The organism is Frankia sp. AgPm24 (assembly GCF_023243055.1).
GTDB classification, from domain to species: domain Bacteria; phylum Actinomycetota; class Actinomycetes; order Frankiales; family Frankiaceae; genus Frankia; species Frankia umida.
The window spans coordinates 1-57,671 of sequence record NZ_JALKFW010000217.1 but is presented as its reverse complement, the minus strand read 5'-3'; the positions used below and the strand labels follow the sequence as shown (position 1 = coordinate 57,671).

The window sequence follows — 57,671 nt, the reverse complement described above, 5'->3', positions numbered from 1 at the left end:
CGCCGAGGCTCCCCGGCGCGGTCGGTGGTCTGGATTCGGCCAGCCACTATCAGGCGTTCCGTCAGGCGAAGGCACTCGGTCTGACGCTCCTGCGCCCGGAACGGCAGGCGTATCTTCTCTCCTCCGTCCATGTCGGCGACGATCAGGTCGCTGAAGCCTTCGCGACCGAACTACTCGCCCCCGCCGAGGGCATCCGTCGGGCCCTCGACGAGCTTGACGGTCACGATGAGGACGCCGCACTCGACGCGGTCGCCGCCTACTTCGGTGTGTCAGCGTTGACCATCCGACATCAGGTTGACAACCAGCTTCACTCCTAGCGCCACAGTGGCTGTCGGCGCCTGGGTGGTCAGGGCTGAGCCCTGACCACCCTCGGTGATCCGGAATGTCCCGGTCGGGCGGGCTGACTACAGGTCGGCGTACTGGGGGTCGTCCGCGATGAGGATGCGCTCGAGCAGACGGGGGGTGGAGCCGTAGTTGCGCACGGCGTAGTGGACGGTGGCGCGGTTGTCCCAGAAGGCCACCGAGCCGGGGCGCCAGGAGAAGCGCACCTGGTTCTCCGGCCGGCGGTACTGGTCGATGATGGCCGCGAGCAGCTCACGGCTCTCGGACCGGTCGAGGCCGACGATCGTGGGGCGCTGGGTGAAGTTCACCCACACGTTGCGCTCACCGGTCTCACGGTGGGTGCGCACGACCGGGTGCGCGACGATCGGGTAGTCGTGCCCGGAGACCTGCAGCGCCGAGCGGTAGTCGTGGGTGACGTGGCGGCCCTCGAGGCGCTCCTTGATCTCGTCGGAGAGGCTCTCGTAGGCGAGCGCGGCGTCGACCCAGACGGTGTCCCCGCCGACCTCGGGCAGGACCACGGCCCGCAGCACCGCACCCCAGGTGGGGACGAGCCGCCAGCTGGTGTCGGTGTGGTAGGCGTCCCAGGTGTCGTCGCCGGGCTGCGGGCGGAACGTCCTCTCGTACTTCTTCAGGTCGTCGGCGGAGATCCGGTGGATGGCACCGGAGGTCGCCTCGGCCTTCGCGGCGCCCGGGTGGGTGTAGAGCGGACCGAACTCGCGGGCGAACGCCTCGTGCGTCTGCTGGGTGAGCTCCTGGTCGCGGAAGAAGACGACCTTGTGCCGCAGCAGGGCGGCCCGGATCTCGTCGCGCACGGCGGGGGTCAGCGGCTCGGCGATGTTCACACCGCTGATCTCCGCGCCGATGGTGGGCTGCAACGGACGGATGTCCAGCGACGACGAGACCGGGGTCTCCACGATGGTGGTCATGATGCGGTTCCCTTCGAGCGGGGTGGCAGAGCAGAGCGGGGCGGGGTCAGCGGCCGGTCAGTAGTGGATCGGGCCGAGGGTGCCGCCGCCGGCGGCGATCGACTCGCCGGTGACGGCGACCGACAGCGGTGAGGCGAGGAAAGTGACGATCGCGGCGACCTCGTCGGCGGTGACGGCCCGGCCCAGGGCGATGCGGGCGGCGGCGGCCTGGATCTGCTCGTCGGACAGGACGACGCTGCCGCCGTCGTCCGCGGTGAGCGTCAGGCCGGGGTGCACCACGTTGACGGTGACGCCGTGCGGGCCCAGCTCGTCGGCGAGGGTCTTGGTGAGCGCGGCGACGCCGACGTTGCGGATCGAGCCGGAGGCGAGGCCGACCTGGCGGGCCGCCAGCCCCCCGATGTTGATGATCCGGCCCCAGCCCTGCGCGGTGAAGTGCGGTGTGACGGCCTGGGCGGTGCGCAGATAGCCGAGCACCTTGACGTTGAAGTCGGCGGCGGCGTCGGCGGTCGACAGTGCCACGGTTCCCCCGCCACCGGCCCCGGCGCCACCGGGCTTCGCGGCGTTGTTGACCAGAATGTCGATCCCGCCGAGGGCGGCCACGGTCTGCTCGACGAGTTCACGCACCGACGCGTCATCGCCGGCGTCGGCGACCACCGGCAGGACCGTGCGCCCGACGCCGCCTTCGGTCAGCTCCGCGGCCGTCGCTTTCAGCGCCTCGGCGTTTCGGGCGGCGATGACGACCTGAACTCCCTCGGCGAGCAGCGCCCGGGCGATCGCCCGCCCGATACCACGGCTACCTCCGGTCACAATCGCCCGGCGGCCAGCAAGTTGAAGATCCACAGATTCTCCGTACGACAGAGGGAGACGCGCACTGCACAATCGCGGCACCGCCGGTTCCCGAAAACCAGCCGGTCCCGCACACAAGCCGGCTCCCGAAAACCGGCGGGGCGCCGGAGACAGCAACACCAGCCGGAGACGGCAACACCAGAGGTGATGTCCGGGTCCGCGGACCAGCCGCCGTCGGCGGTGCACCGGCCGGAAGCCGCGAGATTCAGGAAGCCGCCCGAACCCGCACCCGCACCGCGGTGCGCCGGTCGGCCGACCGACCAGGTGGACGTGCGGACGTGCGGACGGCCGGGCGCTGGCCGTCGGGTACTGGCCGCAGCCCGACTCAGCGGGCCGGAGATCAGGAGATCAGTGGCCGCGACAGCTCGCGGAGATGACGCGCAGCAGGTCGATGTGCTGGCGGGTGACCAGGTAGGCGGTCCTCAACACACGTCAACGTTGACCACAGTTTCCCGATCGGTCAAGTACAGATGACGTGTGACCAGAGTCACAGCTGAAATTGATTCACCTCAATCACAGAACGTGGCCATGGCGCTCGCGAAAACGGGTTCCGAAGGCCGTTTATTCCGACGGCAGAAGCTTGACAGCAGATTCGCTCGTACCGCAGAGTTCCGATAACGGCACGCCAGGCGGCGGTACGCCCGGGACTTCCGGGTGACCGTCCGCGGCACAGCCATGTCCACAGAGATTCCCGCGGTTCACAGCCAGGCAGCCACACGACGGTAACAATTCCCGCGGCGCCGCGGCATACCGCTGACGCCCGTCGCGGATACGCCAGAGACCGGGGAAGCCTCCCCGCGAGTCTGTCAGGATCACCTCGAAACCGGACTTTTCACGCTCCCCGACATTCACGTTTCCCCGTCCCCGCCCGCAGGCCGTACCACCCGTCACCGGCACCTGAGAACGTCGGCGGCGCCGAAGGAGAACTGTCTCGTGAACCAGACCCGGACCGCGCCGCGGACCCTGGCGGAATTCATGGCCGAACTGCAGGCCAGCCGGGATGCGGAATGGCCCGCCGAGCAGCTGCGCGGCCACGCCGAGCTCCGCGGACGCCTCGTCGAGCAGGCCGATCCGTCCCGGTTCGTCGCGCCCGGTGACGTCGTCGCGCCGTTCGCGCTGCCGACGGCGGGGGGTGGCACCACCAGGCTCGACGATCTGGTCGCGCGCGGGCCGGCGGTGCTGCTGTTCTTCCGGTTCGAGGCCTGCCCGGCGTGCAACACCGCCCTGCGCGGCTACCAGCAGACCCTGGCACCCGCCCTGCGGGAGCTGGGGGTGGAACTGGTGGCGATCAGCCCGCAGGTCCCCGAACGGCTGGTGCGCGTCCGGGAGCGGCACGGGTTCGACTTCACCGTGGCCAGCGATCCCGATCACGCGCTGATCGACCGTTTCGGCCTCGGTTTCGCGCCGACGGACGCCGAGCGGGACGCCTCCCGGGCGCGTGGCGTCGACCTCGGCGAGATCCTCGGCACCGGCTCCTGGGTCCTGCCCTACCCGAGCGCCGTCGTGATCGACCAGGCGAAGGTCGTGCGGTTCGCCGAGGTGCAGCCGAACTGGATGGTGCGCGCGGAGTCGACGCGCGTCATCGCGGCGGTCCGCGCGGCTGCCACAGCACACGCATCGATCACCGAACGGAAAGGATCCTGATCGAGATGACACTGGCATCCGACCTGACCTCCCCGAGCACCGAGCCGTCCGTGATCGTGGTGACCGAGGGTGGCCGGCAGCACGAGGCGTCCAGCGACGACAACGAGAGCAGCAGCTGGAACGGGCTGGTCTCCCCCGCCGAGGGCGGGGTGTGGCCGCGACCGGTGCCGCAGCGTTCGATCGCCGAGGAGCGGCTGCACCGCAGGCGCAAGCTGGCCGGGGCCTATCGGATCTTCGCCAAGCTCGGCCTGGCCGAGGGCCTGTCCGGCCACATCACCGCACGCGACCCGGAGTTGCCCGACCATTTCTGGGTGAACCGGTTCGGCCTGGACTTCAGCCGGATCACGGTGTCGAACCTGCTGCTGGTGAACTCCCAGGGCGAGATCGTCGAGGGGCAGCCACCGCTGAACACCTCGGCGTTCGCGATCCACTCCCGTATCCACGCCGCCCGGCCGGACGTGATCGGCGCCGCGCACACCCACTCGCCGTACGGACGGGCCCTGGCCGCGCTCGGCGAGCCGCTGCACCCGATCTCCCAGGATGTCTGCAGCTTCTACCAGCATCAGGCGGTGTTCGGCGAGTACAACGGGGCCGTCGTCACGCAGGACGAGGGGCAGAAGATCGCCGATGCGCTCGGCCCGCACAAGCTGGTGATCCTGCGTAACCACGGGCTGCTCACCGTCGGCGCGAGCGTGGAGGCGGCGGCCTACCGGTTCATCGCGGCCGAACGTGCGGCCCACACCCAGCTGGTGGCCGCCGCGGCCGGCCCGCTGCGGCTGCTGGACCACCGGACCGCCAGTTACACGGCCGGTCAGGGCGGACGCGACAACGACGGCGCACGCTGGGCCTTCGACGCCCTCTACGAGATCATCGTCGAGGAGCAGCCCGACCTGCTCGACTGAGCTGACAGTGACCTTCGCCACTGCCGGGGGCCGTGAATCAGTCACGCATGGCAGCGACCCTCGGCCGTGGCAGTCACCAGCACCCACCCTGCCAACGGTCAACGCACCCCCAAATGCCTATCTATCATTATGAAAAGGCATTTTTTGACCATTAACGGCAGATCGGACACGGCGACCTCGGTGACCAGCACCGATCCAGCCCGCATGTTGACGGACTTGTCGGACGTCGGGCATTGTTCACGCATGCGGTCGAGATTCCTACCCGTGGCATGCCGCTACGTGGACTACCGGCGGACGTCCAGCGCCCTCTGTCGCTGAACCCGTCGATCTTTCAGGCTTCGCGGACTCCCGGCACCACACGCTCCCTTTCAGCTGTGTTCCTGCCCGCCGCGAGTGCGCCCGCTTTTCCCGACTCCTGACACGAGCCCTGCCCGTTCGGCGATAAGGGCGCGTCGAATCCTGCCCACAGTTCCGTCCCGGTAATCCCGGGCGGGCGAAGCATGCCCACAGGTCCGCGTATCGGCTCCGTGTGCACAGCAGATTCTTCGACGTGTTCGCGCGGAATGCGCACGGCAGACGCCCGCATGGTCACCCTGTGCCCCGGGAAACATCCCGCAATCCCTTTTCCCAGAGAGGAACCACGGCCCCCGTGAACGCAGCACACCTACGAGCCGACTCGACCGCCCAGGATCGCCGCAGTGAGGCGATGGTGCTGGGCCGTCGAGGCTTCCTCGGCCTCGGCGCAGTTGCCGGCTCGTCCCTGTTGCTCGCCGCCTGCGGTGGTGGCAGCGACTCCGGGGTCGCTGCCGGTGGCGGCAACGGCGGGACGCTGCGCTGGGGTTGGTCGACAGTGACCTCCTGGGACCCGGTGACGTCGTCCGCCGGCTGGGACGTGCACGCCCTGTCGCTCGTCTACGCCGCGCTGACCAAACTGGACGAGAAGGCCAACCCGGTCCCGGCGCTGGCCGAGTCGTGGAAGTACGACGCCACGGGCAAGCAGGTCACCTTCGTCCTGCGCTCCGGCCTCACCTTCAGCGACGGCACCCCGCTGAACGCCACCGCGGTGCGCAAGAGCCTCGAGCGCGGTCGGGACTTCACCGGCTCGCTGGTCGCAGCGCAGCTGGTCGACGTCCAGACCATCACGGCCAACGACGGTGCCCGCACCGTCACGCTCGGCCTGTCGAGCGTGAACTACCAGATCCCGAGCCTGCTCGCCGGCAAGACCGGCATGATCGTGAGCCCCACCGCCTTCGAGAAGGACGCCAAGGGCATCGCCACCAAGCCGGTCGGCGCCGGCCCGTTCCGGCTCACCGCCTACGTGCCGAACCAGTCGGCGAACCTGGTGCGCTTCCCCGGTTACTGGGACAAGGCGAACATCCACCTGGACGCCTTCGAGCTCTACCCGGCGCCCGAGGCCGCCACGGCGATCGCCTCGCTGCAGTCGGGGCGTCTCGACGTCGCCCAGATCCCGGCCAGCCAGGTGTCCGCGGCGAAGTCCGCCGGCCTCGAGGTGCAGATCATCCCGTCGCTGGTCACCACGGTGCTCGACGTGAACATCACCAAGGCGCCGTTCGACAACCCGAAGGTCGTCGAGGCGTTCAAGTACGGCATCGACCGCGCCGCACTCGCGAAGACCCAGACCTTCGGCTACGGCGTGGTGAACTACCAACCCTTCCCGCCGGGATATGTCGGCCACGACCCGAGCCTGGACAACGCCTTCGCCTACGACCCGGAGAAGGCGAAGAAACTGCTCGCCGAGGCCGGCCACGCCACCGGCCTGGAAGTCCCGATCACCACCACCGGGGCGTCCACCGCGATCGCCGAACAGGTCCAGGCACAGCTGGCGAAAATCGGTGTGAAACTCACCATCGACACGATCCCGGCGGCCCAGGCCACCCAGATCATGTACATCCAGCATTCCCGGGCCCTCGCGGTGGACGGCTTCGCCGGGCGCGACTCGGCCGTCCAGGCCTTCCAGGTGCTCTTCGGTGAGCAGGGCCTGATGAACCCCGGCCGCAGGACCCCGCCGGAGCTCACCGCCGCGCTCGCCACGGTGCGCAAGACGCCGCTGGAAGACCCGTCCTATCCCAAGGTGCTGCAGGCCGCCACGAAGATCGCGGTGGAGACGATGCCGAACATCTTCCTGTTCACCACGCCGCGCATTCTCGCCCGCAAGAAGAACGTCTCCACGCTCGGCAGCTTCCTGGCCGTGCAGCGCTTCGAAGGGGTCCGGGTGAGCTGATGACAACGCTGGAGATCGGCCGGCCCACAGCGCCGGCACCGACGCCGACCCAGCCGTCGGCGGGACGTGGCGCTGGGGTGCGCTGGGGTGCGCTGGGGCGGCCCGTGCTGCGGGTACTGCGCTCCGCCGTGGTGGTCTGGATACCGGTGGTGCTGCTCTCGACGTTCATCACCTTCGGGCTCGGGGCGCTCACCGACACCAACCCCGCGGCCCAGGTGCTCGGGGAGACCGCGACCCCCGCGGACATCGACCGGATGAACCACTACTTCGGTCTGGACCGGCCGTTTCTCGTCCAGTACTTCAGTTGGCTCGGTCATGCGCTGACCGGGGACTTCGGCCGGTCGTACTACACCACCCTGCCGGTCTCCGACAGCATCACCCAGGCGCTGCCGGTGAACGTCTCGATCACGATCGTCGCGTTGCTGCTCGGGATCCTGTTCGGTGGGGCGCTGGGCGTCGGGGCGGCGCTGTCGGGCGGCGGCTGGTTCGACCGTGGGGTCACCATGCTGTGCTCGGCGGCGTCGACCGTCCCACCGTTCGTCATCGGCATCGGGCTGATCGTGCTGTTCTCGGTGACCCTGCCGGTCCTGCCCTCGGGCGGTTACGTGCCGATCGACCAGGACTTCGGCCAGTGGCTGCGCTTCGCGATCCTGCCGGCACTCGCCCTGTCGGTGGACGTGGCCGTGGCCATCGCCCGCCAGCTGCGCACCTCCCTGGTCGGAGAGCTGCGGGAGAACTACGTCGTCGGGGCCGAGGTGCGCGGGCTGACCCGGCGGCGGGTGGTGTTCGGCCACGCGCTGCGCAACGCCGCCGGGCCCGCCGTCACCGTGCTCGGCTACTACGTCCCGCAGGTCATCGGGGCGATGGTGGTCGCCGAGGCGGTGTTCAACCTGCCCGGCCTCGGCAAGCTCAGTCTGGACGCGGCGGCCAAGGGTGACATCCCGGTGATCCAGGGCGTCCTGGTCACCATGATCGGGCTGGTCGTGCTGTCCAACCTGCTGGTGAACGCCGCCCTGCTGCGGCTCACCCCGCATGCGAAGAGGCGGGAACAATGAGCGACACCGGCGGTCAGCTACGCCAGGCCCTGCGGCTGCGGTCCGCGCAGATCTCGCTGGTGATCATCGCCGTCGTCGTCTTCCTCGGCTTCGCCGGCGGCCTGCTCGCCCCGCACGACCCGCTCGCCCAGGACACCGCGCACGCCCTGTCCGGGCCGAGCGGCGAGCACTGGCTCGGCACCGACTACCTGGGCCGCGACGTGCTCTCCCGGCTCATGGACGCCACCGGCCGCTCGGTCGTCGGCGCCCTGGAAGGTGTCGCCGTGGCCTTCGTGATCGGCGTGCCGGCGGGGCTCGCCTCGATCTTCTTCGGCCGGTTCTTCGACTGGGCGGCCCAGCGGATCGTCGACGCGATCATGACCATGCCGTACATCATCTTCGCGGTGTCGGTGACCGGTGTGCTCGGCAACGGCCTGACCCAGGCGATGCTCGCGATCGGGATCTTCCTCGCGCCGCTGCTGTTCCGGATCACCCGGGCCGCCGCCCTCACCCTCACCCGGGCCCAGTACGTGGAGGTCGCCGAACTGCTGGGGGCGTCCCGCTGGTGGATCATCCGTCGGCATGTCTGGTCGAAGGTGCTGCCGACGGTCGCGGTCACCACGGCGCAGCTGGCCGCGGCGGTCCTGCTGGTCGTCTCCTCGCTGACCTTCCTCGGCATCGGCGTGAAACCACCGGCGCCGACCTGGGGCGGCATGCTCTCGAGCGACCTGGGTTTCCTGTCCCAGCAGCCGTGGGCACCGATCCTGCCGGCCCTCGCGATCGCGCTCACCGCCGGCGCCCTGAACGCGCTCGCCGATGCCATCCGGGACACCACCGGACTCCCGTCCGCGCCGGCCGGCGGCGGCCTGTTCAGCCGACGCGCCAAGCCCGACGCCGAACCCACCCCCGGCGGATCCGCCCGGACGCCGGCCATGGCCATCCCCGCGCAGACATCCGCGCAGAGCGCCGGGCAGAGCTTCGGTCAGGAGGAGAGCTCGCATGGCTGAGCCGAACACCACCGACACCGCACCGGCTCCGGTGCTGCTGAAGGTCGACGACCTGCACGTGACGATCGGCGGCGGGGCCACCGAGGCCGTCCACGGGGTGTCGTTCGAGGTGCGCCGGGGCGAGGCCATCGGGATCGTCGGCGAGTCCGGCAGCGGCAAGACGCTGGTCTGCCGCTCGGTCCTCGGCGTGCTCGCCCCCGGCTGCGCGGTCAGCGGCGGGTCGATCGACCTGGACGGCACCCAGCTCGTCGGGCTGCCCCGGCGAGCCTGGGACCAGCTGCGCGGCACCGGCATCGCCGCGGTGTTCCAGGACCCCGCGTCCTACCTCAACCCGTCCTACCCGGTGGGCCGGCAGGTGGCCGAACAGCTACGGGTGAAACTCGGCGCCTCCCGCCGTGACGCCCGCACCACCGCCGTCCAGCTGCTCGCCTCGATGGGGCTGCACGACCCGGAGCGGGTCTACCGGCAGTACCCGCACGAACTGTCCGGCGGCATGCTGCAGCGGGTGGTGCTGGCCATCGCCGTCTGCGGCGATCCGGCGCTGCTCATCGCCGACGAGGCGACGACCGCCCTGGACGTCACCATCCAGGCCGAGGTGCTCGACCTGCTCGCCTCCCTGCGCGCCGAACGAGGCCTGTCGATCATCGCGGTGTCCCACGACCTCGCCGTCATCGCCGAACTGTGTGACCGGGTGCTGGTGTTCTACGCCGGCGAACTCGTCGAGGCCGGCCCCACCGCCGAGGTGCTGCTCGCCCCCCGTCACCCGTACACCGAGGCGCTGCTGCAGGTCGCCTCGGTCGGCAGCTGGGAACGACGCACCCTGGCCGTCATCGACGGCCAGCCGCCGCCGGTCGGCGCGACGATCGCCGGCTGCCGGTTCGCCGACCGCTGCGCCTTCGCGACCACCGAGTGCCGCACCAGCCCGGTACCGCTGACCGACCAGCCGGACGGCCGATCCGTCCGCTGCCTGCGCGTCGAGGAGATCGCGTTGCAGGGAACCGGAGCCGCCGCCGGAGCAGGAGTCGCCTGATGCCCGACATCGACCTCGCCACCCCCGACCTCGCCACCCCCCAGCGGGAACCCGCCGGCGCCAGGCCCGTGCCGGCCAGCCGGCCGGGCACCAGCCACACCCCCACCATCGACCAGGACGATCCGGGTACCGCCGGCACCGGCCGTGCGGACGCCACCGGGAGCCCGTCCTCGGTGCCGTTGCTGCGGATCGAGGGGCTCGGCGTCTCCTTCCTCGAACGGGGCGGGATCGGACGCACCCGGGTCCTGGACGGCATCGAGCTGACCGTGCGCCCCGGGGAGATCGTCGGGATCGTCGGCGAGACGGGTTCCGGCAAGACCACTCTGGCCCGCGCGGTCGCCGGACTCACCCCCGCCGACCGTGGCCAGGTCCGGCTCGACGGCGAGGACATCCTCGGCCTGCGCACCCGGGCCCGCCGCCGGTTCCGCCGTGGCGGGGCGATCCAGTTCGTCTTCCAGGATCCGCTGCGTTCCCTCGACCCGGAGCTCACCATCGGGGCGAGCATCGCCGAGGGCATGGCCATCGCCGGCGTCGGCAGCAGATCCGAACGGGCCGAACGGGTCGCCGGCGCGCTCACCCTGGTCGGCCTCGACCCGGCCGTGGCGCAGCGACGCCCCGCGCAGATCTCCGGCGGGCAGCGCCAGCGCGCCTCGATCGCCCGGGCCGTCGTCGCGGACCCGCGGCTGCTGCTGTGCGACGAACCGGTCAGCGCGCTCGACGCGTCCAACCGCAACCACATCCTGATCCTGCTCGACGAGCTGCGCCGCCGGCTGTCCGTCGGCATCGTGGTCATCTCCCACGACCTGAGCTCGCTGGCCGGCATCGCCGACCGGGTCGTCGTGCTCTACCGGGGACGGGTCGTCGAGGACGGTCCGATCGCCGACGTGTTCGCCGCGCCACGGCACCCGTACACCGCGCTGCTGATCGCCTCCGCACCCGACATCCACGGCCGTAACCGGCAGGCCGCCGCCGCGCTGCGACCGGCACCCGCCCCCGGCATCCCCGACCCGACCACGACCACAGCGGCCACGACGACCACCGCCTCGACCGCGGCGGGTCCGACCCCCGGGCCACGCCCGGACGCGCGGGACGTCGGCGGCTGTGTGTTCGCGCACCGCTGCCCGTTCGCCACCGTCGACTGCGACACCGCCCCGCCGCGGGTGGAGGCGCCCGGGCGTCCCGCCGGCAGTTGGATCTCGGCCTGCCACCACGACCGCACCTGGCGCGCCCGGCTGCCCGCCGCCACCACCGCCGCCGCTGCCGGCACCGCCGCCGCTGACACGTCCGCCGTCCGGAAGGAAACCTCGCTGTGAGCATCGAGTTCATCGGGATCGCCAGCACCTCGGCGGGCAGTGAAGCGCAGGGGTTCGGCGGGCCGGCCGTCGACCCGGACTTCCTCGAACTGCTGGTCCGCACGCATGAGGACGCCGGCTTCGACCGGGTGCTCGTCGCGCACAGCTCCGCGATGCCCGACGGCTTCGTCGTCGCCGACCAGATCCTCGCCCGCACCACCACCCTGAAGGTGCTGCTCGCGCACCGTCCCGGCTTCGTCGCCCCGACGATCGCCGCGCGCAAGTACGCCACCCTGGACGCGTTCCATCCCGGCCGGATCGCCCTGCACGTCATCACCGGCGGGGACGACGCCGACCAGGCCCGCGACGGCGACCTGTCCGACAAGGTGACCCGCTACCGGCGCACCGACGAGTTCCTCGACGTGCTGCGCCGCGAATGGGAGTCGGAGGTGCCGTTCGACTACGACGGCGAGTTCTACCAGGTGCGCGGGGGTTTCTCCGCGGTGCGCCCGCCGGCCGGACGCGTTCCGATCTACTTCGGCGGGGCCTCGGCGGACGCGGTGCGGGTCGGTGGCAAGCACGCCGACGTGTACGCGTTCTGGGGTGAGCCGCTGGCCGGCATCATCGAACGCATCCGCCAGGTGCGGGCCGCCGCCGCGCCGTACGGCCGCGACACCCGGTTCAGCGTGAGCCTTCGGCCCATCGCCGCCGACACCGAGCAGGCCGCCTGGGACCGGGCCGCGCACATCCTCGAACTCACCCGCGAGCGGGCCGGCGAGGTGAAGAAGGTGTTCGGCATCGACAGCGCCGCGCAGGTCGGCAGCCAGCGGCTGCTGCGCTACGCCGCCGAGGGCGACGTCCACGACAAGCGGCTGTGGACCGCCATCGCCAAGGCCACCGGCGCCGCGGGCAACTCCACCGCCCTGGTCGGCAGCTACGAGCAGGTCGCCGAGTCCCTCGTCGACTACGTGGGCGTCGGCGTCTCGACCCTGCTCATCCGCGGTTTCGACCCGGTCTCGGACGCCCGGGACTACGGCACGCTCATCCGCCTCGTCCGCGAGCAGACCGCCGAGCGCGAACCCGTCTCCGTCTGACCCGCCCCGCACGTCCCGGTCCCGCACATCCAGCACATCCAGCAGGTCCCGCACGTCCCGCACGTCCAGTACCAGGAAGGTTGCGCGCATGTCCCTCGAGATCCTCGGCATGGTGGGTACCAAGGAAGCGTCGGAGACCCGTGGCTCCTACCTCGGCGGGCCCGCCGTCGACACCGCCTACCTGACCCGGTTCGCGCAGGCCCACGACGCGTCCGGTTTCGACCGGGTGCTGATCGGCTACAGCGCCGTCTCCCCGGACGGGTTCGCCGTCGCCGGGCACGTCCTGGCGAACACGTCGCGACTTGGCGTGCTGATCGCGCACCGGCCCGGGTTCACCCAGCCGACGCTCGTCGCCCGCAAGCTCGCCACCCTGGACCACCTCACCGGCGGCGGACGGGTCGCCATCCACCACATCTCCGGTGGCAACGACGCCGACCAGCGTCGCGACGGCGACTTCGCCGACCACGACACCCGCTACGACCGCACCGCCGAGTTCATGGACGTGCTGCGCCGCACCCTCACCTCCGACGAGCCGTTCGACCACGAGGGCCGCTTCTACCGGTTCGAGGGCGCGTACAGCACGGTCAAGCCGGTCCGCCCCGGTGGCATCCCGCTGTTCTTCGGTGGCCAGTCGGACGCGGCGGTCCGGGTCGGCGGGCAGCATGCCGACACCTACATGCTCTTCGGCGAGCCGCTGGAGCAGACCGCCGAGCGCATCGCGACGCTGCGGGCCGAGGCCGCCAAGCATGGCCGGACCCTGCGGTTCAGCCTGTCCACCCGCCCGATCATCGCCGACACCGAGGACGCCGCCTGGGCTCGCGCCGAGGCCATCCTCACCGAGACCCGCCGCCGGGTCGAGGCCGCCGGAGCCGGTGGGGTCGCCGGTGCCGCCCTCGGCATCCGCAGCTTCGGCACCACCGAGTCGGAGTCGTCCGCCCGGATGCAGCGGGCCGCCCGCCAGCAGGTGCACGACGAGCGGCTGTGGTTCGGCGTGACCGCCCTGACCGGCCCGGGTGGTAACTCCTCCGGCCACGTGGGCACCCCTTCGCAGGTCGCGGACGCGCTGCTGCGCTACCACGAGATCGGCGTCGACACCTTCCTCATCCGTGGCTTCGACCCGTACGAGGACGTCGTCGAGTGGGGCAAGGAGCTCATCCCCGCGCTGCGCGCCGGCGCCGACCGCGTCCGCGAGCCCCAGCTCGCGTAATCCGCTCGGAACGAGACCAGACCACTGCCAGACCGCGGCCAAGATCACGTCATGCCGAGGGTTGTTCGGGATTTCAGCCTCGTCAGACCGAACAGTCCTCGGCATGTGGCCGCACAGTCCTCCGCATCCGGACGCGACACCGCGGGCCGGGCGCCGAGGACCCCCGGCCGCCGGGCGGCCCGGACGGGAAAGCGACCTGCCACCGAGACCCGCTGCTCCCCCACACCCTCGGACGGCGACCGCGGGTGACCTGCCTGGACGCGGGAACCTCGCCCCCGTCCAGGCAGGTGGCGCACCGGCGCGGATCTTCGTCGCGGGCGGTGCGCGGACGCCGGGACGGTGCGGCCGAAAAAATCCCTGGCGATGGTGCGACGTGGTGTCGATGTGCCGGTGTCCCGTTCGACCTGGAGGTGAGAGGGTCGGACGGCGGCCCGGAGCAGGGAGATCGACACATGCCGAAGTACATGCTGATCATGCGTAACAGCGACGAGTCGTTCCAGCACATGATCTCGACTCCGTTCGAGGAGATGCTCGAGAAGGTCGGCCGGTTCAACGAGGAACTGATCCACGCCGGCGTGCTGGTCGCGGCCGAGGGTCTGGACGACGCGGCCCAGGGCGTCGTCGTCGACTACTCCGGTGAGACCCCGGTGGTCACCGACGGTCCCTACGGGGAGACGAAGGAGCTGTTCGGCGGCTTCTACATCCTCGAGGTGGCCACGAAGGACGAGGCCGTCGAGTGGGCCCGCCGGATGCCCTCCATCCCCGGTTCCAAGTGCGAGATCCGTCGGGTCCCCGGCATCGACGAGTTCCCGCAGGACAACGAGTGGGTCGTCAGGGAGCGTGCCTGGCGCGAGCGCACCGGCCAGCTCTGATGCCCGACAACGCCGCCGCTCCGGCCGGTGACGGCCTCCCGAGTGACGACCTCCCAGGTGACGGCGTCCAGGGTGAGGCGGGGGGCGGCGGCGTCCCGGGTGACGCGGGGGCGGACGCGGGGGCATCGGCTCGGCGGGCGGTGGAGGCGGTGTGGAGGATCGACGCCGCCCGGATCGTCGGCGCGCTGGCCCGGTTCACCGGGGACTTCGCGCTGGCCGAGGACGTCGCCCAGGAGGCGGTCACGGAGGCGCTCGTCGCCTGGGCGGATTCCGGCGTGCCGCGTAGTCCGGCGGGGTGGCTGCTCACGACGGGACGGCGGCGGGCGATCGATGCGTTCCGCCGCCGTAGCACCCGAGACGAGCGTTACGCCGAGCTCGCGCACCAGCTCACCGAGGGTCAGACCAGTTCTGGTGCGCCGGTCGCGGCGAGGTCGACCGCCGCGGGCTGCCTGCCGGGCGGATCGTTCACGCTCACGTCACAGCAGGACAGCGATGATCTGCTGTGGGACCCCGACCGGGTCCACGACGACGTGCTGGCGTTGATGTTCACGGCATGCCATCCGGTGCTCGCGCCGCAGGCCCGGGTGGCGCTGACGCTGCGGGTGGTCGGTGGTCTGTCGAGTGAGGAGATCGCCCGGGCGTTCCTGGTGCCCACCCCGACGATCCAGGCCCGGATCACCCGCGCGAAGAAGACGATCGCCGCGGCCCGCGTGCCGTTCGCCCTGCCACCGGCGCACGAGCGCCGCGAACGGCTCGGTGCGGTACTCAGCGTGCTCTACGTCATTTTCACCGAAGGTTCGACGGCGACCTCCGGGGCGGATCTGCTGCGGCCGGATCTGGCGTTCGAGGCGATCCGGCTGACCCGGATGCTCGTCGCGCTGCTGCCGGACGAGGCGGAGGTCCACGGTCTGCTCGCCCTGTGCGAGCTCACCGCCGCGCGGTTCCCGGCACGCACCGGTCCGGACGGTGAGCCGGTCCTGCTCGCCGACCAGGATCGCGGCCGGTGGGACCGGGCGGCGATCCGGCGCGGGCTGGCCGCGTTCGAGCGGGCGTCCGCCGTCGGGCGCGGCCTTGGTCCCTACGGGCTACAGGCCGCGATCGCGGCCTGTCACGCGCGGGCGCCAGCGGTGGCGGCGACCGACTGGGAGCGGATCGTGCTGCTCTACGAGGCGCTCGGTCAGGTCGCGCCGTCGCCGATCGTCGATCTCAACCGGGCGGTGGCGGTCGCGATGGCGCACGGCCCACTGCCAGCCCTGGAGATCGTCGACGCCCTCGCCGGCGGCGGCCTGCTCAACGGTTCGCATCTGCTGCCCACCGTGCGCGGGGAGCTGCTGACCCGCCTCGGTCGCACCACGCAGGCCCGCACGGAACTCGAACAGGCCGCCCGCCTGTGCGGCAACGCCCGTGAACGCGCCATCCTGCTGCGCAAGGTAGCCGCGTTGTCCGCGCCGCCCGCGCGGTCGGACGAGGCTGACCTGAAGGACAGACTGGCTTGTCCGGACACTGACCAGTTTCCGCGTTGATGCACTGACCGATCGATACAATGTGCGACAGCCGTGTGGGGACACGGCTGCTTCCGCCATCCATCCGTCCGCCAGGCCGGTGGCGCTGATGGTCCGGCTGCTCTGCCGGTTCAGTCGCCCTACCGGGCCGCCGGGGCCGCCCGCTGGGCTCGCCCCGGGTTGCCGGGCGGCGAGGTGGCCGGCGGGGCATCGGGGGATGCTACGGGGGATGCGCCATGGTCGGCGTCCATATGGGCGAACGCACGCACCTGGACACCGCACGGACGCGGGCGGTGCTGGTCGGTGTCGGGGCACAACGGCCCGGGGGCGGGATCGAAGCGGTCACGCAGGCCCGGCGCACCGTGACCGACCTTGCCGACGCGTTGGCCCGAGGCTGCGGGCTCGCGGGTAGGCAGGTTCAGGTGCTCGCCGATCCGGCGTCGCCGGCCGAGGTCACCACGGCACTGTCCGCGGCCGCGGCGGACGCGACGGACCTGCTGGTGTTCTGGTATGTCGGCGCCCTCGTGCGCGGCGCCCACGGCGAGATCTTCCTGGCCACCGCCGGCACGGACGGCGACGTCGAACGGTTGGCCGACACGGGGCTGGGCTTCCTCGAGATCATGGCGATCGCGGCGGGGAGCCGGGCGCGTCGGGTCGCGCTGGTCATCGATGCCTACGAGACGGGTGGCGCGCAGGGGGCCGCGCGTCCGATCGGCGGGGCGCAGAGCCCGGCCGGGCGGATCGACGTGCTGGTCAGCGCGGCGGCTGACCTGGTGTCCCTGGCGGCGCCCGGCGCCGAACGCACCGCGCTGACCGGCCTGTTGATCTCCCTGCTCGTCGCCGGGGACCCGGACGGCCCGCCCGAGCTGACCCTGGAGGACCTGTACCGGCGGTTGCGGCCACGACTCGCCGACGCCCTGCCGACCCGGCGGATCGTCAGCAACTGGGCCGATCTGCTGATCATGGCCACCAACCAGGCCCACACCTCCCCCGGCCCCGAACTGCCCGGCCCCGAGCGATCGGACACCGACGCGGACGGTGATGATTTCGTCACCCGGCGGGTCGAGTCGCCGGTCGTCGCCCGGCAGGTGTGCCCGTACCCGGGACTGACGTCGTTCGACGCGGCGAGTGCGCAGTGGTTCTTCGGCCGGGACCGGGCCGTCACCGATCTGCTCGCCCGGCTCCGGGAACGGCTCGCGGGGGCGGGTCCGCTGGTCGTGGTCGGCGCGTCGGGGGCGGGCAAGTCGTCGCTGCTGCGGGCCGGGCTGGTGCCGGCGCTGGCCGCCGGCCGGCTGCCCGGCTCCGCGGGCTGGCCGCGGATCATCATGACACCCACCGCGCAGCCACTGCGCGAACTCGCCGCCCGCCTCGCTCAGGCGACCACGGTGCCACTGCTGGCCAGCACCCAGCTCGAGGCCCTGGTCAGCGACCCGAACCGGTTCGCCCATGCCCTCACCGAGCTCCTCGCCCTGCGCACCACCTCGGACGGGGCAGCGCCGACCCCCGAGACGGCGGCGTCGGGAGCGACACGAAGGATCGTGCTGGTCGTCGACCAGTTCGAGGAGCTGTTCACCCTCAGCGACGAGGCTGACCGGGGGACGTTCATCCGCTGCCTGCGTGCGGTCAGCACACCGGCGGACGACGGGACGCCGGCGCCCGCCGTCGTCGTGCTCGGGGTGCGGGCCGACTTCTACGGCCACTGCGCCGCCCACCCGGAGCTGCTCGACGCGTTGCAGTCCGGTCAGGTCATCGTCGGGCCGATGACGACGCACGAGGTCCGCGACGCGATCGTGCGCCCGGCGGAGCTGGTCGGGTTGACCTGCGAACCAGGTCTGGTCGATCTGCTGCTGCATGGGCTGGGTGCCGGCGGCGGCGACAGCGACGGCGCTCCCCGCGACAGTGGATGGGACGCGGACGGCGGCGGCGGTTCGGTGATCGGCGATCCGGGGGCGCTCCCCCTGCTCGCCCATGCGCTGCTCACCACCTGGCAGCAGCGTGAGGGCCGGACGCTGACCGTCGCCGGGCACCTGCGCGGTGGCGGGCTGGTCGGTGCGATCGCGACCACCGCCGAACAGGCCTACGCCGCACTCGACCCCTCGGCCCAGGCGGCGGCCCGCGAACTGCTCATGCGGCTGGTCCGCATCGGCGAGGCCACCGACGACACCCGTCGCCGGATGCGCCGCGAGGACCTGCTCGACGAGGTCAGCGACACCGCTGCCGGCACCCGTGTCCTCGACGGCTTCATCGCGGCCCGGCTGATCACGACGGACGCGGACAGCGTGCAGCTCGCCCACGAGGCGCTGCTGCGATCCTGGCCACGGCTGCGGCAGTGGATCGAGTTCGACCGGGTCGGTGCCCTCACCCGTCAGGAGGTCACCGAGGCCGCCGGACGTTGGGACGGCGGGGGACGGGACCCGTCCTACCTGCTGTCGGGGACCAGGCTGGCCACCGCGAGCGAATGGGCGGCGGTGGGTGACCATCGGGCCGGGCTGTCCGGCACGGCGGCGGCGTTCCTCGACGAGAGCGTCGCCGGGGAGCAGGCCGGTGCGCGGACCGCCCGGCGCCGCACCCGCCGGCTGCAGCAGCTCGTCGCCATCCTGACGGTGCTCGTCCTGTTCGCCGTCGCCGCGACGGTGTATGCGTTGCACCAGCGTTCCACCGCCGAGCATGACCGTGGTCTGGCACTGTCCCGGCAGGTCGCCAACCAGGCGGACTCGCTGCGCGGCTCCGACCCGCTGCTGGCCGCACAGCTCGGCCTGGTCGCCTACCGTTACGCCGACACCACCGCCGCCCGCGGCGCCGTGATCAACTCGCTGTCGAGCGGTTACGGGTTCGCCACCCGCCGGCTCGGCGGGCACTGGGCGGCCGTCACCGCCACCGCCTACAGCCCGGACGGCCGGCTGCTGGCCACCGGCAGCAACGACTGGACGACAGATCTGTGGGACGCCCGCGACCCGGCGCGCGGCACACCGCTGGCGAAGCTCACCGGCCATCGGCTGGCGGTGAAGTCGGTGGCCTTCAGCGCGACCGGCCATCTGCTCGCCACCGGCAGCGACGACCACACGGTGCGCCTGTACGACCTGGCCGATCCGACGAAGCCGGTGTTCCTCGCGACCCTGCCCACCGCCGCGTCCACCTCGGTGTTCGGTCTCGCCTTCAGTCCGGACGGGCGGACACTGGCCACCGGCGGCTATGGCACGCACGTCCGGCTGTGGAACATCAGCGAGCCGAGGCGGCCGGTAGCCGGCGCGGACCTGGTCGGGCACACCGCCGAGGTGCGCGCCCTCGCCTACAACCCTGCGGGCACCCTCATCCTCACCGGCAGTGACGACGGGACGGCCAGGTTGTGGGACGTCACCGACCCGGCCCAGCCGCGGGAGATCTCCCAGCTCGCCCGTGAGGACGGCACCGGGCTGGTGCTCGACGCGAACCAGCAGGTCCGCGCGGTCGCGTTCAGTCACAGCGGGCGCAGCGCCGCCACCGGCAGTTTCGACACCACCGCGCGGGTGTTCACCGTCACGGATCCGGCGCATCCGCGGCAGATCTACGTCGACGACCAGACCTCGTCGGTGGACTCCGTCGCCTTCAGCCCGGACGGGCAGATGCTGGCCCTCGCCAGCGCCAGCACGGTGAAACTCGTCAACCCGCTGCACAACGACGATGCGCTGGAACTGCTCCCGCATCCGGCCAAGGTGCTGGGCCTCGCGTTCAGCCCGGACGGGCGGACACTCGCGACCGGCGCGGCCGACGCCTCGATGCGCCAGTGGTCGGTACTGGACCACACCCTGGCCGGGCACACCAAGTTCATCTGGAACGCCCTGGTCGCGCCGAACGGCCGGTTCGTGGTCACCGGCGCCTACGACAACACCACGATGCTGTGGGATCTGGCCGACCCGGCACGCCCCCGCTCGATCCAGACCCTGACCGGACACGACGGCGCGATCAACGGCCTGGCACTCACCGGTGACAGTCGCACCCTGGCCACCTCCGGCCAGGACGGCAGGATCATGCTGTGGGACACCACCAACCCGCGGCACGTCACCGCGCTCGCCACGATGCGGGAAAGCGCCTACATCGTCGGTGAGCTGGTCTTCAGCCCCGACCGGCGGACGCTGTACGCCGCCGTCGGCGATGGTGAACTCGCCGTCTGGGACGTCCACGACCCGCGGGCGCCGCGGGCCCTGGCCCGGGTGAACGCCCACCGGTTCGGCCTGACCGCCGTCGCGGTCAGCCCCGACGGGCACACCCTGGCCACCGGCGGCCCCGACCATCAGCTGCGACTGTGGGATGTGCGCACCCCCGGCCGTCCGGCGCCGCTGGCCACCCTCGGCGGGTTCCCGGCCACCGTCACCAGCATCCGGTTCAGCTCGGACGGACAGACGATGGCCGCCGGCACCGAATCCCAGGTGCGCACCTGGGACGTCCGTGACCTGCGGCGCCCGGTCGCCGCGAAGACCTACGTCGGCGCCACCGCCACCGTCAACTCCATCACCTACACCCCGGACGGCCGCGGGATCACCGCCGCCGTCAGCGACGGAACCGTCGTCACCTGGGACGTGGCGCATCCGGCCGCGTCACCGGTGCGCCTCGGGGGACGCCGTGGCGCCATGGTCGCGGTCTCCTACACCCCCGACGGCCGCTACCTGGTCGGTGGGCCCAACCAGGTCGTCGGGTTCGTCTGGGACACCGACACCGAACGGGTCGTCGACCAGATCTGCACCCGGATGGGTGACCCGATCACCCGGGCGGAATGGGCCCGCTACCTGCCCGATCTGCCCTACCGGCCGCCGTGCCGGTGACGATCGACCGGGCGCGCCTCGCCGCCGGGCTGCCTCGCTTCGAGATCGGCGAGCTGCTCGGCCGCGGGGCGTTCGGCGCCGTGTTCGCCGCACGCCAACGGCTGCTCGACCGGATGGTCGCGCTCAAGGTGCTCGATCTCACCGACGACGACCACGACCTCGACCTCGACGACCACGAGGGCGACCATGGGCGCGAGCGCGGGTTGACTGGTGGCAGCGGTCTGGCCGCGGGCGCGCGGGCCCGGTTCGCCGCCGAGTCGCAGCTGCTCGCCTCACTTGACCATCCACATGTCGTGCAGGTCTTCGACGGCGAGGAGGTCGACGGCCTCGGCGTGATCATCATGGAGTTGCTGCCACGCGGAACGGTGCGCGCCCGCGCCCGAGCCGGCCCGGTCTCGCTGGCCGAGATCTGCGCGGTGGGGATAGCCACCGCCGAGGCGCTCGGCTACGCCCACGCGGCCGGGGTTCTGCACCGCGACATCAAGCCGGCCAACCTCATGTTCGCCGCCGATGACACGCCGAAGGTCGTCGACTTCGGCATCGCCAAGATCGTCGAGAACGTCACGTCGACGACCGCGAGCGTCGCCGGGACCTATCCGTACATGGGCCCGGAGATCTTCGGTTTCGGCCGTCCGGGTTTCGCCACCGATGTGTACAGCCTCGGCGTCGTCCTCTACGAACTGCTCACCGGACGGCTACCGTTCGGCCCACGGCTCACCTTCGCCGAATACGGCCGTCACCATCACCAGGTCCCACCCCCGCCGATGCCGGACGTCCCGACCCCGCTGGCGGACCTGGTCGCCCGAATTCTGAGCAAGGACGCCAGCCGCCGGCCCACCACCCGACAGCTCGCCGTCGAACTCGCCGCGACCGCCGGAACGCTGCTCGGTCCGACCTGGCTACGCGACAGCGCCCTGCCGCTGAAGGTCGCCGAGGACATCCACGCCGCCGCCCGCGACGCCCAACCACCCCGCCGCCGCGGCCGCGGCCGCCGAGACCGCTCCGCCACCTCCGGACCAACCGCCGGCACCACCGCATCCGGCAACGTCACCGTGTCCGGTGATTCCGGATCGTCCGGCAGGTCCGCCGACACCCGGTCGTCCGGCGGACGGGAGAGGACGGACGGCCCCGCGGCACCCACCATCGGCATCGACCGCGCTGGTGCCGACCGCGCTGGTGGCGACCGGTCTGGTGGCGACCGGTCTGGTGCCGAGCAGACGACGCATCCATCACGACCGGGACCGGCCGACCCGCCGACGGCCACCCGGCGCTGGCGGCTCGGGCGAGCAACGGGACGCCCGGCCCGTACCGTCGACACGCACCTCGACGTGCACGTCGATGATCCGGGCGGGATCGCCGTCGCAGCGGACGGCACGGTGTACGTGGCGCAGACGGTGCGCCACCAGGTCGTGCGGATCTCACCGCGGGGGACGGTCACCCTGGTCGCCGGCCGCGACGGCAGCGGATTCGCGGGTGACGGCGGCCCCGCGCACCAGGCGGCGCTCGACAGCCCGCGTGCCGTCGCCGTCGGACCACAGGGCGAGCTCTACATCGCCGACACGTTCAACAACCGCATCCGCCGGGTCACCCCGGACGGGACGATCACCACCGTACTCGGCGGCTCCGACGGTTTCCGCGGGCTCGCCGGTGGGCCGCCGCTGGCGCATCCACGGGGTCTGGCGGTGGACGGCGCGGGCACCCTGTTCGTCGCCGACACCGGCAACCACCGCGTCCTGCGACGAGGCGCCGACGGAACCCTCACCCGTCAGGCTGGCACCGCCCGAGCGGGAATGAGCGGGGACGGCGGTCCCGCCACCGACGCCGAACTGCACGAACCGCACGGCCTCGCCCTGGGCTCGGCCGGGCGGCTCTACCTCGCCGACACCGGCAACGGCCGACTCCGCCGGGTCGACGCCGACGGCCGGATCACCACCCTCGCCGGGACGTTCCCCGGCCGCCAGGCCCGCATGCCGGGCGGACTGGCCGACGCGATGCCCGCTCTCGCCGCGGTGCTGTACCGCCCGCAGGAGATCGCTGTGGCCGCCGACGGCACCTGCCACCTGCTCGACGTCACCGAGCAGACGATCTACCGGATCACACCGGACCTGCGGCTCAGCCGGGTCGGCGGCCCGCCGGCCGGGCCCCGCGACGCCCGCGGCATCGGTCTGCTGCCGGACGGCAGCTGGATCGTCGCCGACGCCGCCCAACGCACCCTCGTCCGCCTCGGCTGAGCGCACAGCCGGAGGTATCGTCCTTCTCCGTGACCGCTGCGCAGTATGTGCCCGGATGGATTGATCTGGTCGGCGCCCACAACGTCCGAGATCTTGGTGGTCTGCCCGCGGCGGGGGGCACCGTGCGGCGGCGGGTGCTGCTGCGCGGCGACAATCTCGACGCGCTCACCGCCGAGGACATCGCCGTGCTGGGCGAGGACGTCGCGCTACGCGGCGTCGTCGATCTGCGCGCGCCGTTCGAGAGCCCGCGGGCCGCCGAGTGGTTCCCGCGGCTCGGCATCACCTGGCTGCACGAACCGCTGGCCGACCTGACCGCGCTGTCCAACGCCGACGCCCTGGCCGACCAGGTCCGCGGCGACTACTCGGCGATGTACGCCCTGATGCTCGACAACGCCGGGCCCGGGCTCGCCCGCATCCTCGCGTTCCTCGTGGACGGCGAACACACCCCGACCCTGCTGCACTGCGCCGCGGGGAAGGACCGCACCGGCATCACGGTGGCGGTGCTGCTGTCAGTGGCCGGCGTCGAACGGTCGGCGATCATCGCCGACTACCTGGCCACCGGCGAACGTCTCGACCGGGTCCGCGCGGCCCTGGCGCGGAATCCGGCCTACCAGCACCTGATGCGGCGCGCCGCCGCCAGCGGCACGGACAGCGGGGCGGACAGCCCACCCCGCACCCCGTTCAAGATCGACCCTCGGGCGATCCACGGCGTCCTGGACGTCGTCGAGGCCGCCGAGGGCGGGGTGGCCGGATTCCTGCGCTCGCACGGTGCCACCGCCGAGCAGATCAGCGGATGGCAGCAGCTGATCATCGAACCGTACTGAGCGCGGTAGCCGGCTGGCAGCCCGGGCACCAGAACAGGTTGCGTCCGGCGAGCGTCCGCATGCGCACCTCGGTCGCGCAGACCAGGCAGGGCAGCCCCGCGCGGCGGTAGACGTACACCTCGCCGCCGTGGTCGTCGACCCGCGGTGCCCGTCCCATCGCCTCCGGGGTGTGCTCCGCCCGGACGGTGTCAATGCGTCCGGTGCGCACACCCTCGGCCATCAGGACCACCAGATCCGCCCAGATCGCCGACCACAGCGACGCCGAGACGTCCCGCCCGGGCAGCATCGGCGCGACCCCCGCCCGGAACAGCACCTCGGCCCGGTAGATGTTGCCCGGCCCCGCGATGACCGACTGGTCCATCAGCAGGGTGGCGATCGGGGTACGACTACGGACGATCCGCCGGTACGCCCGATCCGGGTCCGCGTCGCCCCGCAGCGGGTCCGGACCGAGCCGGTCGCGCAGCGCCCTGATCTCCCCCGGTTCGAGCAGCTCGCAGGCGTTGGGTCCGCGCAGGTCCGCGTACGCCACCACCCCCGCGGCACCGTCCCCGCCACCCGGGCCGTCTCCGTCGCCCCTGCCGCCCCCGCAGCCTCCGTCGCCCACGCCGCCGGCGGTGGACAGCCGCAGCCGGACCGCTCCGGTCGGCGCCGGCAGGGGCCCCGCACCCAGCGACCAGGTGCCATAGATCCCGAGATGCACATGTAGGACGAACGCCGATTCACCGATCCCACCGACCTCGGCTCGGTGCACGGCCCCGTTTTCAGCCTCGGGCTCCTGCTCGGCCGTGGACTCCTGCTCTGTCGTGGGCCCGGGGCCGGCGGCGTCGTAGAAGCCACCGAAGCCGAGCAGCAGGTGCTTTCCCAACGCCTCGGCACCGGTGAGGATCTGCCCATCCAGACGATGCGCGCCGGCGGCGAAACGACCCTGCGGACTCATCGCACGCACGGTGTGGCCCTGGAACATCCGCCGGTGCGCGGCGGCAAGCCGGTGCACAGTGTGACCTTCTGGCATGGTCGGACAACCATACCGGCCCCGCCCATCCCGCCCGAGCGGGCTCGCGAGCAGCACCCGACGTGATCAGACGGGCACCAGAGAAGCGGGGGGCGAATGGTCGGCGACGCCGACAGCGCCGCCAAGGGAACAATCCGCCCGAACTGCCCATAAGGATCGGCGACCGTGTCGCCCGACCGGCGGCCGTCAAAGTGGGGCACCCAGGCATCCTTGACTGCGTCCGGCGTATGCCGCAATGTCTGGGACAGCAGTCCATCCCGCCGTCCGTTCACATCCCTTTCGGCCCACTTCACTCACGGGCGCGGCATGCCCAGGAGCGTCGCGCTCGACACCCGGGTCGTTGCGGCCCGAAACGGTGACCACAGGAGGAATCAGTGCCAGACACCCAGGAAGCTCGCAAGATGGTTTTCTTCAGCGCAGCTGACGCGCCATCCCTGGATGACGAAGGAATGATGAGCTCTGCGGCCCTCGATCCGGCTATCGCCGAGGAAGTCGATTTCGGACCATATTCGAACGCCAGCAAGCTCTCGGTTTTATACCGGGGCACCGGGCCCGAGGGGTTCAGCCTCGTGCACGTTTCCTTCAACCCGGGCTTCCGACTGCCGCGACACACCCACAATGTCGACTGCCTGTACTACGTCGTGTCGGGTGAGATAATCATGGGATCTCGCAGGCTGCACGCCGGTGAGGGGTTCTTCATTCGGGCCGGGGTGACCTACGCGTACGAGGCCGGCGCGCAGGGAGTGGAAGTTCTGGAGTTCCGCGCGGCCACCAGCTTCGACATCCAGATTCTCGACCAGACGGTCGACCGGTGGCGCGCCATCGTGAACTCGCTGCGCGTCGGCGGCACAGCTCAGGCGGCAGACGAGCCCGTCCCCAGCTCATAGCCCCCAACGCACGACTGCCCCGGCTGACGTCCCTCACGGGACGCGCAGACCGGGGCAGTCGCATTACATGTTCTCCGGAAGCCAGGCCCCTCCGCGGCAGCTTGCTCGCCGCGGAGCACGACCCGTCACGTCAGGCCGGGCCGGTTTCCGGATGAATCACTGAGCGCCGAACGGCCGGTTCTGCTGGCCGGCACCGATGCGGTCGTTGCCGAGGTTACGGCCGATGTTGACGCCGACACCCACGCCAACAAGCTCACGCAGACGGTTCTCCACGTAACGCTCGCTGTGGTTGGCCTTGTCCGCAATCCGGGCAATCAGGTCGTTGATGTCGGTCGCCGCGTCGAGGTCCGCGGTGCTGACCTGACCGAACTGGTCCAGGATGTTGTAGCGAACCTGCCGCCAGTTCTGCCGCAGCTGCTGCTCGACCTGCTGCCGCTGCTGCTCCTGCTCGGCCTGCGCCATTCCGATCTCCTTCTTTTCTTGGTCACTTTCTCGGTGGGGTGGTGCGGGAAAAACATAACCCAGAGAAGCCCTCCCTGGAACAACACCAGGAAGAAATGCGCGAAGTGCTGCGCAAATGTCGAGGACACGACTGCGCGACAGCATTAACCCGCCGGTTCCGACACCACCCCGGATGACCGGTTCCCGAATCAGCTTCTTTCGGCCACCAGGCCCAGGTTGTCGAGCAGCCGATCCTGCGCGCACCGATAACGGCCGTTCAGGAGTCCTATCCGTCGTCAGTGCGCATCGCGGTCGCCGCTGGCCCGCGCCCGACCCCTCGAAACCGAGGCGGAAGTCGGCTCGGAAGTCAGCGCCGGAGCCGCGGCGGCGACCGGGCACGCGTGCAGTTCCGCCTCGACCTCCGAAAGGGAACGACCGTGGGCCTCCGGTACACGCAGCCGCATAAAGACCACCGACATGATCGCGATCCCGGCGTACAGGAAGAACGTGGCGGAGCGTCCAATGGATGACAGCAGCGTCAGATAGCTGATCCCCGCCACGAAGTTCACCAGCCAGTTCGCGATACCAGCCGACCGTGACGGACAACTGGTTCAGCGAGACCAGTCCACCGCGGACGTCCGGCGGGGCGATCTCGCCGATGTGGAGCGGCACGATCACGGAGGCGGACCCCACGGCGAAGATCGCCGCTCGGGTCACGAACGGGTTCCGTCCTGGTCGACCTCCATGCGTACGCGGGCGGCGTTGACAGGGGTGATGCACCTCACCTAGCCTCATATGCGAAGAATTTTCGTCCTAGCGAAACTTTGACCGACATTCCCGCGTCGGCGAAGCCGCACCGGTCCGGCGCCACGAAGGCCGGCGCCAAGGAGGATGAAAGTGATCGATCTGGGCTTGACCGGAAAGCGCGCCCTGGTCAGCGGAGCCGGCTACATCCCACAACGAGCAGGTCATGGCCGGTTCACCGCGCTCGCCCTCGCCGCGGCCGGCGCCAGCGTGGCCTGCGTGGACATCCACGAGGGACGAGCGACCGAGATCGCCACCGAGATCGAGAAGACCGGCGCGACGGCGATCCCCGTCATCGCGGACATGACGGTGCCGGCCGAGGTCGAGCGGGCCGTCGCCGAGACGGTGCGTGGGCTCGGCGGAATCGATGTCTGCGTCGACATCATCGGCCGTGCCAGCTGGGGCAACGTCGAGCAGTTGAGCCACGAGGTCTGGGACGAGACGATCCGGGAAAATCTTTCCCAGGTCTTTTACCTGTTCCAGGCTGTCAGCCGGCAGATGATCAGCCAGGGTTCCGGCGGCTCCCTCCTCGCGATCTCCTCGGTCGACGGGATCACCGCCTCCGCCTACCACGCGGCCTACGGCGCGGCCAAGGCCGGCGTGCTCTCCCTCGCCCGGACCTTCGCCGACGAACTGGGCCGCTACGGCATCCGGGTCAACACCGTGGCCCCCGGCAACGTCGGTGGCGGCAACGAGGAACAGCCGCCCGGCGAGTACGCGGTGAACGGCATCAACCCGCTGGCCGCACCCCGCGCGCACGATGTCGCGAACGCCGCGCTGTTCCTGTCCAGCGGCCTCGCCGAACGGATCACCGGGCAGACCCTCGTCGTCGACGGCGGCGCGACCATCCAGTCGCTGTGGGGGCTACGGCCCGGCGACGCAGCCGAGTTCTCCGAGACGACCTACCTGGCCGCGACCGGTCAATCCACCTGATGCGCCCGGTGACCGACGTGTCGCCGCCGCCCGTCCCGGTTCCCGCTGAGCTGATCGCGAGGACAAACACATGAAACTGGACCTGCTGTACGAGTTCCAACCCAAGATCGGGCCATACCCGGAGCCCTTCCCGCACGGCCAGAAGAAAGCCGAACAACAGACTGGAGTGGGGCACCGGGCGTTCCACCCCGAACGAGCAGCTCGCCTTCGGCGTGCCGGCGGACGACCGGTCGCGTGAACTGTGGCAGGAGGCGTTCGAGTTCGTCATCGCCGCCTGGACGAACGAGAAGCTGTCCTGGAAGTCACCGAGCATCGACTTTCCGGAACGGTTCATCACTCCCCGGCCCTACCAGGACCCGCATCCGCCGGCCTGGCTCGCCACGGCGAGTGAGACGTCCGCGTTCAACGCGGGCCGGCTCGGCCTTGGCCTGTTGTTCTTCGCCCTGATGCAGCCGGTGTCGAAAATGGCCGAGCACATCGCGACCTACCGGCGCGGACAGGCGGAATGCATCACCCCGCTGCCGGCCTTCGCGAACGACCGGGTCGGCGCCTACACGCTCGTGCACTGCACGGATGACCCCGAGGAGGCCGCCCGCTACGGCCTGTGGGACTCGGTCCGCTGGTGGTACCAGAACCTCGCCGAGTTCACCCTCGAATGGGAACTCGCACATCTGTCGGCCGAGGAAAAAGCGCAGGTCTTTCCACTGCTGGAGCCCACCATTCGCGGCGACATCGACATCCGGTCCTACACCGAGCAGGATATGGTCATCATCGGGACGCCAGAGGAGTGCCTGGAAAAAATTCTCCGGTACGAGCAGGCCGGTGTCGACCAGTTACTGTGCTACACCCAGTTCGGCACGTTGCCGCATGAGAAGGTGCTGCGCAGCATCGAACTGCTCGGCACGAAGGTCATCCCGGAGCTGGAGAAGCGGGGCCATCGTGTCGACTACGAAAAGCTCTTCGGAGGAGTGTGATCGATGGACATGATCTCGCAGCTGCGTGAGGAGGCCTACCGCCAGGCGGTGGAACAGGCCCGGGGGGAAGCTGAGGCGGGCTTCGAGGCGGCAGCCACCGCCAACGCCGAGAACCCGGACACCGCGGAGCCCGCGGACCCGACGACCACCACGGACGCCACGGACGCCACGGACGCCACGGACGCCACGGACGCCACGGACGCCACGGACGCCACGGACACAGCGAAGCCCGCGGAGCGCGGAGACGCGCGCTGACGCGGAGGTTCGGGCAGGCGGCGGGTCTGAGGCTGGTCGGGCAGCCGGAGACTCAGGTGGCGAGGCGTCCGCGGGTCTGCTTGGTGACAATGGTGGCGCAGGCACGCACGCGCGCACCGATGTCGAGGACCTCCCGTCCGGACAGACCCGGCGAGAAGCCCGACGCGGTGATGGCGACGAGCACCCGGTGATCGGCGTCGAACACCGGTGCCGAGGCCATACCGAGGTCGTACGTGCGGGTCGGGTCCACCGTGGGCAGGTCGTAGTTGTCGGTGAGAGACAGCGATCCTGGTTCGGCCGACTGGCCGCGCCGGCACGACCCCGCCACGCGGCCTGGTCCTGATCTCGGCATGGCTGGACCTGCACCGCACCGCGCCGAGCTACCGGTCCCGGGCCGCCCACGACCGGATGTTCTCCCTCGCGTCCGCCCGCGAAGCCGCCGACCAGTACCTTCAAGGTCATCACCCGGACGACCCGCTGGCTTCGCCCGTTCTGGGCGACGTCACCGGTTTTCCCCCGACGCTGCTGTTCGCGAGCTCCGACGAGGTCCTGCTCGACGACACGATCCGCATGGCATCCGCGTTGGCGCAGGCTCGGGTACCGGTAGCAACCAGGATCATGCCTGGTCTGCCGCACACCTGGCCCAACGTTCTGCCCGACCATCCTGACACCATCGCCGCGCTGCGCACGATCGCCCACTTCGTCGACGGCTCGTCGCCACCGGACACGAGGCCACACGCCACACCGACGCCGCCCCTGAGCCCCTGAGCCCCCCATCGCCGCACGCTCCCGATACGCCGATGTTCGACGGCCGCCACCAGCCCGTAACGGCATCGGCGGACAGTGGGCGAGCCAGCTTCACGCGGTCGTCCGCCAACGAGCCAGACGGCGGGAGATCCCATCGGCGAGGGAGCAGCAGCGGCGAGGGCAGGGGAGATGCGCTGGGAATGAGCGGAGACCGTCACCTCGACGTACGCCGGCAGGTCCACCGGCGTGCCTGGGTCCGGGGGCGAATCGCGCACGGCGCCTGACACCGTTGACGCCCAGCCGATCGACATCCAACCGAGGACAGTCGACCGGGCCCCGCACCGTGGCGGCGCCGACCAGCGGCGTCGCCCGGGGCAGGATGGCTGTTCTTCGCCTGCGCGCCCAGGCACTCGCCCACGCCCCTCGAGGTATCGATGTCAGACATCCGCGCCGCGCTGGCGGCGCCCCCCAGCGACTGTTCCTTCGATCCGGACGACTGGGCGATCCTTGCCCGGCACTGGTACCCGGTCGCGCTGTCCCGGGAGGTCGGTGACCAGCCGGTCGCGGTACGCCTGCTCGACGAGCAGTTGGTCATCTACCGAGCCGGCAGTCAGGTGGTCGTCGCCCGCGACCTGTGCCCGCACCGCGGGGTGCCGCTGAGCATGGGCGTGGGTGACGGCCATACCGTTGCCTGCGCCTACCACGGGCTGCGCTTCGGCGCCGACGGTGCCTGCGTGGCCATCCCCGCGCATCCAGCCGCGAAGATCCCGGCGCGGATGGCCCTGGCGACCTGCCCGGCCGAGGAACGCTACGGGCTGATCTGGACCTGCCTGCGCCCCGACTCCGACCGGCCTCTCCCCGGCGACACCCACACCGGCGCAACCGCCCCGGGGCGAGCCATCCCCGTCATCCCACACATGCCGCACTGGGACGATCCGGGATTCCAACGCGTGACATGTCCCAGTTTCGATCTGGCCGCCTTCGCCGGCCGCCAGGTCGAGGGCTTCCTCGACGTCGCGCACTTCGCGTTCGTGCACGCCGGCAGCTTCGCCGACCCGGACAACACCGAGGTACCCGAGTACACGTCGACCCCCACTGAGCACGGCTTCACCGCCGACTACTGGAGCACGGTCGCGAACTTCCCCCACGGCAGCGGACTGACCGCGCCGCCCGGGTTCCGCTGGCTGCGCCGCTTCGACGCCCATCTGCCGTTCACCGCCACCCTCGTCGTGCACTTCCCCGACGACGGCCGACTTTCGATCATGAATGCCGCCTCTCCGGTCTCCGCCCGCCAGACCAGGATGTTCGCGCCGATCGCGAAGAACTTTGCCACCGACCAGCCCGCGCAGGACATCTACGACTTCAACGTGCGGATCTTCGCCGAGGACCGGACCATCGTCGAGGCACAACGCCCCGAGAACCTTCCCCTGGACCCCCGGATCGAGGTGAACATTCCCGCGGACCGCAGTTCCGTCGCCTACCGGCGGGGCCTGCGCGCGCTTGGCCTGTCCCATTTCTTCACCGCCTGAACCAGTTCCGCCCATCTCCCGACAACCTCGTCCCGTCCCCGTCGAGGCCATCGAGCCATCAGGGCGCCACCCGGCTCCCACCAGACCGTCGAAGGGCTTCCCGCGTATGACGCACTCCCGTTCCGTCGAACCGCCGGCATCTGCCGGCGCGGGCCCGGTCGCCGCTCTCGACATCCCGTTGCCCAGCTGGGTCGACGACGAGGTCGATGCTGTCGGCGCCGCACTTCCCGACGTCGAGGACCGGATGCGCCTCGCCCTGCGACTTGCGGCCCGTAACCACGTCGAGGGACACGGCGGACCGTTCGCGGCGGTGGTCGCCAACCCGGCCACCGGACAGATCCACGCGGCCGGGGTGAACCTCGTCCTGGCCACCGGACTGTCGACCATGCACGCCGAGGTCACAGCGCTCTCCTTCGCGCAGGCCCGGCTCGGCTCATGGGATCTCAGTGCCACGGGCGACCCGGTCGAGATCGTGGTCAACTGGCGGCCCTGCGTCATGTGCTACGGCGCGGTCATGTGGTCCGGCGTCCAGATGCTCACCATCGCCGGTGAAGGCGAGGAGGTCGAGACGCTCACCGGCTTCGACGAGGGCCCGATGCGCGACGACTGGGCCCAGCAGTTCGAGCGCCGCGGCATCACCGTACGTACCGACATTCTGCGGGACGAGGCGCTGGCCGTCTTCGCCGAGTACGGCAGTCGCAAGGATGCCGTCGTCTACAACGCCCGCCGTGGCGCCACGGTGGCCGCACCCTGACCCAGGCGATTCGCGGCTGCTCACACCGCCGTCTCCCACATCTCAGCGGGATACCACGACCACCTGGTCGAGCCATGCGTGGAACACCCGCCGGGACCGGACCGCAAGGTCCGGACCATGCCGCTGCGCGGCGGCGCGAAGCGTGTGCGGATCCAGCCGGTGCGCGGCGAGCTCATGGGCGTGCCCGATCAACCATCGCTCGAGCTGGCTGTGGTCGGCCTCAAGATGGAACTGCAACCCCAGGACCGCGTTTCCCCATTCGAAGGCCTGGTACGGAAAACCGGGCGTCTGCGCAAGGTGCCTCGCGCCAGCGGGAATCGTGAACTGATCGCCGTGCCAGTGCAGAACCGGAACATCCCCGAGCGCGCCGAGCACGGACTCCTCCCCCGCCCGGGTCAGGGTCAGCGGCGCGTACCCGATCTCCACCTGACCGGTCGACGTGACCTGGGCTCCCAACGCCCGGGCGACAAGCTGTGCGCCCAGACATACCCCGAGGGTGGGGCGTTCCAGCGCCAGTCGCCCGCCGAGCGCCTGGATCTCATCGGCGAGAAACGGGTACCGCGCGACATCGCCCACGCCGATGGGCCCGCCAAGAACGACAAGCAGGTCGGCGTCGACGAGTTCTGGTTCTGCTATCGGATCGATACCGGCATCGACATACCGGGTCTGGTAGCCGTGCTGTGTGAGGAGCGGGCCGAGTATTCCGAGGTCCTCGAAGGGGACGTGGCGGACTGCGACCGCGGTTCGGGGCATCGGCTCGTTCTCCCGGTTAAAAATCGGCGTACGTCTCCGGATACACGTGATACACCTGCTCCTCGGGGGTCGTCCACACGAAATGCCCGGGCTCCGGCTGGCGGAGATCCCATCTCTTCCCCGCACCGGCAGGCATCCGATCCGCCTGATGCTTCAGACGGTGATGCGCCCGGCACTGCGGTCCCAGATTCCCCGGCTCGGTCCGGCCGCCCCGCGCCGACCCCCGCGTGTGATCAAGATCGCAGGACGTGGCGGGAAGGTCGCACGTCGGGAAGACACACGTCGTGTTCCGAGCCCGGACATACCGGGCCAGCGGAGCCGACGGAAACCGGCGATCACCCACATCCAGGACCTGCCCCCGCTTCGGGGCAGTCAGCACCCGCCGCCACGTGCACCCCACGTCGGCAGCCATCTCACGCACGATCTCCGCGGGAATCGGACCGTAACCCGGCACCTCGCCCGGATGCTGCGCCAGACCCATCAACGTCTCGAACGGAACGATCACCTGCATCTCGACGTTGACCCGGCCCCGGTCACGCCCCATCAGCAGGTCGAACAGCACATCCGCCCGACGCTGAGCGAGACTCCGCTTCTCCCGCCCTTCAGCATCCCCCCGACCGTCCCTCTGATCACCCCGCCGGCCATCCGCCTGGCCGTTCCCCTGCCCACCCGTCTGGGCGTTCCCCTGATCGTCGACTTGGTCGTCGGCCTGCTTCGCGAGCTCATCGATCCGTGTGAACGCCGCCAGCGCCTGCTCCGCCGGCAACAACGCCGACAGACGGCCCATCCCATCGGCCTCCGGATGCAACGCCACGCCCCGCTTCTTCTCCGCCTTACGCCGCCGCCGATCCGCCCCGTCCGGATCGACCTTCGCGACCCGCCGGCTCACCGCCGCACCGAACGCCCTGTGCGTACGACGGCCGCCCCCGTTGCCCAGGACCGGCCCGAGAACCTCCCTGGCGTGACCATCCGCCAGATTCACCGTAAACCGATCCAATGCCGCCACCCGACCCACATCCAACACACCCTGCGCCAAGGCCACCACCGCCTCCGGCAACCGGCGCACACACCGCTCCGCGAACGCCAGCTCCCGACACCCCTGCGTCGCCGCCACATTCGCCACCAACGACAGCTCATCACCCGCGAACGCCGCGAACATCCGCGGCGACCCATCCGCACCCTCCCCCGCGCCACCCACCGGCCCACCCCGCCCCCGCGACGCCGACGAACCCGCGGCCTCCACCGGCCGGCCCCGCGCGAACTGCGCCCGCACCAGCAACCGCACCGCCTCCCACCGCGCGATCACCCCCGCGATCTCACGATCCATCTCCAGACAACGACCAGGCCCCCACTCCCCGATACGGCTCCCATCGATCTCCGCCGACGCCAACAGATCAGCCGTACCATCCGACCCCTCACCCTCCACCCGCACCCGCGACGCCGCCACTTCCACGCACCTGAGAACACCAGCCACGACACACCTCCAGGCGACATTCACTGCCCGCCGGCAGAACACGTCCACCGACCGGCCAGGAAAAGAAACCGGCACGTCCACGACCATCATTTTATCGAATGCATGTTCTAATCGTACGACCGCTGGAGGCGCCCGACAAGACCGGTCAGGAAAATCTGCGAAACGGATGCGCCATCACCGCTTCGCACAACCACAGCACCAAGCCCACCACCCCGATCAGCCCCGCGAAGACCAGCCAGATCCTCGAGGAAACAGCCACGCCCGAAATCGACACTCGACAACACGACCATCAGCCATCAGCCATCAGCCACTGTCGGCACTCACCAGAATGCGATAGGCTGCCCGATGGACCGAGAGTGCACTCGAAGCGACCATCAGGCAGTACATCACCGCGCCCGGTCCGGCCAGTACACATTCGCGCATGCGCATAATGGCGAAGAACCCGGTCGAGGCAGGCCACACCAACGGTCACACGAACCAGGGCGCGACCAGTCCACACGGTTCGCGCCACAAAGCGCCACGCCAATGCGCGGACTCCAGGCGAAAGCGTCGACTCGACCGCCACAGCCCGCATGGTCGAGTTGGACCCCGAGCAGACAGCGACTTCGCCCAGCGGCCCGGCCGCCGAGCCGATGGACCGCCACCGCCGGCGACCGCGACCCCACATCCGAAAGGTTCGACAGCACCCCACGGAAGTTCTACTCTTCGTAGAAGACAGGAGGGTCGATGATCAAGGATGTCCTGGTTGTTGGCTTCGGTCCGGTGGGAGCGGTGCTGACGGCGTTTCTCGGGCAGCGGGGCGTGTCGGTGCTCGCGGTGGACAGGGCGGCTACCACCTACCCACGTCCCCGCGCCGCCGGCCTGGACGAGGAGGTGCTGCGTCTGCTCGTCCGGCTCCCCGGGATGGCCGAGATGCTCGCCGATACCCGCGCGTCGACCCGGGCGACCTTTCTCGGGCCGGACCGCCGCCTGCTGCTCGCCGCCGGGCAGGGGCAGGCCGAACTCGGCGTTCCGGTCGGTGTGTTCCTGCACCAGCCGTCCGTCGAGGCCGCGCTGCGGGCCGGGATCGCGACGCTGCCCTCGGCTGAGGTCCGGCTCGGCGTGGGCGTGCGCTCGATCGACGACGGGGCCGACGCGGTGACGGTCGGCCTGGAGGACGACACCGTCGTGCAGGCTCGCTGGGTGATCGGCTGCGACGGGGCGACAAGCACGGTACGGGCGCTGATCGGCGTGGACTTCGCGGGCAGGACCTTCGTCCAGCCGTGGCTCGTCGTGGACACGCGCTCGGCCGAGCCGCTGCCGGTACCCGACGACATCGCCTTCGTTCTCGATCCACGCAGGCCCGCGGTGACGATGCCGATGCCCGGTGGGCACCGCTGGGAGTGGATGATGCTCCCCGGCGACAATCCCGAGCGGATGGCCGAGCCGGAGACCGTCACGAGCTTGCTCACATCCTGGATCGACCCGGGCACGGTCGCGGTGGAACGGGCGGCGGTCTACACGTTCCACGCCCGCATGGCGACCCGCTGGCGGGTCGGCAGGGTTCTGCTCGCCGGCGATGCGGCGCACACGATGCCGCCGTTCGCCGGCCAGGGGCTCGCCTCGGGCATCCGGGACGCGGCCGCGCTGGCCTGGCGGCTGACCGAGGTCCTCGCGGGACTACGGGATCCGGATTCACTCGATGACTACGAACGGGAGCGCCGTCCCCAGGTAGCCGCGATCACCACCCGGGCCATCCGGGCCGGTCGGATCGTGCAGACGACGAGCCCGGTCCGCGCGGCCGCGCTGCGGGCCGCGTTGCGCGCAGCGGCCCACGCTCCGGGGCTCGGCCACGCGCTGCGCTCCGGCGCCGCACGACCACGGACCCGGCTCCCGAAGGCCGCGCGGCCGCGGCGGGCACACGGCGGGGGCCGCTGGGCCGGGCGGGTGCTGCCCAACCCGTGTATCCGGACCGAGGACGGCCGAGTCTGCCGGCTTGACGACTTGCTCGGGTCGTCCTGGGTGCTGCTCGGGCTCGGCGACGATGCTGGAGTCGCACTGACGCCGCAGGTCCGGGCCTGGGTTGACCGCCGCGGCGGTACGACCCTGACCATCGGCCACGCCGTGTCGGCGGACCAGGACGATCAGCGTGCGCGGTCCGGTCCGGTCATCGTGGATCTCGACGGCACGGTGCTGCGGATGCGCGGGCGTTCCAGACAGCCCCCGGTGGCCGTCGTCCGGCCGGACCGTTACCTGCTCGGTGTCTTTCCGTCGTCGCGCCTCGAGGACGTACTCACCTCGGCGTCAGACGTTGGCGTGACCGGCTGAAGCAGGGCGCGGATCAGATATGTCTCGGCGAACACACGCTTGTCGGGCAGGCTGCGGCTGCTCCACGGCGGGGCCATCATGGCGCCACCGGCGGCGATCAGCCACCGTACGGCCTCCCACAGGTCGAGGTCGGCGCTCAGCTGGCCGCTGTCCTGCCAGCGCAGCAGCAGCGGCTCGAGACGCTTGTAGACAGCCTCGACGATCGGCTCCGTGGCCAGTGGCAGGGAGTCGCCGCTGGCCCGACCACCGGCGGCGAACAGCGCCTCGGTCAGCGCATCCCCGTCGATGAGGCTGGTGCCCCGCACGAACACCTCGACCAGGGTGACGCGTGCGTCGTACGGATCCGGCAGGGATTGCAGCGCCACGTCCATGGCGGTGTCGACCCGATCGAGCAGGACGGCGAGAAGCAGCTCATCCCGGCTGCGGAAGTACCGGTAGACGGTGGAGCGGGAGACACCGGCCTCCGTGGCGACCTCCTCGATCCGCATCCGGCTGGAGCCACGCCGGATCACGCAGCGCCCGGCCGCGGCCACCAGACGTCGGCGGGCCTCGGCATCGTCAAGCAGCGCGCTCTCGCTGCCCCACCATCCCTGACCGCGCCGCGGGCTCTGCGCATGATGCCGCTCCTGCGCGGGATGCGGGCCCTGCGCGGGATGCGGGCCCTGGGGGTCCGGGTGGTCGTGGGCTCGCGAGGGCGGGTCGTCAGGCGGTTCCGCGTCCGCACCGGGTCGGGTCATGCTGACAGCATTGGCCGATGCCCCGGCTGCTCGACAGGGCGGGGGTCGGTAACCGCGAGCGGCCCGCGACACGGTGGGCCCACCGCCGCTTGGTGCGCAGATCGCTCCCGTCGGCATGACTGTCTCACGGCGAGACACTATGGCATGGTTGTCTCGCCCTACTCAAGGTCGATCGTCCGGATGCGATCGCCTGCCGGACGTGCGAAAGGCGGCACCCCATGGTCAGCACACGAGCAGCTCTGCTGTTCGGCCCCGGTCAGGATTTCAAGATCGAGACGGTCGAGATCGACAATCCCCGCGCGGGCGAGGTCCTGATCGACGTCAGAGCCTGCGGCCTGTGTCATTCGGACGAGCATGCGCGCTCGGGCGCGATGCCGATGCCGCATTTCCCAGTGATCTGCGGGCATGAGGGTGCCGGCGAAGTGCTCGAGGTCGGGCCGGATGTCACCTCCGTCAGCCCCGGTGACCATGTCGCCATGTCGTTCATCCCGTCCTGTGGGCGGTGTACGTACTGCCTCTCGGGTCGGGCGTTCCTGTGCAACGACGGCGCCAAGCTGTTCAACATCGGGATGATCACCGATGGGCGGATCGCGCACCGGTTGGGCGACGAGGCCGTGGCGCGCTACACCCAGATCGGCGCGTTCTCCGAACGTCAGCTACTCGCCGAATCGACCATCGTGAAGATCGACCCGGACGTGCCGTGGGCGGTCGCCGCGCTGGTCTCGTGTGGCGTCGCGACCGGATTCGGTTCCGCGGTCAACCGGGCGGAGGTCAAGCCCGGCGACGCGGTGGCCGTCCTTGGCATCGGCGGGATCGGAATCAGCGCCGTGCAGGGCGCGCGGATCGCCGGCGCACGGCTGATCTTCGCCGTCGACCCGGTGGAGTTCAAGCGCGAGCAGGCGCTGCGTTTCGGGGCCACGCACGCGTTCGCGTCCATCGAGGAAGCCGCCAACGCGATCCGCGAACTGACCGCGGGCGCCATGTGCCACTCGGTGATCTGCGCGTTCTCCGTGATGACCTCGGACCTGCTCCAGCCCGCGCTCAGCCTGACCGGCAAGGACGGCACCTGCGTGATCACGTCGGTGGCACCGTTCGGTCAGAAGGTGGCCGATCTCGACCTGTTCACGTTCGCGATGACGAACAAGCAGATCCGCGGCTGTCTGTACGGCTCGCAGAGCCCGCGCACGGCGATCCCTCGGCTGCTCGACCTCTACAAGGCCGGCACCCTGAAGATCGACGAACTGATCACCAGGACGTACACCCTCGATCAGGTCAACGACGGTTACGCGGACCTCGAGGCCGGTCGGATCCTGCGTGGGGCGATCACCTTCGAGGACGCACCTCGGTAGTTCCACGCGTCGGGCACCACGACGGACGCCCCGTCCACCAGCGGGTTCACGGCTGGCGGACGGGGCGTCCGTGGAAACTTCACCGGTCAGGCAGCGGCGGAGGCCGGCGCCTTCTCCTCGCGGCCAGCGCCGAAGTAGGCGGCCTCGACCCGCTCGGGTTCGGCGGCGAGTTCCGCCGCCGGCGCCTGCAGGACCAGCGCACCACGGCTGAGCACCGCCGCGTCATCGGCCATCCGCAGCGCGAGGTTGACGTGCTGCTCGACGAGCACGACCGCGCAGCCCTGATCGTCGGCGACCTGTCTCACCGTCCGGAACAGCGCCTGAACGATCAGGGGCGCGAGGCCCATGCTCAGCTCGTCGACGAGCAGCACCTTCGGCTGCTGGATCAGGGCCCGGGCAAGCACCAGCATCTGCTGCTCGCCACCGGAAAGCGCACCGGAGGGAACGGTCCAGCGCTTCTCCAGGTCCGGGAACAGTTCGAGCATCGCCCGTGGCTTCGGCCCCTGCCGGCGGGCCGCCGCGCGCAGGTTGTCCTCGACGCTGAGCTGCGTGAACAACGCCCGGTTGTCCGGAACAAGAACCACACCGGCCCGGTTGGCCGCCCCCGGCTTGCCGCTGGGCAGCCGGGTCCCACTCACCGAGATCTTGCCGCTGCGGGACGGGAGCAGGCCCGCGAGGGTGAGCAGCAGCGTGGTCTTGCCGGCCCCGTTCGGCCCGAGCAGGGCCAGCACCTTCCCCGGGGCGACGCTGAGGTCCAGGCCGCGGAAGACCTCGGACGAGCCCCGCCCGCCCGTCAGTGCTTCGCAGGTCAGAGCGGATGTCATGACGTCACCACCGTCGCGTCGGAGTCGACCGTACCGTCGGCGGCGTCCTCGCCACCAACGCTGCTGCTCGAGCCGGCCCCGTCCTCGTGGGACCTGCTGTTGGGTGCCTTGCCGTCGAGCGTGCTGGTAGCGGGAGCCGTCCCACCAGCGACGACGTCCTTGGCCACTGTGGTCTCGTCCTTGGCCACCGTGGTCTCACTGCCCGCGGCCCCCTCGGCCGCCGGCGCCACGGCATCCGCGGTAGCGACCGGAGCAGCGGTAGCCGGAGCAGCGGGGGCCGAAGAAGCGGTAGCCGGAGCAGCGGGGGCGGGCGTCTCGGTGCCTGTGCCCGCGGCGCCGCCACCCTCGGCGGGCTCGCTCTCGGTTCCCTCGCCATCGTGGACGTTGCCGAGGTAGGCGTCCGCGACCGCCCGGTTGGCCCGGATCTCGTCGGGACTACCGGACGCGATCACCTTGCCGAAGTCGAGCACGTAGATGTGGTCACAGACGTCCAGGACAAGGGCGACGTCGTGGTCGACCAGCAGGATGCCGACACCGCTGCGGCTGATCGAGCGGATCTTCTCACCGAGCCAGGCGGACTCGGTGGTGTCCAGACCCGCGGCCGGCTCGTCAAGCAGCAGGACCCGCGGTCCGGTGGCGATGGCACGGGCGATCGAGACCAGCTGCCGTTCGCCCTGGCTGAGCTCGCCGGCCGCCCGGTCGGCCCGGTCTGCGATGCCGACCAGGTCGAGGGCCGCCGCCAGGGTGCGATGCCGATGGTCGGCCTGCACCCCGGCCAGCGCGGCGCTGACGTTCTCCGACACGGTCAGGTCGTCGTACAGCTCGATCGACTGGAAGGTACGGGCGAGGCCCCGCTTGACCCGGACGTGGGTCGCGAGGGTGTCCAGACGCTCCTCACCAAGGCGGACGGTGCCACTGGCCCGAGCGAATCCGGTGATCGCGTCGATGGCGCTGGTCTTGCCGGCGCCGTTCGGCCCGATCAGTCCGACGATCTGCCCGGGAGCGATGCGCAGCGACACGTCCGACACGGCGACGACGCCGCCGTAGCGAACCGTCACGCCCTCGACATCGAGAGGCACCCGGTCGGCGCCGCTGAGCAGCGCGGCGTTCTGCTCGGCCGGCACCGGTGCCGGTGCGGCGGCGTCGGTCGAGGACGTCTGCGCCGTCGCGGTCCCCGCCGCGGCGGAGGCAGCGACGGTGGCGGGAACGGCACCGTCGGCGGTGCTTGCACTGGCGCCCTCGGTGGTCGCCGTGGCGGCCTTGCGTGCCCCGAACCGCTTACGGACCTGGGCGACCAGGTCGTGCCCACCGCTGGCGATACCTTCGGGCTGGGTCAGCAGCACGAGGATGACACCGAAGCCGGAGATCACCGAGAACCAGTCGCCGAAGTCGATCCACCGGTCCATGGCGATGTAGACGATGCCGGTGCCGGCCATGATGCCGGCGGTGATGCCGCCGTACACCGACGTGACGCCGGCGAGGTAGGCGGTGGAGAGCAGGGTCAGACCACCGATCGCGGTGAACGAGTCGAAGGTGACGACGCTGCTGCGGTAGGCCAGCAGCGCACCGCCGAGACCGGCGATGAACGAGGCCAGCGCGAAGGCGATCAGCTTGACCCGCACGACGTTGACGCCGATACCGGCGGCCGACCGCTCGTTGGCGCGCACGGCGAGCATCGCCGAGCCCAGCGAGCTCATCCGCAGCTTGGCGACGCCCCAGGCGACCGCGACCAGGACCAGCAGACACAGGATGCCGAACGGAAGACGTGGGAACGCCTCGCCGCTGCCGATACCGATGTTCCACCCGAACAGCGACGGGTCGGAGACCTTGGCACCGGAGCTACCGACAAGGTCGGAGTTTCGGAACCAGACCGCCTCGATCGCGTAGGCGAGGGCGAGCGTGACAATGCCCAACGTCAGTCCGCGTAGCCGCAGTGCGGGTAGACCGATGACGACGCCGAGGACGGTGGCCACCAGCGCGGCCAGCAGCGGGGCGAACGGGAACGGAATGTGCCAGCTGTGGGTGAGTCCGGACAGGCTGAACGCCGAGGCTCCGGCGAGCGCGAGCTGGGCGAGGGAGACCTGGCCGGCGAAGCCGGTGACGACCACCAGCGACAGACCGAGGATCGCGGCGATGAACGTACCGATCACCGCCGCCCGCCAGGTCCCGGAGGTGAGCAGCAGGGCGATCACGCCGATCGCGGCACCGGAGACCGTCGGCAGCGTCAGCGAACGGGGACGCGGTGCGCGGCCCAGCGGCTGGCGCACCAGGCCGCTACGAACCGGGATGCCCCGTCCGGTGACCAGCAGCGCGATCAGGATGACCAGCAGTGGCACCAGGGCAGAGGCACCCGAACCGGGCAGCCAGGAGTGGTCGGCGGAGAGGGTGAGTGCCTCCGACTGCACCATGCCGATGACCAGACCGGCGAGCACCGTGGACACGAGGCCCTGGAAGCCGCCGACGACCGCGGCGGCCAGCGCCGGCACCACGAACAGGGTGTAGGTCGAGGGCGACAGGGGGCTCAGCGGGGCGATCAGGATGCCGGCCGCACCCGCGACCGTCCCGGAGATCATCCAGTTGTACAGCGAGACCCGGTCGGGCGAGATGCCACTGACGTAGGCGCCGGTCTGGGACTCGGCGGCGGCCCGGGTGAACAGGCCGAAGCGGGTGAAGCGGAACAGCGCCGCCAGCACGATGGTCAGCACGACGACCGTGACCGCCAGGTAGAAGCGGTCGGCGAGCACCGTCAGCGAGCCGCTCTGCCAGCGGTCGGTCGGGAAGATCGCCTCGACGCTCACCGGCGAGGTTCCGACCCGGATGGCCATCACCGACTGGATGACGACCAGGACGCCAAGCGAGGCCACTGCTCGAGCGAGCGGCGGTGATTCCCGCAACGGTCGGAACACGACCAGATACAGCACCGCGCCCAACAGCGATCCGATCACCAACGCGAGCAGCAGTGCCGGGACGAAGCCCAGTTCGGTGCCGAGATCCACCGAGGTCGGCAGGCCAGGGATCAGGACCAGCAGTTCTCCGTTACGCAGGAACGCGTAGGAGTAGGCGACGTACATCGCGACCGCGCCGGTCGCGAAGTTGATGACTCCGGAACTTCGGTAGGTCAGTACGAGCGCGAGCGCGAGGGCGGCGTACACGCCCCCGTTTCCAAGCCCGAGCAGCAACGAGCCGACATGGTGCATCACGTACTCCCGAATGGTGTGCTGGTCGGATCGGTCCTTGGTCGGGCTGCGCCTGGTACACGCTGTCCCGTTCCGGCGGGTCTCGCCGGTCCATTTCCGGCGATCGACGCAGCGGCCGCCGCCTGAATGCAGGCCGAGTGGCGAATCTCGACTGGCAGATCGTCAACTGTGAGCAGTCGGTGGTCAGGGGGTATCCCGGGCCGAACCAGCCCCGGGATGGTCCTACTCAGCAGTGAACCACTCACGCGAGTCTCGAGCTGTGGTCGACGATCCGGAAAGCGGCCGACCGGTCAGGACGACGGTCGAAACCGGGAAGTTCGGGAAGTACGGCGAGTGAGGATTGCCGCACACAGAGCATTGAACCTGTGACTCAGGTACCGATACCGGTGTCACCGCTGACAGCACACCCGCGGGTAAAGCAGATAATGCCCCCACGACCACGCCTGCGCGCGGTTCCAACCGCCCAGGTCGCGCCGACCTCGAGGCACCACAGCAACTGAGCGTGCTGACCTGCTTCCCAACTGTGCGCATATGATCCCTAGTCTGCTTGTCCGTCACTCCGCACTGCCCTACGGGACTTCCCTACGCGGTACATCCGAGCCGCGCCGAACATCGCGGCAGCGACCGCGCGCCCGGTTGGACCGGATGACACCCCGTCTGGGCAGTGAATAGTGACACGGCATACATCCGGGGGCAACTTCTACCAACGAGCCGGCTCGGACTCGCTGCGCCCGGTACTGTATTGCGCCGCCCCGGAGACCGGGTTCCGCTGCGGGAGTAACGGAACCCGGCCTCGCCGCACTGGCGAGTGCGGTGAGCAGCGGCATCGCTACCCGGCCGAGCTCCGCTCCACCGAATCCGCGTGGAGCGGAGCCCATCGAGTTCCCCGGGCCGGGCCGGTCGACCAGAACCGGACCGATCCGACGTCTCGCTCGCCGCCCGAGCCGCACGTGCTGTGTGCGCTGCCGGTGCAACCGTGTGCCATCCGTGCCGCGCGTCGCGGGATTCGGTCAGGACGGGATCGGGGAGTAGCCGACGACCTGGTAGGAGGCCGGGTTGCCCTTGCCGTCGAGCTGCGCGGTCAGACCACCACGGACGCAGACCGCCGGCGTGGCCGGGTACGCCTTGCCGTTGCAACGGAACCTCAGCCCACCCGCGCCGGGAATCTCCTTCTCCGGCATCGACTTGAACGCCGCGGTCACCGTGGCCGGCGTGATGTCACCCCTGATGTCGGCGAGTGCGGTCTGGAACGCGCTGAACTGCGCGAACATGTTCAGCCCAGACGAGTCATCCGTCTTGATATCGCTACCGTAGGCATCCACGACGGCCTCGTAGAGGCGGGTCGACGGGTTGTCATTGTTCACCGGCGAGACGGCGACCACGGTGACCCGCCTGAGGACATCCGCCGGAACCGCCTTGCGGGTCGCGTCCGAGATGCACTGCGAGACCGCGAAGATCGGACCGGTGAAACCGGCCGTGCGCAGCGCGTTGAACGCGCTGATGCAGAACGCGTCGTTCCCGACGACCTCCACCACACCCGGCGCGGAACCCGACAGGCCCTGCAGCTGCGGGGTCATGTCCGCGGTGCCCAACGGAATCGGGATGAGCTTCAAGGTCATCCCGGCCTTGCGCAGTACCTCGGCGCTTTCGCCCTGGAACGAGGTCAGCGCCGGTGGAACATCGATGATGATCCCGGTCAGGGTCCTGGTCCCGGCCTTCTGGGCCAACGGAAGGATTCCACTGCTGATGAAACCGACCGGGTCGCCCAGGGAGAAGGTCGACTGGGAGTCCTTGAGCTGCTCCGTATCGGTCGTCGAGAAGTACAGCACGGGGATCTTCGCCGCGTGCAGCGATGCCCACACCGCGTTGGAGACCGACGAGGCACCGACCAGCACGGCCACGACCTTCTGCTCGATCGCCTGGTTCGCGCAGTCGGTGCCCTTGCTGGCCTCGTTCGCCGTCACACATGTCCACAGCTGGATCGGCCGGCCGCCGATACCGGACTTGTGCGCGTTGAAGTACCTGACCGACGCGCTGGCCACCCGCAGTTCGACCGACGTGTCGCTGGCGGCGCCCTTGCCGTCCGAGATCACGCCGATCTTCACCGGGGCCCCCGAGGCCTTCGCCACCGGCCCCAGCAGGGAGGCACTCCTCGAGGCGCTCGCCGAGGTCGAGGCGTCGGCGCCACCACCATCGCTGCCGCTGCTCCCGCAACCGGCCGCCACCGCTAACAGCACGCCAACAGATAACGCCGCCACGACCGCGCTCTGACGGGGCCCTGAGCCCCCGGGGTGGACCCGCCGTGGGGCGTTACCACGACCGAACGTACCGAGCCGACTTCCGAATGTCCGCATCTGATCCCCAGTCCGCTTGTCCGTCGCTTCACAGTCGCCGGCGCACGAAGGCACACATAGGCACCAGGGGGGTCCGGACTCCAGACGGACCGAGCACGCCCCACCAGCCCGGATGGCACCCGCCGGGGAGGTCAAGTGTGACATGCCATACATTCGGAGGCAAATTTCACCCAGACGATAAACGCGATCACCAGAAATCGATAATGACGTTTGCACGCTTATGGGGTTTTATGTCCGGATTGAAGATGCCAGGGGTCGCGCGGTCACATTGCGTGATCGCGTGACCCCTGGCATCGGGTGTCGCGTGCGCTGGCACAGCCGACCAAGCCAGCAGCCGCGTTCAGGTAGGGCGACGGTCCCGGCCCGGACTCAGCTCAGTGCCCAGGGCCGGCCGTCGCCGCAGCGCCACTCGCGGGCCACCACACACAGGATGCCGCCCGGCAGGTACCCGCTCAGGAGGGGATCGGGGTGTAGCCGACGACCCGGTAGGAGGCCGGGTTGCCCTTGCCGTCGAGCTGCGCGGTCAGGCTGCCACGGACGCAGAGCGCGGGCGTGGCAGGGTATGCCTTGCCGTTGCAGCGCAGTTTCAGACCGCCGGCACCGGGAATCTCCTTCTCCGGCATCGACTTGAACGTCGAGATCACGGTGGCCGGTGTGATGTCACCCTTGATGTCGGCCAGCGCGACCTGGAAGGCGCTCAGTTCCGAGAACATGTTCAGTCCGGATGAATCGTCGGCCTTGATGTTCTTGCCGTAGGCATCCACGACGGCCTGGTAAAGCCGCGTCGACGGGTTGTCGTTGTTCACCGGTGCGGCCGCCCCGACGGTGATCCGCTCCAGCACATCGGAGGGAACCGCCTTGCGGGTCGCATCCGAGATGCACTGCGGGATCGCGAAGAACGGGCCCGTGAAACCGGCCGTGCGCAGCGCGTTGAACGCACTGATGCAGAACGAGTCGTTTCCGACGACCTCCACCACACCCGGCGCGGAACCCGACAGACTCTGCAGCTGCGGGGTCATGTCCGCGGTGCCCAGCGGAATCGGAATGAGCTTGAGCTTGATGCCGGCCTTCTTCAACGCCTCGGCGTTCGCGCCCTCGAACTGGGCCAGCGCCGGCGGAACGTCGATGACGACAGCGGTCAGGTTCCTGGTGTTCGCCTTCGCGGCCAAGGGCAGGATGGCGTCCGCGACCAGGGTGTTCGGGTCACCCAGAGTGAAGGTCGACTGGGCGTCCTTCAGCTGCTCCGGGTCGTTCGTCGAGTAGAACAGCACCGGGATCTTCGCCGCGTGCAGCGGCGTCCACACCGCCTGGGCCACCGCGGAGGCACCCACGACCACGGCCGCGACCTTCTGCTCGATCGCCTGGTTCGCGCAGTCGGTGCCCTTGCTGGCCTCGTTCGCGGTCGAGCACGTGACCAGCTCGATCGGCCGGCCACCAATGCCGGCCTTGTGCGCGTTGAAGTACTTGACCGTCGCTTCCGCGACCCGCAGCTCGACCGATGTGTCGCTGGACGCGGCCTTGCCGTCCGAGATCAGGCCGATCTTCACCGGCGCGCCCGAGGCCGGCGCCGCCGGACCGAGCAGGGCCGCACTGGACGAGGCGTCGGCCGCGCTCGCGCCGCCGCTCCCGCCGTCGCTACCACTGCTGCCGCAGCCGGCCGCGACGGCCAGCAGCACGCCCGCGGACACCGCCGCCACAGCCGCACCGGCGCGAGGACCCGACCGAGCGGGCCGAGCCTGCCCCGAAGCGCCGCGACGACCAAGCGTGCCCAACCGATTCCAAGCTGTCCGCATATGATTCCTAATCTCTGAGTCCGTCGCTCCGTGCCGTCGATAACCTGCTACGGGAGTCGAACCAAGCCCACACGACCGCCCGCACATGACAGTCCGCACACGGAGCACCACACGCAGCAATGCGCACACCATCGGATCATGCGTGTCCCGGCCCACCCGGCTCCCACCTTGGTCAGGCAGTCGAATGCTGGCACGACACAAAGCGGCAAGCAACTTCTACCAACCTGATATAGCCCGTTTCCCAACTGCGATTAATCTGATCTACAGGATGGCTCGGGCAGCCGCGGCGGTGCCCGGTCGGGGCGACCAGGTCCGACCGCCACGCAAGGGCTGTGGCCGACTCGCTGCACCCGCCGGAACCGACCTTGGTCAGGGCTGACAGCCGCACGTCATCCGATCGCCGGTACTGTCGACGGATGTCCTGGGCAGAACGCGCTGCGGATCGGTCGCCGAGGGTGCAGCGGTCACGGTCACGGAGCTTGGAGCAGATCAAGGCGATCGTCGCCGCCGCGCGTACTCTGACCGAGCATGGCGATGGCTCCTTCACGATGCAGGAACTCGTGAAGGAGTCCGGCATCGGGATGCAGACCTTCTACCGCTACTTCGAGAGCAAGGACCATGTCCTGCTCGCCGTCTACGAGCAGCTGGTGGTCGAGCAGGCGACCTGGCACGAGCGTGCCACCGCCGAGATCAGCGACCCGGTCGACCGGCTGCACCATCACATCGTCGCCACGCTGGCCCTACTCGACTCACCCGGCGCGGCGACGGCCGGTGGGCGGTTCCTCAGCGGCGAACGCTGGCGGCTCCATCAGCACTATCCCACCGAGTCGGTGCAGGCCCGGTGGGCGTTCGCCGACCTGGTCTCCCGCGAGATCAAGGCCGCGGAGGCCACGGGCCAGCTCCCGGTCGGCAGCGCGCAGCGCAGCGCAGATCTCATCACCAGGCTGGTCGAATCGGTCTACCACCACTGCTCCTACGCCCCCCGGGCCGAATCCGGCCGGCAGATCGGTGAGCAGGTCTGGGCCTTCTGCCTGAGCGCCCTGCACGGCGCTGCCCCCGCGCGGCCCGCCGACGCCCAGGGCGGCGAAACCCCCGCGGGTGACCCGCGTGGTGGCGAGTAGCCGGCTCCCTCGGCCGTCCGGCTGGCCGGCTGGCCATGGCGCCGACGGCTGGCCGCTCACCTGCCTGGCGCACCACCGGGTTGGACGGCGCACGCGGCCGTCGCGCCGGGTAGACGATGGCGATTGCCCGCCACCACCGGGTACACCCCGGCAGCCACCCAGGAGACCGGCGGAACCGCGAGAACACGTCCGGCGATCCGCCACGCCGCTCCCCGCGCCCCCACCCGGCCGGACCGACCGAGCACGAGGGCGATGGCCGCCGCACCGGATGCTCGCTGCCCGTGTGCTCCTATCCACCAGACGGCGCGGCCGGCCTGCCCGGCGCTGACACCCAACGTCGCCAGTGGCATGCGTTGCCAGGGCTCGATGTCGACGGTGGGGCGCACCGCCGATCGGATGAACTGGGCCGAGCGGGTGCAGAACCCACAGTCCCCGTCGTAGAGGAACAGTGGCCGTTGCCGGCCAGCCGGCCAGCCCTCGCCGTCCGATCGAGTCGTCATCGCCACGCTCCCCTGGCCACCACCTCATCACCGTAGCTTCGGCCAGGACCACTTTCGAGCAAAATCGCACGCTGGAGAGGAGCGCGGGTGCCCGGACAGTCTCTGGGACGGCGGTTTCGGTGGTTGTGGGCGTCCTACGCGGTCAGTGCCTACGGGACGGCCCTGGGTTTCGGTGCCTTCGCGCTGATCGCCGTGGTGGTGCTGCACGCGGGCGCGGCGCAGGTATCGGCGTTGGCCGCGGTCGGGCCGGCGGTGGGAGCACTGCTCGCGGTGCCGCTCGGCCCGTGGGTGGAGGCCCGTCGCAGCGCGGCGGTGATGATCGGGATGGACCTGGTCCGGTTCGCGGCGATGATCTCGGTTCCGCTGGCCTACGCGCTCGGCTGGCTCGGCTTCGCGCAACTGCTGATCGTCTCGATCGTGGCCGCCGCGGCGAAGATCGCGTTCAACGCGGCCAGCGGTGCCCGCCTCAAGGAGCTGGTTCGGTCCGCCGACCTGGTAGTGGCGAACGCGCGGTTCGAATCGACGAACTGGAGCTCGCTCGCGCTCGGGCCGCCGCTTGGCGGGGCGGCGATCGGCCTGTTCGGTCCGGTCACCACCGTGCTGGCCGACGCCGTCAGCTACCTGCTCTCCGCCGGCGGCGTCGCCGCGAGCCGCGACCGGGCGGCCGAACGCGACCCGTCCGCGGCCCGGGACCGCACCGACCACGCGACCGGGAACAGCCCGCGGGCCGGCAGCACTGCCGGCCCGGATCACCGTGACATGCCCGCGACCGGCCGCCACCCCCGGCGGGCGGACCCGCCGGGCGGGGTGTTCGAGGGCTGGCGGCACCTGTGGGCGCACCCCGAACTGCGGGCGCTGTTCGTCAACCAGATGCTGGTCAACGGGCTGATCATGGCGACCGAGCCGCTGCTGGCGGTGCTGCTGCTCGGTGAGTTCGGCATGCCGGCGTGGCAGTACGGGCTCGCGTTCGCCGCACCCTGCCTCGGCGGGCTGATCGGCTCGCGGCTGGCCCGGCGGGTCGTGGCCCGCCGCGGTCAGCGCTGGGTGTTCCGGGTCATCGGTACGACCCGCGCACTCTGGCTGGTCGGGCTGGCCTTCGTCCAGCCCGGCATCGGCGGGCTGATCACCGTGATGGTCGTCGAACTCGCGATCATCATCAGCATGAGTCTGTACTCCCCGGTACTCGCCGCCTACCGGCTCGAGCGGACACCACGCGACCGGGTCGCCCGCACGCTGACCGCCTGGTCGATCAGCACCAGCGCCGCCATCGCCACACTCACCGCCCTGGGCGGGCTGCTCGCCGACGCGACCAGCCCGCGCACCGCGATCGCCGTGGCCGGACTGCTCATCCTCGCCACTCCCCTGCTGCTTGTCGGCGGGACATCGACCGCCTAGCATTTCGCGCCGTGGTAGATCCGGTGTTTTCTTTCGCCGCCACCGACAGTTCGATGCCGCCCCGCGGCGCTTTTCTTCCCTCGTCCCATGATTGTGCGGGGAAAGCGGTGGAGCTGACGGCGCGCAGCACCGGGGACAGCCCGTCGGCGGCGACCCACGGCGGCGGACGGCCAGGGTGGCGCCAACTGGAGCACTATCCGAACGCCCGGTATCGCCGTCGCTGCCTGACTATCGCGGTCATTAGTACCATCTATCTTTACTATGCGCTCTACACCCAGGGCACGGTCGCGACCCAGATCATCCGGAACTACGACTTCTCGTTCACGACCTTCGTGGTGATGGCCATCGTCGCGAATGTCGCCGGCGCGTTCGCCGCCCTGTTCGCCGGGCTCGTCGACCGGTTCGGCCGGGCGAACCTGGTCGTCGGTGGGCTGCTGACCGTCGCCCTGCTGGTGTTGTTCGGGCTGCCGAACGCCCCGAGCCGGCTCTGGTTCGCCGTGCTCGCGTCCGCGCTCGCCTTCGTCGAGGGCATGGCGCTGGTCGCCACGCCGGCCCTGGTCCGTGACTTCTCCCCGCAGCTCGGCCGGGGGCTCGCCATGGGCTTCTGGACGTTGGGGCCGGTGCTGGGCAGCCTGACCTGCACCGTGATCGCCAGTAACACCCTCGATCAGCACCCGAACTGGCGCTTCCAGTTCCACGTCTGCGGGGTTGTCGGGGTGGTCGTCCTCGGCGCCGCCGCGTGCGGTCTGCGCGAGCTCACGCCAGGCCTTCGCGATCAGCTGATGGTGAGCCCGCGGGACCAGAGCCTCGTCGAGGCCCGGGCGAGCGGGCTCGATCCGGCCGTGACCGCCCAGGGGTCGTGGCGGCGGGTGGCCCGTCCACACGTGCTCGTGTCGGCGCTCGCGATCGCGGTCTTCCTTCTGCTCTATTACACCCTGGTCGGCTTCGTCGTCGTGTACTTCGCGACGACCTACGGCTATTCGGAATCGCGGGCCAACGCCCTGGCGAACTGGTTCTGGATCTCGAACGCGATCGCCCTGGTGGTGGGTGGTCTGTTGACGGACCGGCTACGGGTCCGCAAACCGTTCATGGTCGTCGGCACGGCGTTGAGTGTGGCGGGAAACATCCTGTTCGCGCTTTCGGCGACACGCGCCGACGCCAGCTATCACACGATAGCGGGCTACTTCGTCATCATGTCCGTCGGCGGCGGCCTGACCTATGTCGCCTGGATGGCGGCGTTCACCGAGACGGTCGAGAGAATCAGCCCGGCCGCCACCGCGCGAGGGCTCGCGCTCTGGGGATGGATCCTGCGCCTGGTCGTGGCGCTGGGCCTGGTCGGCCTCCTCGCGACGCTGCCCTCGACGTCCACACTGGTCGACCATGGGCAGCGGGTGCGGGCGATCGCCGCCGCTCATCCCCGCCAGGTCGCCGTTCTCTCGGCGCTCGACGCACGGACGTCGGCCGTCCTCGCCCGCGACCCGAACGACATCGGCGCGCTGGCGAACGCGCTACGCGAGGTGGCAGCCCAGCAGGGGGCGAGCCCCGCGCGAGCCGCGGCCGCCGCCACGGCGGTCCGGACACGTGCTCGACAGATCACCGCGGCCCGGGCGATCAGGCCCGCCACCCTGCGCACACTCGAGACCGACCCGGCCGATCTGGCCGCGGTGGGCGCCGCCCTCGGCGACCTCGTCCGGGTGCTCCACGTGGATCAGGCCGCCGCGATCAGCCTGCTCACCAGCCTGAACGACCCGGCGGTACGCGCCGACCTGGTTCTCGTCCAGCGCTACGGGGACATCCTGGCCGCCGCGCGGGCCGCGATCGCCCCGGCGGACCTCGCCTACCTGAGCGCACACGGCACCAGCGTCGCCAGGGCCCAGCGGGACGGTCCGCGCCAGTGGCAGCGCTGGTGGTGGATCTGCATCGGCGGCCAGCTGGTGTTCCTGCCGTCCGTCGCCCTGTTGAGTGGCCGGTGGAGCCCCCGCCGGGCCCGCGCGGACGAGCGTGCGCACGCCGAACGGGTCGCCCGGGAGCTCGCCGCCCTGCGCACCGCGAGCGACCCGACTCCCGTTCCAGCCCCCTTCCAGGGCTGACGCGTTCCAGGCCAGGTTCGGCTGGACTCAGCCCGGGATCTCGAGGACGGCCTTACCGGCGACCCGGCGGGACAGCAACGCCTCGACGGCCTCCGGCGCCCGCTGCCAGGAACCTCGCCAGCCGATCTGCGGGTCCAGCTCACCACGTTCGAGCAGCCGGATGAGATAGGCGAGATCGTCGCCGACGCCACCCCCCATGATGAACGGTTCGATGCGCTTACCGGCGGAGCCGAGGCGTTCCTGCTCGAAGTCGATGGTGGTCGACTCCCCGGACGCCCTGCCGATGGCTATCGCGATCCCGGCCGGTTCGAGGCGGGCGAACGCGTCCGCGAGCTGCTGCCCGCCGACATTGTCCAGCACGCCGTACACCGTGCCAGCCAGACTCGTCGGGCCCACGATGATCTCGGTGGCACCGAGATCCGTCAGGCCCTCGCCGCGGGCGGGGCTGCCGACCGAGGCGACGACGTCCGCGCCGGCCCGGGCGGCCAACTGCACGGCGAAACGCCCCACCCCACCGGAGGCACCGAGGATCAGCACCCGCCGGCCAAGCACCGCGCCGAGGCGACGGACCGCCCGCAGCGCGCTCACCCCGGCGACGGGAGTCGCGGCGGCCACCGCGAGGTCAAGCCCGGCCGGCAGCACGGCCAGTTCCGCGGTCGCCACCGCCCGCAGACTCGCCCAGGCCCCACGCCAGCCGAAGGTCGCCACCGGCGTGCCGACCGGCGGGCCGGAACCGTCCGCGGCCGCGGCGACGACGATCCCGGCCGCATCCCACCCGTGCACCTCACCGGGCTTCGCGTGCAGCCCACGATAGGCGACCTCGCCGTAGTTCAACGAGGCCGCCCGCACCTCGACCAGCGCCTCGTCGGGGCCGGGGACGGGGTCCGCCGTCTCCGCCAGACGCAGGCCAGCCGGCTGGTGCGGATCGTGGACAAGTGCCTGCACGGATTCTCCTCGGGTCGGAACGCCCCATCGGAACGCCCCATCGGGACGACCAAGGAGCGTTCTACCACCGCGATCCCACCGCTACGCCAGGATGCGCTAACGCGGTGCGGCCGCCGGTTCCTGGGCGAGGTGGAAGACGGCGGCGTCACGGATGGCATCCGGGGTCGGGGACGGATGCCAGCCGAGCTCACGGGTCGCCTTCGCATGGTCCAACGGCGGCATGAAGTACATCAGACGGGTGGTGACGCTGTTCATCGGAAGATCCTTGCGCAGCACCCGGGCGGCGACGTCCGAGACACGGCCGATCACCTTGAGCATCGGGAGTGGCACGCCGAACCGCGGTGGTTTCGCGCCGCCGGCCGTGGCCGCGGTGACCAGCACGTCCCGCCAGGACATGTACCGTTCACTGATGATGTAGCGCTCGCCGACGCGACCCTTCTCCGCGGCGAGCAGGAAGGCCCGGGCCGCGTCTCGGATGTCGACGACCTCCATCGACGCGCCCCCGAAATGAATCGGCATGCGCCCGCGCGCCGCATCGGCCACCATCTGGCCGTGCGCCGTGCCGTAGTCCTGCGGTCCGTAGGTCGTCGACACGCACATGACGAGGGCCGGCAGATCCCGCTCACGGCAGTAACGCAGGACGAGCTCCTCGGCGGCGATCCGTGACCGGATGTACGGGCCGCCCAGCTCCGCCCAGGTATGCGGATGATCCTCGTTCGCCGGACCACCCTGGGGGGCACGACCGATCGTGCCGACGGTGCTGCAGAAGACGAACCGCCGCACCTTCTCCTCGACGGCGGCGTCCAGGGCGTGTCGCAGGCCGTCGACGTTCGTGGCGAACAGCGGCGCCGGGTCCCGCAGCGACGCCCGGACGTCCACGATGCAGTAGTACACCGTGTCGACACCGCGCATCGCCTCGCGCAGCGCCGCGTCATCGGTGAGATCGCCGTGGTGACGCCGCACGGGCAGGTCGTCGAAGGCCTTCGACGAGCTGGACCGCCGGACCCACACCCGCACATCATCGCCACGCTCGGCTAACTGCCGGGTCACATGTGAGCCGAGAAACCCACTTGCTCCCATGACCAACTGAGCACCGCTCACGCGCCCGACCACCCTTTTCGATCTTGAAAAGATGCCGATATACCCGACACCCAGATCGTGACACAGCTGCGATCCGACCCGCACTGACCGGGCATCCGCGACGCGGACCCGACGGACCACCCACCCACCCACCCACACCGGACGCGGGACCTTCGGCTGCGGCAATGGTGACCGCGCCGAACAGGTCAAGCCATTTGCAACCCTGTCGCATCTGCAGGATAGTCGCGAAGGCCGCATCAGCCGGACATGACCGACTTCGGCGATCACTCGGCCCCGGCGAGCAAGGAGGCATCGCATGGCCCGCTCCGCGCCCGGCGCCGCCCGGCCGGCCTCGTTCCGACAAAGCCTCACCGCCGCCGACCGGCGTTCGCTGGCCGGCATGGGCACCTTCGTCGTCCTGCTGCACGCCGTGGGCTTTGTCGCCCTGTTCACCCTGGTCACCCCGCACAGCTACGCACTCGGCGGCGACCACCGGGTCTTCACCGCCGGCGTCGGCGTTCTCGCCTACACCTTCGGCCTGCGCCATGCCTTCGACGCCGACCACATCGCCGCCGTCGACAACACCACCCGCAAACTCCTCGCCGACAGCATCGCGGGCGAGGACGCCGGGCTCCCCCGGGCCCGCCGTCCGCTGTCGGTTGGTTTCTGGTTCTCCCTCGGACATTCCAGCGTTGTCTTCGCGCTCACCTTCCTGCTCTCGGTCGGCGTCCGCTCCCTGCTCGGACCGGTGACGGACGACTCCTCCCGACTGCACACCATCACCGGTGTCATCGGACCATCGGTGTCGGGCGTTTTCCTGTGGATTCTTGGCATCCTCAACCTGGCCGCGCTGCTCGGCATTCTGCGGGTGTTCCGCGACCTGCGCGCCGGGCACTACGACGAGGCGGAACTCGAACGGCAGCTGGACTCCCGCGGTCTGATGAACCGTTTCCTCGGCCGGCTGACCCGAACCGTCACCAGACCGTGGCACATCTACCCGATCGGTGTTCTGTTCGGTCTGGGTTTCGACACCGCCACCGAGGTCGGCCTGCTCGTCCTCGCCGGTGGCGCCGCCGCGTTCAGCCTGCCCTTCTACACGATCCTCGTGCTGCCGGTCCTGTTCGCCGCCGGCATGTGCCTGATGGACACCGTAGACGGCGTCCTCATGAACGCCGCCTACGGCTGGGCCTTCGCCCGCCCCGTCCGCAAGATCTTCTACAACCTGACGATCACCACGATCTCCGTCGTCGTCGCGCTCGTCATCGGCACCATCGAACTCGTCGGCGTTCTCGCGGACCGCCTCGACATCTCCACCGGCCCGCTGGCCTGGATCGCCGGTATCAATCTCGACTACGCCGGCTACACCATCGTCGGTGTCTTCATCGTCACCTGGGTCATCGCACTCGCCGTCTGGCGCTTCGCACACATCGAGGACCGCTGGACCCGCCACGGCCCATCGGACCGCGCCATCCCCGGCACCGCCGCCCCGACATCGGCGTCCCCCTCCGCCTGACGACCGCCCACACCCGCTCGGACCCCACCCGCTCTTCTTGTCACCCCTGTTGTCACTTACCCTTTTTTGCGATTTTCCGGCGACCGGGCAGAGTCGTCGCGGGGCGGATCAGCGACTCCTGCCGAGGGGTGTTCAGTGCCATGCCGAGGGTTGTTCAGGGAACAGGGCCCCCGCACTCCCAACAAGCCTCGGCATACGCGGGAGGCGGCTTTCTCGCGGCCACGGCCGTAGCCGGGTCGGGGATAGCCGCCCGGCCGAGAACGGACGTCCTCCGCTGGCGCGATCACGATGTACCGGACGTTCGGATGCCACCCGAGGAGACACGATCACATCGTGGCGAGATGCGGTGCGGGCCAGCCAGAACTAGGGGCGTGGGGGGCGGTGGGCCCGATGGGCCCCCGTACCTGGAATGAACGGGAGGCCCCTCCCGACCGGCCGTGGCCGACCGGGAGGACGCAGCGGCGGAGCAGATCCCGCCTGGCGCGAGCGGGCCGGACCGCTCCTGCGGGACGGCCCGGCGCCGGCGGACGGAGCTCGGTGGATGGCGGGCACGCTGTCGATCGCACCACCTCACACCTCCGCCCCCACCCCGCCCGCGCCCGCGACCCGCCTATCGCCCCATAACATGACAAACCATCCCCAGGCAGTCGCCGTCGGGGCATCCGCCGGCGGGGCGGGACCGCCCCGTGGCCGGTACGAACCTGCCGTTACCACCGGGGCGTCCGCCCGGCCACGGACAACCTGGACCGCGTGCGCCGGGACATTCGGCACCCGGGACGGGTAGGGTGGTGTCGTTGTCTGTTCTCCGCTGTATGAACGTCATGCATCGTCGAACGGAACGGCCGGATGAGGAATAATTCCGCAGCCGGTGCGAGACCGGGAGACGAGAGACGTCTACCGGGACAGCTGCAAGGAGATCGATCGTGGCGCAGGGTACCGTCAAGTGGTTCAACGCGGAGAAGGGCTTCGGGTTCATCTCTGTGGACGGCGGCGGTCCGGACGTGTTCGTCCACTTCTCCGCGATCATCGCGGATGGCTACAAGTCCCTTGACGAGGGCCAGAACGTGCAGTTCGAGATCGTGCAGGGCCAGAAGGGCCCGCAGGCCGACAACGTTCAGCTCGCCTGACGTCGCATCGGCTGCACAAACAGGGCAGCACGCGGTTCTGCCGCGTGCTGCCCTGTTTCATGTCCGGTCGGCCACGCTGGCGGACCGGTCCAATTCGGGGTGACGTCGCGTGATGACTGATCCACACACCGCGAGTGGGCGACCGTCCGACCCGTTCGACGGCAGGCCGACCGAGCGGGTGATCAGCTGTGACCTCACGTTCGAGGTCAGCGAGCCCGCGGAGATCGCCGTCCAGATCGCCGCCGCGGGCGGCCGAGTGATCCGGGACGAACACCTGATGATCACCGCGGGCCACGAGGTGCGGCCGGCTCCCACCGAGTGGGCCGCCCCGCACCGCGGTCGCGTCCATGTCCTGCGGGCGGAGCCCGGCCTGGTGTCGGTGTCCTACCGGGCCGAACTCGGCGCGGTGCTCGTCCCACCGGCACCACCCGTTCCACTCGCGTCGGCCGGGTCGGCCGGGTCGGCCGCGCTGCCGGGACTGGAACAGCTGACCTATCTGCGGGCGAGCCGCTACTGCCCGTCAGACCAACTGGTCGGATTCGCGGTCGCCGAGTTCGGGGAACTGCCGCCCGGACGACCCCGGGTCGAGGCGATCACCGACTGGATTCACCGCCGGGTGGGGTATGTGCCGGGCGCCAGCAACGTGCACAGTGGCGCCACCGAGGCGCTGCTCACCGGGCAGGGTGTGTGCCGCGACTTCGCGCATCTGGGCGCGGCCCTGTGCCGGGCCCTTCAGATCCCGGCTCGCTTCGTCGCCGTGTACGCACCCGGGCTGACCCCGATGGACTTCCACGCCGTCTTCGAGGCCTGGTTCGACGGCGCATGGTGGACATACGACGCGACCCGTCACGCTCCCCGCCACAGTCTGGTCCGCGGGGGGGCCGGGGGGGGGGGCCCCCCCCCCCCCCGCCGCCGGGCCGAGGGCCTCGGTCTCTCGGGCCAGCTCGACGAGCACGGAATCCGGCGCCGAGGACGACTGGAT

General features: G+C 70.5%; 47 protein-coding genes and 1 pseudogene (1 of these 48 running past the window's edge). 31 read left to right on the top strand and 17 right to left on the bottom strand.

The annotated features are described in order from the left end of the window. Positions 1 to 317, top strand: partial view of an ImmA/IrrE family metallo-endopeptidase gene (locus tag MXD61_RS25095; RefSeq protein ID WP_248815880.1) — the 3' portion only. The gene continues 859 nt to the left of window position 1, outside the view; only the last 317 of its 1,176 coding nucleotides appear in the window; its start codon lies off the left edge, out of view; its stop codon occupies positions 315 to 317. An 87-nt stretch (positions 318 to 404) separates the two neighbouring features. Here the strand turns inward: MXD61_RS25095 and MXD61_RS25090 are convergent, their stop codons facing one another. Further along, positions 405 to 1,268: a TauD/TfdA family dioxygenase gene (locus MXD61_RS25090; protein ID WP_248815879.1), complete on the bottom strand. Its 864-nt coding sequence runs from the start codon at positions 1,266 to 1,268 to the stop codon at positions 405 to 407. A 57-nt stretch (positions 1,269 to 1,325) separates the two neighbouring features. After that, the gene (locus tag MXD61_RS25085) at positions 1,326 to 2,108 is read right to left on the bottom strand and encodes an SDR family NAD(P)-dependent oxidoreductase (protein ID WP_248815878.1); all 783 of its coding nucleotides are present in this window, start codon (positions 2,106 to 2,108) and stop codon (positions 1,326 to 1,328) included. Positions 2,109 to 3,047: 939 nt separating this feature from the next. On the opposite strand from MXD61_RS25085, the gene MXD61_RS25080 reads away from it, so the two are divergent. From MXD61_RS25080 to MXD61_RS25015, 14 genes are all read left to right on the top strand, one after another. Continuing rightward, the gene (locus MXD61_RS25080) at positions 3,048 to 3,758 is read left to right on the top strand and encodes a peroxiredoxin-like family protein (RefSeq protein ID WP_248815877.1); all 711 of its coding nucleotides are present in this window, start codon (positions 3,048 to 3,050) and stop codon (positions 3,756 to 3,758) included. 5 nt (positions 3,759 to 3,763) lie between these two features. After that, entirely contained in the window at positions 3,764 to 4,660 is an 897-nt protein-coding gene (locus tag MXD61_RS25075) for a class II aldolase/adducin family protein (RefSeq protein WP_248815876.1), read from the top strand. A 706-nt stretch (positions 4,661 to 5,366) separates the two neighbouring features. Beyond that, positions 5,367 to 6,902 carry an ABC transporter substrate-binding protein gene (locus MXD61_RS25070; protein ID WP_251080584.1) on the top strand — a complete coding sequence of 512 codons (1,536 nt, stop codon included), beginning with the start codon at positions 5,367 to 5,369 and terminating at the stop codon, positions 6,900 to 6,902. Continuing rightward, a complete protein-coding gene (locus MXD61_RS25065) occupies positions 6,902 to 7,957 on the top strand; it encodes an ABC transporter permease (protein WP_248815874.1) in 1,056 nt (351 codons plus the stop codon). The genes MXD61_RS25070 and MXD61_RS25065 overlap by 1 nt, the downstream gene beginning before the upstream one ends. Beyond that, complete coding sequence (locus tag MXD61_RS25060; protein WP_248815873.1) at positions 7,954 to 8,943, top strand: ABC transporter permease; 990 nt, start codon at positions 7,954 to 7,956, stop codon at positions 8,941 to 8,943. The genes MXD61_RS25065 and MXD61_RS25060 overlap by 4 nt, the downstream gene beginning before the upstream one ends. Continuing rightward, on the top strand, positions 8,936 to 9,973 hold the full coding sequence (locus MXD61_RS25055; RefSeq protein WP_248815872.1) for an ABC transporter ATP-binding protein: 1,038 nt from the start codon (positions 8,936 to 8,938) through the stop codon (positions 9,971 to 9,973). The genes MXD61_RS25060 and MXD61_RS25055 overlap by 8 nt, the downstream gene beginning before the upstream one ends. Continuing rightward, the gene (locus MXD61_RS25050; protein WP_285223377.1) at positions 9,973 to 11,286 is read left to right on the top strand and encodes an ABC transporter ATP-binding protein; all 1,314 of its coding nucleotides are present in this window, start codon (positions 9,973 to 9,975) and stop codon (positions 11,284 to 11,286) included. The genes MXD61_RS25055 and MXD61_RS25050 overlap by 1 nt, the downstream gene beginning before the upstream one ends. Then, entirely contained in the window at positions 11,283 to 12,359 is a 1,077-nt protein-coding gene (locus MXD61_RS25045; protein WP_248815871.1) for an LLM class flavin-dependent oxidoreductase, read from the top strand. Before MXD61_RS25050 ends, MXD61_RS25045 begins: the two co-directional genes overlap by 4 nt. Positions 12,360 to 12,447: 88 nt before the next feature. After that, positions 12,448 to 13,566, top strand: a complete 1,119-nt coding sequence (locus tag MXD61_RS25040; RefSeq protein ID WP_248815870.1) for an LLM class flavin-dependent oxidoreductase — start codon at positions 12,448 to 12,450, stop codon at positions 13,564 to 13,566. Positions 13,567 to 14,018: 452 nt separating this feature from the next. Beyond that, the gene (locus MXD61_RS25035) at positions 14,019 to 14,438 is read left to right on the top strand and encodes a YciI family protein (RefSeq protein ID WP_163549876.1); all 420 of its coding nucleotides are present in this window, start codon (positions 14,019 to 14,021) and stop codon (positions 14,436 to 14,438) included. Beyond that, positions 14,438 to 15,961, top strand: a complete 1,524-nt coding sequence (locus tag MXD61_RS25030; protein ID WP_248815869.1) for an RNA polymerase sigma factor — start codon at positions 14,438 to 14,440, stop codon at positions 15,959 to 15,961. Before MXD61_RS25035 ends, MXD61_RS25030 begins: the two co-directional genes overlap by 1 nt. A 215-nt stretch (positions 15,962 to 16,176) precedes the next feature. Further along, positions 16,177 to 20,739: a WD40 repeat domain-containing protein gene (locus MXD61_RS25025; protein WP_248815868.1), complete on the top strand. Its 4,563-nt coding sequence runs from the start codon at positions 16,177 to 16,179 to the stop codon at positions 20,737 to 20,739. Further along, positions 20,730 to 22,970, top strand: coding sequence for a serine/threonine-protein kinase (locus MXD61_RS25020; protein WP_248815867.1), 2,241 nt, complete (start codon positions 20,730 to 20,732; stop codon positions 22,968 to 22,970). Before MXD61_RS25025 ends, MXD61_RS25020 begins: the two co-directional genes overlap by 10 nt. Positions 22,971 to 22,999: 29 nt before the next feature. After that, complete coding sequence (locus tag MXD61_RS25015; protein ID WP_248815866.1) at positions 23,000 to 23,794, top strand: tyrosine-protein phosphatase; 795 nt, start codon at positions 23,000 to 23,002, stop codon at positions 23,792 to 23,794. Here MXD61_RS25015 and MXD61_RS25010 read toward each other — a convergent pair. Next, positions 23,778 to 24,806, bottom strand: coding sequence for a zinc finger domain-containing protein (locus MXD61_RS25010; protein ID WP_248815865.1), 1,029 nt, complete (start codon positions 24,804 to 24,806; stop codon positions 23,778 to 23,780). The genes MXD61_RS25015 and MXD61_RS25010 overlap by 17 nt on opposite strands. Before the next feature lie 374 nt (positions 24,807 to 25,180). Between MXD61_RS25010 and MXD61_RS25005 the strand changes: the two genes are divergently transcribed. Beyond that, positions 25,181 to 25,693, top strand: a complete 513-nt coding sequence (locus MXD61_RS25005) for a cupin domain-containing protein (RefSeq protein WP_248815864.1) — start codon at positions 25,181 to 25,183, stop codon at positions 25,691 to 25,693. A 156-nt stretch (positions 25,694 to 25,849) separates the two neighbouring features. Here MXD61_RS25005 and MXD61_RS25000 read toward each other — a convergent pair whose 3' ends face one another. From MXD61_RS25000 to MXD61_RS29035, 3 genes and pseudogenes are all read right to left on the bottom strand, one after another. Beyond that, positions 25,850 to 26,155 (bottom strand): hypothetical protein, encoded by a 306-nt coding sequence (locus tag MXD61_RS25000; RefSeq protein WP_163550812.1) that lies wholly within the window; start codon positions 26,153 to 26,155, stop codon positions 25,850 to 25,852. Between the two features lie 275 nt (positions 26,156 to 26,430). Then, positions 26,431 to 26,703, bottom strand: a complete 273-nt coding sequence (locus MXD61_RS24995; protein WP_248815863.1) for an MFS transporter — start codon at positions 26,701 to 26,703, stop codon at positions 26,431 to 26,433. A gap of 19 nt (positions 26,704 to 26,722) precedes the next feature. Then, positions 26,723 to 26,830: pseudogene (locus MXD61_RS29035) on the bottom strand (MFS transporter); the annotation flags it as partial. Positions 26,831 to 27,031: 201 nt separating this feature from the next. Between MXD61_RS29035 and MXD61_RS24990 the strand changes: the two are divergent. From MXD61_RS24990 to MXD61_RS24975, 4 genes are all read left to right on the top strand, one after another. Then, positions 27,032 to 27,871 (top strand): SDR family NAD(P)-dependent oxidoreductase, encoded by an 840-nt coding sequence (locus tag MXD61_RS24990; RefSeq protein WP_248815862.1) that lies wholly within the window; start codon positions 27,032 to 27,034, stop codon positions 27,869 to 27,871. 70 nt (positions 27,872 to 27,941) lie between these two features. Further along, positions 27,942 to 28,109, top strand: coding sequence for a hypothetical protein (locus MXD61_RS24985; RefSeq protein WP_248815861.1), 168 nt, complete (start codon positions 27,942 to 27,944; stop codon positions 28,107 to 28,109). Beyond that, the gene (locus tag MXD61_RS24980; RefSeq protein ID WP_248815860.1) at positions 28,084 to 28,845 is read left to right on the top strand and encodes an LLM class flavin-dependent oxidoreductase; all 762 of its coding nucleotides are present in this window, start codon (positions 28,084 to 28,086) and stop codon (positions 28,843 to 28,845) included. Before MXD61_RS24985 ends, MXD61_RS24980 begins: the two co-directional genes overlap by 26 nt. A gap of 3 nt (positions 28,846 to 28,848) precedes the next feature. Next, on the top strand, positions 28,849 to 29,100 hold the full coding sequence (locus MXD61_RS24975) for a hypothetical protein (RefSeq protein WP_248815859.1): 252 nt from the start codon (positions 28,849 to 28,851) through the stop codon (positions 29,098 to 29,100). 52 nt (positions 29,101 to 29,152) lie between these two features. Here MXD61_RS24975 and MXD61_RS24970 read toward each other — a convergent pair whose 3' ends face one another. Then, the gene (locus MXD61_RS24970) at positions 29,153 to 29,428 is read right to left on the bottom strand and encodes a hypothetical protein (protein WP_248815858.1); all 276 of its coding nucleotides are present in this window, start codon (positions 29,426 to 29,428) and stop codon (positions 29,153 to 29,155) included. On the opposite strand from MXD61_RS24970, the gene MXD61_RS24965 reads away from it, so the two are divergent. The 3 genes from MXD61_RS24965 to MXD61_RS24955 all read left to right on the top strand — a co-directional run bounded on the left by MXD61_RS24965 (position 29,386) and on the right by MXD61_RS24955 (position 32,130). Then, on the top strand, positions 29,386 to 29,868 hold the full coding sequence (locus tag MXD61_RS24965) for an alpha/beta hydrolase fold domain-containing protein (RefSeq protein ID WP_308222846.1): 483 nt from the start codon (positions 29,386 to 29,388) through the stop codon (positions 29,866 to 29,868). The two genes, MXD61_RS24970 and MXD61_RS24965, sit on opposite strands and share 43 nt — an antisense overlap. Positions 29,869 to 30,281: 413 nt before the next feature. Next, the gene (locus MXD61_RS24960; RefSeq protein ID WP_248815857.1) at positions 30,282 to 31,376 is read left to right on the top strand and encodes an aromatic ring-hydroxylating dioxygenase subunit alpha; all 1,095 of its coding nucleotides are present in this window, start codon (positions 30,282 to 30,284) and stop codon (positions 31,374 to 31,376) included. A 106-nt stretch (positions 31,377 to 31,482) separates the two neighbouring features. Continuing rightward, a complete protein-coding gene (locus tag MXD61_RS24955) occupies positions 31,483 to 32,130 on the top strand; it encodes a nucleoside deaminase (protein WP_248815856.1) in 648 nt (215 codons plus the stop codon). 42 nt (positions 32,131 to 32,172) lie between these two features. Here MXD61_RS24955 and MXD61_RS24950 read toward each other — a convergent pair whose 3' ends face one another. Further along, positions 32,173 to 32,883 (bottom strand): glutamine amidotransferase, encoded by a 711-nt coding sequence (locus tag MXD61_RS24950; protein ID WP_248815855.1) that lies wholly within the window; start codon positions 32,881 to 32,883, stop codon positions 32,173 to 32,175. Between the two features lie 16 nt (positions 32,884 to 32,899). Continuing rightward, positions 32,900 to 34,210, bottom strand: coding sequence for an HNH endonuclease signature motif containing protein (locus MXD61_RS24945; protein ID WP_248815854.1), 1,311 nt, complete (start codon positions 34,208 to 34,210; stop codon positions 32,900 to 32,902). Positions 34,211 to 35,083: 873 nt separating this feature from the next. Between MXD61_RS24945 and MXD61_RS24940 the strand changes: the two genes are divergently transcribed. After that, entirely contained in the window at positions 35,084 to 36,664 is a 1,581-nt protein-coding gene (locus tag MXD61_RS24940; protein ID WP_248815853.1) for a bifunctional 3-(3-hydroxy-phenyl)propionate/3-hydroxycinnamic acid hydroxylase, read from the top strand. Here the strand turns inward: MXD61_RS24940 and MXD61_RS24935 are convergent. Then, entirely contained in the window at positions 36,586 to 37,401 is an 816-nt protein-coding gene (locus MXD61_RS24935) for a TetR/AcrR family transcriptional regulator (RefSeq protein WP_248815852.1), read from the bottom strand. The genes MXD61_RS24940 and MXD61_RS24935 overlap by 79 nt on opposite strands. 218 nt (positions 37,402 to 37,619) lie before the next feature. Here MXD61_RS24935 and MXD61_RS24930 point away from each other — a divergent pair, with 218 nt between their 5' ends. Further along, positions 37,620 to 38,750 (top strand): NDMA-dependent alcohol dehydrogenase, encoded by a 1,131-nt coding sequence (locus tag MXD61_RS24930; protein ID WP_248815851.1) that lies wholly within the window; start codon positions 37,620 to 37,622, stop codon positions 38,748 to 38,750. Between the two features lie 86 nt (positions 38,751 to 38,836). Here MXD61_RS24930 and MXD61_RS24925 read toward each other — a convergent pair whose 3' ends face one another. From MXD61_RS24925 to MXD61_RS24910, 4 genes are all read right to left on the bottom strand, one after another. Beyond that, positions 38,837 to 39,574 (bottom strand): ATP-binding cassette domain-containing protein, encoded by a 738-nt coding sequence (locus MXD61_RS24925; RefSeq protein WP_248815850.1) that lies wholly within the window; start codon positions 39,572 to 39,574, stop codon positions 38,837 to 38,839. Continuing rightward, positions 39,571 to 42,771, bottom strand: coding sequence for a branched-chain amino acid ABC transporter permease/ATP-binding protein (locus MXD61_RS24920; RefSeq protein WP_248815849.1), 3,201 nt, complete (start codon positions 42,769 to 42,771; stop codon positions 39,571 to 39,573). The genes MXD61_RS24925 and MXD61_RS24920 overlap by 4 nt, the downstream gene beginning before the upstream one ends. A 1,010-nt stretch (positions 42,772 to 43,781) precedes the next feature. Further along, on the bottom strand, positions 43,782 to 45,008 hold the full coding sequence (locus MXD61_RS24915) for an ABC transporter substrate-binding protein (protein WP_248815848.1): 1,227 nt from the start codon (positions 45,006 to 45,008) through the stop codon (positions 43,782 to 43,784). Between the two features lie 569 nt (positions 45,009 to 45,577). After that, entirely contained in the window at positions 45,578 to 46,822 is a 1,245-nt protein-coding gene (locus MXD61_RS24910; protein ID WP_248815847.1) for an ABC transporter substrate-binding protein, read from the bottom strand. A gap of 575 nt (positions 46,823 to 47,397) precedes the next feature. On the opposite strand from MXD61_RS24910, the gene MXD61_RS24905 reads away from it, so the two are divergent. Beyond that, complete coding sequence (locus tag MXD61_RS24905) at positions 47,398 to 48,039, top strand: TetR/AcrR family transcriptional regulator (protein WP_248815846.1); 642 nt, start codon at positions 47,398 to 47,400, stop codon at positions 48,037 to 48,039. Between the two features lie 56 nt (positions 48,040 to 48,095). On the opposite strand, the gene MXD61_RS24900 is transcribed toward MXD61_RS24905, so the two are convergent. Next, entirely contained in the window at positions 48,096 to 48,539 is a 444-nt protein-coding gene (locus MXD61_RS24900) for a thiol-disulfide oxidoreductase DCC family protein (RefSeq protein WP_248815845.1), read from the bottom strand. An 87-nt stretch (positions 48,540 to 48,626) separates the two neighbouring features. Here MXD61_RS24900 and MXD61_RS24895 point away from each other — a divergent pair, with 87 nt between their 5' ends. Both MXD61_RS24895 and MXD61_RS24890 read left to right on the top strand, forming a co-directional pair. Continuing rightward, positions 48,627 to 49,934 carry an MFS transporter gene (locus tag MXD61_RS24895; RefSeq protein WP_248815844.1) on the top strand — a complete coding sequence of 436 codons (1,308 nt, stop codon included), beginning with the start codon at positions 48,627 to 48,629 and terminating at the stop codon, positions 49,932 to 49,934. Positions 49,935 to 50,041: 107 nt separating this feature from the next. Continuing rightward, complete coding sequence (locus MXD61_RS24890) at positions 50,042 to 52,024, top strand: MFS transporter (RefSeq protein ID WP_248815843.1); 1,983 nt, start codon at positions 50,042 to 50,044, stop codon at positions 52,022 to 52,024. Between the two features lie 27 nt (positions 52,025 to 52,051). Here the strand turns inward: MXD61_RS24890 and MXD61_RS24885 are convergent, their stop codons facing one another. Together MXD61_RS24885 and MXD61_RS24880 are read right to left on the bottom strand one after the other, a co-directional pair. Continuing rightward, positions 52,052 to 52,969 carry a zinc-binding dehydrogenase gene (locus MXD61_RS24885; RefSeq protein WP_248815842.1) on the bottom strand — a complete coding sequence of 306 codons (918 nt, stop codon included), beginning with the start codon at positions 52,967 to 52,969 and terminating at the stop codon, positions 52,052 to 52,054. A gap of 96 nt (positions 52,970 to 53,065) precedes the next feature. Continuing rightward, complete coding sequence (locus tag MXD61_RS24880; RefSeq protein WP_248815841.1) at positions 53,066 to 54,049, bottom strand: NAD-dependent epimerase/dehydratase family protein; 984 nt, start codon at positions 54,047 to 54,049, stop codon at positions 53,066 to 53,068. A gap of 316 nt (positions 54,050 to 54,365) precedes the next feature. Here MXD61_RS24880 and MXD61_RS24875 point away from each other — a divergent pair, with 316 nt between their 5' ends. The 3 genes from MXD61_RS24875 to MXD61_RS24865 form a co-directional block, all read left to right on the top strand. Beyond that, positions 54,366 to 55,562, top strand: coding sequence for a HoxN/HupN/NixA family nickel/cobalt transporter (locus MXD61_RS24875; RefSeq protein ID WP_248815840.1), 1,197 nt, complete (start codon positions 54,366 to 54,368; stop codon positions 55,560 to 55,562). A gap of 923 nt (positions 55,563 to 56,485) precedes the next feature. Next, the gene (locus MXD61_RS24870; RefSeq protein WP_175084660.1) at positions 56,486 to 56,689 is read left to right on the top strand and encodes a cold-shock protein; all 204 of its coding nucleotides are present in this window, start codon (positions 56,486 to 56,488) and stop codon (positions 56,687 to 56,689) included. A 112-nt stretch (positions 56,690 to 56,801) separates the two neighbouring features. Beyond that, a partial coding sequence (locus tag MXD61_RS24865) for a transglutaminase family protein (protein WP_248815839.1) occupies positions 56,802 to 57,671 on the top strand: 870 nt, incomplete at its 3' end.

Bases quoted from the DNA above. Each gene is read 5' to 3' on its own strand.
- MXD61_RS25065 (WP_248815874.1), top strand. From the start codon at position 6,902: ATGACAACGCTGGAGATCGGCCGGCCCACAGCGCCGGCACCGACGCCG.
- MXD61_RS25060 (WP_248815873.1), top strand. From the start codon at position 7,954: ATGAGCGACACCGGCGGTCAGCTACGCCAGGCCCTGCGGCTGCGGTCC.
- MXD61_RS24935 (WP_248815852.1), bottom strand. From the start codon at position 37,401: ATGACCCGACCCGGTGCGGACGCGGAACCGCCTGACGACCCGCCCTCG.
- MXD61_RS24955 (WP_248815856.1), top strand. From the start codon at position 31,483: ATGACGCACTCCCGTTCCGTCGAACCGCCGGCATCTGCCGGCGCGGGC.
- MXD61_RS25050 (WP_285223377.1), top strand. From the start codon at position 9,973: ATGCCCGACATCGACCTCGCCACCCCCGACCTCGCCACCCCCCAGCGG.
- MXD61_RS25010 (WP_248815865.1), bottom strand. From the start codon at position 24,806: ATGCCAGAAGGTCACACTGTGCACCGGCTTGCCGCCGCGCACCGGCGG.
- MXD61_RS24940 (WP_248815853.1), top strand. From the start codon at position 35,084: ATGATCAAGGATGTCCTGGTTGTTGGCTTCGGTCCGGTGGGAGCGGTG.
- MXD61_RS24975 (WP_248815859.1), top strand. From the start codon at position 28,849: ATGGACATGATCTCGCAGCTGCGTGAGGAGGCCTACCGCCAGGCGGTG.
- MXD61_RS25000 (WP_163550812.1), bottom strand. From the start codon at position 26,155: ATGGCGCAGGCCGAGCAGGAGCAGCAGCGGCAGCAGGTCGAGCAGCAG.
- MXD61_RS24985 (WP_248815861.1), top strand. From the start codon at position 27,942: ATGAAACTGGACCTGCTGTACGAGTTCCAACCCAAGATCGGGCCATAC.
- MXD61_RS25040 (WP_248815870.1), top strand. From the start codon at position 12,448: ATGTCCCTCGAGATCCTCGGCATGGTGGGTACCAAGGAAGCGTCGGAG.
- MXD61_RS25030 (WP_248815869.1), top strand. From the start codon at position 14,438: ATGCCCGACAACGCCGCCGCTCCGGCCGGTGACGGCCTCCCGAGTGAC.
- MXD61_RS25025 (WP_248815868.1), top strand. From the start codon at position 16,177: ATGGTCGGCGTCCATATGGGCGAACGCACGCACCTGGACACCGCACGG.
- MXD61_RS24875 (WP_248815840.1), top strand. From the start codon at position 54,366: ATGGCCCGCTCCGCGCCCGGCGCCGCCCGGCCGGCCTCGTTCCGACAA.
- MXD61_RS25035 (WP_163549876.1), top strand. From the start codon at position 14,019: ATGCCGAAGTACATGCTGATCATGCGTAACAGCGACGAGTCGTTCCAG.
- MXD61_RS25075 (WP_248815876.1), top strand. From the start codon at position 3,764: ATGACACTGGCATCCGACCTGACCTCCCCGAGCACCGAGCCGTCCGTG.
- MXD61_RS24900 (WP_248815845.1), bottom strand. From the start codon at position 48,539: ATGACGACTCGATCGGACGGCGAGGGCTGGCCGGCTGGCCGGCAACGG.
- MXD61_RS24960 (WP_248815857.1), top strand. From the start codon at position 30,282: ATGTCAGACATCCGCGCCGCGCTGGCGGCGCCCCCCAGCGACTGTTCC.
- MXD61_RS24925 (WP_248815850.1), bottom strand. From the start codon at position 39,574: ATGACATCCGCTCTGACCTGCGAAGCACTGACGGGCGGGCGGGGCTCG.
- MXD61_RS24950 (WP_248815855.1), bottom strand. From the start codon at position 32,883: ATGCCCCGAACCGCGGTCGCAGTCCGCCACGTCCCCTTCGAGGACCTC.
- MXD61_RS24945 (WP_248815854.1), bottom strand. From the start codon at position 34,210: ATGGATCGTGAGATCGCGGGGGTGATCGCGCGGTGGGAGGCGGTGCGG.
- MXD61_RS24920 (WP_248815849.1), bottom strand. From the start codon at position 42,771: ATGCACCATGTCGGCTCGTTGCTGCTCGGGCTTGGAAACGGGGGCGTG.
- MXD61_RS24930 (WP_248815851.1), top strand. From the start codon at position 37,620: ATGGTCAGCACACGAGCAGCTCTGCTGTTCGGCCCCGGTCAGGATTTC.
- MXD61_RS24880 (WP_248815841.1), bottom strand. From the start codon at position 54,049: ATGGGAGCAAGTGGGTTTCTCGGCTCACATGTGACCCGGCAGTTAGCC.
- MXD61_RS25090 (WP_248815879.1), bottom strand. From the start codon at position 1,268: ATGACCACCATCGTGGAGACCCCGGTCTCGTCGTCGCTGGACATCCGT.
- MXD61_RS25070 (WP_251080584.1), top strand. From the start codon at position 5,367: ATGGTGCTGGGCCGTCGAGGCTTCCTCGGCCTCGGCGCAGTTGCCGGC.
- MXD61_RS25055 (WP_248815872.1), top strand. From the start codon at position 8,936: ATGGCTGAGCCGAACACCACCGACACCGCACCGGCTCCGGTGCTGCTG.